The 57,671-nt window shown below is 45.8% G+C and carries 51 protein-coding genes and 1 tRNA gene (2 of these 52 running past the window's edge); 37 read left to right on the top strand and 15 right to left on the bottom strand.

The genetic code is table 11. From position 1 onward, the window contains the following. From nuoK to Q1A23_RS14770, 14 genes are all read left to right on the top strand, one after another. Window positions 1-96, top strand: partial view of an NADH-quinone oxidoreductase subunit NuoK gene (gene nuoK / locus Q1A23_RS14835; RefSeq protein WP_299824669.1) — the end only. The gene continues 213 nt to the left of window position 1, outside the view; 96 of the gene's 309 nt are visible here — the last part of the coding sequence; the start codon falls outside the window, past its left edge; its stop codon occupies window positions 94-96. Window positions 97-100: 4 nt separating this feature from the next. After that, entirely contained in the window at window positions 101-1,987 is a 1,887-nt protein-coding gene (nuoL, locus tag Q1A23_RS14830; protein WP_299824667.1) for an NADH-quinone oxidoreductase subunit L, read from the top strand. Then, window positions 1,984-3,567 carry an NADH-quinone oxidoreductase subunit M gene (nuoM, locus tag Q1A23_RS14825; RefSeq protein ID WP_299824666.1) on the top strand — a complete coding sequence of 528 codons (1,584 nt, stop codon included), beginning with the start codon at window positions 1,984-1,986 and terminating at the stop codon, window positions 3,565-3,567. Before nuoL ends, nuoM begins: the two co-directional genes overlap by 4 nt. Beyond that, window positions 3,554-5,008, top strand: coding sequence for an NADH-quinone oxidoreductase subunit N (locus Q1A23_RS14820; RefSeq protein WP_299824664.1), 1,455 nt, complete (start codon window positions 3,554-3,556; stop codon window positions 5,006-5,008). The genes nuoM and Q1A23_RS14820 overlap by 14 nt, the downstream gene beginning before the upstream one ends. Before the next feature lie 251 nt (window positions 5,009-5,259). Beyond that, complete coding sequence (locus tag Q1A23_RS14815; RefSeq protein ID WP_299824663.1) at window positions 5,260-6,645, top strand: FAD-binding oxidoreductase; 1,386 nt, start codon at window positions 5,260-5,262, stop codon at window positions 6,643-6,645. Window positions 6,646-6,884: 239 nt separating this feature from the next. Further along, window positions 6,885-7,931 carry a DNA polymerase IV gene (gene dinB / locus Q1A23_RS14810; protein WP_299824662.1) on the top strand — a complete coding sequence of 349 codons (1,047 nt, stop codon included), beginning with the start codon at window positions 6,885-6,887 and terminating at the stop codon, window positions 7,929-7,931. A 521-nt stretch (window positions 7,932-8,452) separates the two neighbouring features. Beyond that, entirely contained in the window at window positions 8,453-10,951 is a 2,499-nt protein-coding gene (locus Q1A23_RS14805; protein ID WP_299824660.1) for a zinc-dependent metalloprotease, read from the top strand. A 371-nt stretch (window positions 10,952-11,322) separates the two neighbouring features. Then, window positions 11,323-12,936: a CTP synthase gene (locus Q1A23_RS14800; RefSeq protein WP_299824659.1), complete on the top strand. Its 1,614-nt coding sequence runs from the start codon at window positions 11,323-11,325 to the stop codon at window positions 12,934-12,936. Between the two features lie 37 nt (window positions 12,937-12,973). Then, a complete protein-coding gene (gene yidC / locus Q1A23_RS14795) occupies window positions 12,974-14,806 on the top strand; it encodes a membrane protein insertase YidC (RefSeq protein ID WP_299824658.1) in 1,833 nt (610 codons plus the stop codon). A 101-nt stretch (window positions 14,807-14,907) separates the two neighbouring features. After that, window positions 14,908-15,501, top strand: a complete 594-nt coding sequence (locus tag Q1A23_RS14790) for a hypothetical protein (RefSeq protein ID WP_299824657.1) — start codon at window positions 14,908-14,910, stop codon at window positions 15,499-15,501. A 96-nt stretch (window positions 15,502-15,597) separates the two neighbouring features. Continuing rightward, window positions 15,598-16,026, top strand: coding sequence for a DUF6438 domain-containing protein (locus Q1A23_RS14785; RefSeq protein WP_299824656.1), 429 nt, complete (start codon window positions 15,598-15,600; stop codon window positions 16,024-16,026). A gap of 291 nt (window positions 16,027-16,317) precedes the next feature. Then, window positions 16,318-16,803, top strand: a complete 486-nt coding sequence (locus tag Q1A23_RS14780; protein WP_299824654.1) for a YsnF/AvaK domain-containing protein — start codon at window positions 16,318-16,320, stop codon at window positions 16,801-16,803. Between the two features lie 43 nt (window positions 16,804-16,846). Further along, on the top strand, window positions 16,847-17,713 hold the full coding sequence (locus Q1A23_RS14775) for a YsnF/AvaK domain-containing protein (RefSeq protein ID WP_299824652.1): 867 nt from the start codon (window positions 16,847-16,849) through the stop codon (window positions 17,711-17,713). Window positions 17,714-17,895: 182 nt separating this feature from the next. After that, a complete protein-coding gene (locus Q1A23_RS14770; RefSeq protein ID WP_299824651.1) occupies window positions 17,896-19,539 on the top strand; it encodes a beta-N-acetylhexosaminidase in 1,644 nt (547 codons plus the stop codon). Between the two features lie 85 nt (window positions 19,540-19,624). Here Q1A23_RS14770 and Q1A23_RS14765 read toward each other — a convergent pair whose 3' ends face one another. Next, window positions 19,625-21,280: an ABC transporter substrate-binding protein gene (locus Q1A23_RS14765; RefSeq protein ID WP_299824649.1), complete on the bottom strand. Its 1,656-nt coding sequence runs from the start codon at window positions 21,278-21,280 to the stop codon at window positions 19,625-19,627. Between the two features lie 83 nt (window positions 21,281-21,363). On the opposite strand from Q1A23_RS14765, the gene Q1A23_RS14760 reads away from it, so the two are divergent. From Q1A23_RS14760 to Q1A23_RS14720, 9 genes are all read left to right on the top strand, one after another. Next, a complete protein-coding gene (locus Q1A23_RS14760; RefSeq protein ID WP_299824647.1) occupies window positions 21,364-22,044 on the top strand; it encodes a metal-dependent hydrolase in 681 nt (226 codons plus the stop codon). 7 nt (window positions 22,045-22,051) lie between these two features. Next, the gene (locus Q1A23_RS14755) at window positions 22,052-22,834 is read left to right on the top strand and encodes an AAA family ATPase (RefSeq protein ID WP_299824645.1); all 783 of its coding nucleotides are present in this window, start codon (window positions 22,052-22,054) and stop codon (window positions 22,832-22,834) included. Window positions 22,835-22,848: 14 nt separating this feature from the next. Continuing rightward, the gene (locus tag Q1A23_RS14750; protein ID WP_299824644.1) at window positions 22,849-23,766 is read left to right on the top strand and encodes a ParB/RepB/Spo0J family partition protein; all 918 of its coding nucleotides are present in this window, start codon (window positions 22,849-22,851) and stop codon (window positions 23,764-23,766) included. Window positions 23,767-23,771: 5 nt separating this feature from the next. Continuing rightward, entirely contained in the window at window positions 23,772-24,434 is a 663-nt protein-coding gene (locus tag Q1A23_RS14745) for a DUF5683 domain-containing protein (RefSeq protein ID WP_299824642.1), read from the top strand. Continuing rightward, on the top strand, window positions 24,431-25,147 hold the full coding sequence (gene dapB / locus Q1A23_RS14740; RefSeq protein ID WP_299824640.1) for a 4-hydroxy-tetrahydrodipicolinate reductase: 717 nt from the start codon (window positions 24,431-24,433) through the stop codon (window positions 25,145-25,147). Before Q1A23_RS14745 ends, dapB begins: the two co-directional genes overlap by 4 nt. 15 nt (window positions 25,148-25,162) lie before the next feature. Next, window positions 25,163-26,263 carry a signal peptidase I gene (gene lepB, locus Q1A23_RS14735; RefSeq protein ID WP_299824637.1) on the top strand — a complete coding sequence of 367 codons (1,101 nt, stop codon included), beginning with the start codon at window positions 25,163-25,165 and terminating at the stop codon, window positions 26,261-26,263. A 147-nt stretch (window positions 26,264-26,410) separates the two neighbouring features. Continuing rightward, on the top strand, window positions 26,411-27,433 hold the full coding sequence (locus tag Q1A23_RS14730) for a polysaccharide deacetylase family protein (RefSeq protein WP_299824635.1): 1,023 nt from the start codon (window positions 26,411-26,413) through the stop codon (window positions 27,431-27,433). Then, complete coding sequence (locus tag Q1A23_RS14725) at window positions 27,430-28,188, top strand: class I SAM-dependent methyltransferase (RefSeq protein WP_299824634.1); 759 nt, start codon at window positions 27,430-27,432, stop codon at window positions 28,186-28,188. The genes Q1A23_RS14730 and Q1A23_RS14725 overlap by 4 nt, the downstream gene beginning before the upstream one ends. A 139-nt stretch (window positions 28,189-28,327) precedes the next feature. Further along, a complete protein-coding gene (locus Q1A23_RS14720; RefSeq protein ID WP_299824632.1) occupies window positions 28,328-28,705 on the top strand; it encodes a DUF1622 domain-containing protein in 378 nt (125 codons plus the stop codon). A 464-nt stretch (window positions 28,706-29,169) separates the two neighbouring features. Here the strand turns inward: Q1A23_RS14720 and arsC are convergent, their stop codons facing one another. Then, window positions 29,170-29,508 (bottom strand): arsenate reductase (glutaredoxin), encoded by a 339-nt coding sequence (arsC, locus tag Q1A23_RS14715; protein ID WP_299824630.1) that lies wholly within the window; start codon window positions 29,506-29,508, stop codon window positions 29,170-29,172. Window positions 29,509-29,625: 117 nt separating this feature from the next. Here arsC and Q1A23_RS14710 point away from each other — a divergent pair, with 117 nt between their 5' ends. Continuing rightward, window positions 29,626-30,396 (top strand): outer membrane lipoprotein-sorting protein, encoded by a 771-nt coding sequence (locus Q1A23_RS14710; RefSeq protein WP_299824628.1) that lies wholly within the window; start codon window positions 29,626-29,628, stop codon window positions 30,394-30,396. Between the two features lie 70 nt (window positions 30,397-30,466). Here the strand turns inward: Q1A23_RS14710 and ung are convergent, their stop codons facing one another. Beyond that, on the bottom strand, window positions 30,467-31,129 hold the full coding sequence (ung, locus tag Q1A23_RS14705; protein WP_299824627.1) for a uracil-DNA glycosylase: 663 nt from the start codon (window positions 31,127-31,129) through the stop codon (window positions 30,467-30,469). A 98-nt stretch (window positions 31,130-31,227) separates the two neighbouring features. On the opposite strand from ung, the gene apaG reads away from it, so the two are divergent. Then, complete coding sequence (gene apaG / locus Q1A23_RS14700; RefSeq protein ID WP_299824625.1) at window positions 31,228-31,614, top strand: Co2+/Mg2+ efflux protein ApaG; 387 nt, start codon at window positions 31,228-31,230, stop codon at window positions 31,612-31,614. A 163-nt stretch (window positions 31,615-31,777) separates the two neighbouring features. Further along, window positions 31,778-32,563: a class I SAM-dependent methyltransferase gene (locus Q1A23_RS14695; RefSeq protein WP_299824623.1), complete on the top strand. Its 786-nt coding sequence runs from the start codon at window positions 31,778-31,780 to the stop codon at window positions 32,561-32,563. Window positions 32,564-32,601: 38 nt separating this feature from the next. Here the strand turns inward: Q1A23_RS14695 and Q1A23_RS14690 are convergent, their stop codons facing one another. The 3 genes from Q1A23_RS14690 to Q1A23_RS14680 form a co-directional block, all read right to left on the bottom strand. After that, window positions 32,602-33,363, bottom strand: coding sequence for a DUF695 domain-containing protein (locus Q1A23_RS14690; RefSeq protein ID WP_299824621.1), 762 nt, complete (start codon window positions 33,361-33,363; stop codon window positions 32,602-32,604). Between the two features lie 24 nt (window positions 33,364-33,387). Then, window positions 33,388-34,197 carry a 3-deoxy-8-phosphooctulonate synthase gene (gene kdsA, locus Q1A23_RS14685; protein ID WP_299824619.1) on the bottom strand — a complete coding sequence of 270 codons (810 nt, stop codon included), beginning with the start codon at window positions 34,195-34,197 and terminating at the stop codon, window positions 33,388-33,390. A 186-nt stretch (window positions 34,198-34,383) separates the two neighbouring features. Then, window positions 34,384-34,968, bottom strand: a complete 585-nt coding sequence (locus tag Q1A23_RS14680; protein ID WP_299824617.1) for a methyltransferase domain-containing protein — start codon at window positions 34,966-34,968, stop codon at window positions 34,384-34,386. Between the two features lie 106 nt (window positions 34,969-35,074). Here Q1A23_RS14680 and Q1A23_RS14675 point away from each other — a divergent pair, with 106 nt between their 5' ends. After that, window positions 35,075-36,016, top strand: coding sequence for a hypothetical protein (locus tag Q1A23_RS14675; RefSeq protein ID WP_299824615.1), 942 nt, complete (start codon window positions 35,075-35,077; stop codon window positions 36,014-36,016). A 47-nt stretch (window positions 36,017-36,063) separates the two neighbouring features. After that, the gene (locus Q1A23_RS14670; RefSeq protein WP_299824613.1) at window positions 36,064-36,210 is read left to right on the top strand and encodes a hypothetical protein; all 147 of its coding nucleotides are present in this window, start codon (window positions 36,064-36,066) and stop codon (window positions 36,208-36,210) included. A 76-nt stretch (window positions 36,211-36,286) separates the two neighbouring features. On the opposite strand, the gene cphA is transcribed toward Q1A23_RS14670, so the two are convergent. From cphA to tsaD, 9 genes are all read right to left on the bottom strand, one after another. After that, on the bottom strand, window positions 36,287-38,914 hold the full coding sequence (gene cphA / locus Q1A23_RS14665) for a cyanophycin synthetase (protein WP_299824611.1): 2,628 nt from the start codon (window positions 38,912-38,914) through the stop codon (window positions 36,287-36,289). Between the two features lie 366 nt (window positions 38,915-39,280). Next, window positions 39,281-39,351 (bottom strand) — tRNA-Cys (locus tag Q1A23_RS14660). 145 nt (window positions 39,352-39,496) lie between these two features. After that, a complete protein-coding gene (locus tag Q1A23_RS14655) occupies window positions 39,497-40,078 on the bottom strand; it encodes a flavodoxin family protein (RefSeq protein WP_299824609.1) in 582 nt (193 codons plus the stop codon). Window positions 40,079-40,266: 188 nt separating this feature from the next. Further along, on the bottom strand, window positions 40,267-42,162 hold the full coding sequence (rpsA, locus tag Q1A23_RS14650) for a 30S ribosomal protein S1 (protein WP_299824607.1): 1,896 nt from the start codon (window positions 42,160-42,162) through the stop codon (window positions 40,267-40,269). 687 nt (window positions 42,163-42,849) lie between these two features. Beyond that, window positions 42,850-43,362, bottom strand: a complete 513-nt coding sequence (locus tag Q1A23_RS14645) for an HNH endonuclease (RefSeq protein ID WP_299824605.1) — start codon at window positions 43,360-43,362, stop codon at window positions 42,850-42,852. 82 nt (window positions 43,363-43,444) lie between these two features. Continuing rightward, complete coding sequence (locus Q1A23_RS14640; RefSeq protein ID WP_299824603.1) at window positions 43,445-44,221, bottom strand: C40 family peptidase; 777 nt, start codon at window positions 44,219-44,221, stop codon at window positions 43,445-43,447. 161 nt (window positions 44,222-44,382) lie between these two features. Beyond that, on the bottom strand, window positions 44,383-44,850 hold the full coding sequence (smpB, locus tag Q1A23_RS14635) for an SsrA-binding protein SmpB (protein WP_299824601.1): 468 nt from the start codon (window positions 44,848-44,850) through the stop codon (window positions 44,383-44,385). Next, window positions 44,851-45,234 carry a hypothetical protein gene (locus Q1A23_RS14630; RefSeq protein ID WP_299824599.1) on the bottom strand — a complete coding sequence of 128 codons (384 nt, stop codon included), beginning with the start codon at window positions 45,232-45,234 and terminating at the stop codon, window positions 44,851-44,853. 12 nt (window positions 45,235-45,246) lie between these two features. Beyond that, on the bottom strand, window positions 45,247-46,254 hold the full coding sequence (tsaD, locus tag Q1A23_RS14625; RefSeq protein ID WP_299824598.1) for a tRNA (adenosine(37)-N6)-threonylcarbamoyltransferase complex transferase subunit TsaD: 1,008 nt from the start codon (window positions 46,252-46,254) through the stop codon (window positions 45,247-45,249). 66 nt (window positions 46,255-46,320) lie between these two features. Here tsaD and Q1A23_RS14620 point away from each other — a divergent pair, with 66 nt between their 5' ends. From Q1A23_RS14620 to Q1A23_RS14580, 9 genes are all read left to right on the top strand, one after another. Continuing rightward, on the top strand, window positions 46,321-50,787 hold the full coding sequence (locus Q1A23_RS14620) for a translocation/assembly module TamB domain-containing protein (protein WP_299824597.1): 4,467 nt from the start codon (window positions 46,321-46,323) through the stop codon (window positions 50,785-50,787). Window positions 50,788-50,892: 105 nt separating this feature from the next. Continuing rightward, window positions 50,893-51,789, top strand: coding sequence for a permease-like cell division protein FtsX (locus Q1A23_RS14615; RefSeq protein ID WP_299824595.1), 897 nt, complete (start codon window positions 50,893-50,895; stop codon window positions 51,787-51,789). Window position 51,790: 1 nt separating this feature from the next. Beyond that, window positions 51,791-52,009 (top strand): DUF3098 domain-containing protein, encoded by a 219-nt coding sequence (locus Q1A23_RS14610; RefSeq protein ID WP_299824593.1) that lies wholly within the window; start codon window positions 51,791-51,793, stop codon window positions 52,007-52,009. After that, the gene (locus tag Q1A23_RS14605; protein WP_299824591.1) at window positions 52,010-52,843 is read left to right on the top strand and encodes an undecaprenyl-diphosphate phosphatase; all 834 of its coding nucleotides are present in this window, start codon (window positions 52,010-52,012) and stop codon (window positions 52,841-52,843) included. It abuts the gene before it with no gap. Between the two features lie 2 nt (window positions 52,844-52,845). Beyond that, window positions 52,846-53,541, top strand: a complete 696-nt coding sequence (gene truB / locus Q1A23_RS14600) for a tRNA pseudouridine(55) synthase TruB (RefSeq protein ID WP_299824589.1) — start codon at window positions 52,846-52,848, stop codon at window positions 53,539-53,541. Continuing rightward, window positions 53,525-54,454, top strand: a complete 930-nt coding sequence (locus tag Q1A23_RS14595; protein WP_299824572.1) for a bifunctional riboflavin kinase/FAD synthetase — start codon at window positions 53,525-53,527, stop codon at window positions 54,452-54,454. The genes truB and Q1A23_RS14595 overlap by 17 nt, the downstream gene beginning before the upstream one ends. Before the next feature lie 251 nt (window positions 54,455-54,705). Then, on the top strand, window positions 54,706-55,404 hold the full coding sequence (locus Q1A23_RS14590; RefSeq protein WP_299824570.1) for a CoA transferase subunit A: 699 nt from the start codon (window positions 54,706-54,708) through the stop codon (window positions 55,402-55,404). An 11-nt stretch (window positions 55,405-55,415) separates the two neighbouring features. Then, entirely contained in the window at window positions 55,416-56,072 is a 657-nt protein-coding gene (locus Q1A23_RS14585) for a CoA transferase subunit B (RefSeq protein ID WP_299824567.1), read from the top strand. A 164-nt stretch (window positions 56,073-56,236) separates the two neighbouring features. Beyond that, window positions 56,237-57,671, top strand: partial view of a bifunctional GNAT family N-acetyltransferase/carbon-nitrogen hydrolase family protein gene (locus tag Q1A23_RS14580; RefSeq protein ID WP_299824566.1) — the 5' portion only. It continues 116 nt past the right edge of the window; only the first 1,435 of its 1,551 coding nucleotides appear in the window; its start codon is at window positions 56,237-56,239; the stop codon falls past the right edge of the window.

Here is a 57,671-nt window from a genome sequence, read left to right as displayed (position 1 = left end):
GCTGCAGAGGTGTCTGTGGGCCTGGCACTTATACTTCAGTTGTATCACCAGTTAAAAACCTTGGACAGCGATGCCGCAAGCAGAATGAAAGGATAACGCTATGGAAAACCTGATCTGGCTCATTCCCGCCCTGCCCCTTTTGGGTGCAACCTTGCTTATACTTTTCGGCCTGAGGTTGCCACGTGTACTTGTGCCTGTAATAGGAGCAGGTAGTGTAGGCATCTCTGCAGTACTCACCATACTTCTGGGCATTCAGTTTTTGAGTGATGGCGCTGCCATGTATGAGCAGCAGGTATGGCAATGGTTTAGTGTGGCGGGGCTAAGTCCAGGCATTTCCTTCCATGTAGATGCGCTTACCTTAGTGTTCATTTTCGTCATCACATTTGTCGGATTTTTAATTCATTTATACTCCGCTGAGTTCATGGCCGAGGATGCTGATTACTCCCGCTTCTTCGCCAGCATGAACCTGTTTGTATGCGCCATGCTGGTGCTGGTTATGGCCGATAACCTGGTGCTTTTATACTTAGGCTGGGAAGGTGTCGGCTTGTGCAGCTTTCTACTGATCGGGTTCTGGTACCGGGAGCTTGCCAACGGGTATGCTGCCCGAAAAGCCTTTATCATTACACGTGTAGGTGATACTGCCATGGCCTTTGCCCTGTTTTTATTGTTCCAGCACTTTGGCACGTTAAACATCCAGGAGATACTGACGCAGGCACCACAAACCTGGTCGGTTGGTTCACAAACGGCGGTTTTGGTGGCGCTGTTGCTGGTAGGCGGCGCGGTGGGTAAATCGGCACAGCTACCGCTGCAAACCTGGTTGCCCGATGCCATGGCTGGTCCCTCTCCTGTTAGTGCACTTATACATGCAGCCACTATGGTAACGGCAGGTGTATACTTAATATCCAGAATGTATGTACTGTTCGAACTGGCTCCTACAGCGCAAATGGTAGTCGCGTTTATAGGTGCGGCCACCTTGCTCATTGCCGGCTTCACCGCACTCACCCAAAATGACCTGAAACGGGTACTCGCCTACTCTACCATCAGCCAGATCGGGTATATGTTCCTTGCATTGGGTGTGGGTGCCTGGTCAGCGGCTGTGTTCCATTTTATGATTCACGCCTTCTTTAAAGCGCTGCTGTTCCTTGGAGCAGGAGCTGTCATCATGGCTTTACACCACGAGCACGACATGTTTAAAATGGGTGGCTTGCGGCACAAAATGCCAGTCGTGTTCTGGACCTTCCTGATCGGCTCTGCCTCGCTGGCAGCAGTACCGTTAATTAGTGCAGGCTTTTACAGCAAAGATCAGATCCTGTGGCTCGGGCTGGCCGGTGAACGGGGTAGTGTTATACTTTATATTGCTGCCTTACTGGGTGCATTTGTTACCTCCATTTATACTTTCCGGATGGTGTTTATCACCTTCTTCGGCGAAGAAAAAACGCACATCAGCCACATGCCCGGTTTCTGGATGAAAATGCCCCTGGTGGTGCTGGCTATTCTTTCGGTGATTGGTGGCTTTATAGAACTGCCGCACAACTTTGCCCACTTCACGTTATTTACCAATTACCTGGAGCCGGTTCTGCCTGTTATTGTGATCGATGAGGGATTATCAACTATCGAGTGGATTTTCCAGATCGTAGCAGCGGTAGTGGCGCTGGCAGGTATTTACATTGCTTACCTTTTCTACCTTAAAAAGCCGGAACTGGTGCAGAACGTGGAGAACTCCCGGTTTGCCATGGCCATGCACCGCTTCTGGTACTCAGGCTGGGGCTTTGATGCGCTGTATGATGCGGTTTTTGTACAACCATACGTGTACCTGTCCAAACTAAACCGCAACGACGCGATCGATTTGATCTACACCGGCTTTGCCAACCTTACCCAATGGCTTAACAGCCTGTTTGCCCGCACCCAGACCGGCATGCTGCGCACCTACATGTTGGGTGTGCTGGTGGGTGCCCTGCTCATTGTAACTATAAGTCTGCTGCTATGATACTTCTCTGGATGATCGTGATACTGATGGCAGGTGGTATACTTGCCTGGCTTTCCGGAAGGGTAAACGACCTGCTGCCCCGCTGGATTTCGCTGCTGGCCATACTTGCCAACCTGGCCATTGCCGCCTGGTTATGGTTATCAGAGCCGGCCACAGCAGCTACGAAACAAGGAGCCTGGCTGGTTCAGCTGAACATGGAGTGGGTGCCGCAATGGGGTATTGGTTTTGATCTGGCGCTGGACGGACTGAGCCTGCTCATGCTGCTGCTCACATTTTTGCTCGGTGCCCTGGCTGTGCTGGTGTCCTGGAACGAGATCTACACTAAAGTTGGCTTTTTTCATTTTAACCTGCTGTGGGTGCTGGCTGGTATCACCGGCGTGTTCCTGACTATGGACTTGTTCCTTTTTTACTTTTTCTGGGAGGTGATGCTCATTCCGATGTACTTCCTCATTGGCATATGGGGCCACGAGAACAGGATCTACGCAGCTTTTAAGTTCTTTATCTTTACCCAGGCCAGCGGACTGCTCATGCTGCTCTCCATCCTGAGTTTATACTTTATACATGCCAACAATACAGGGATCTATACTTTCAACTACTTTGAGTTACTAGGCACCAGCTTCTCCCCTGCTGTGGGTATGTGGCTGATGTTCGGGTTCCTGGCGGCCTTCCTGGTAAAGCTGCCGGTGGTGCCCTTTCACTCCTGGTTGCCCGATGCGCACTCGCAGGCTCCTACGGCTGGTAGCGTTATACTTGCCGGATTGCTTTTAAAAACCGGAGCCTATGGCTTGCTGCGTTTTGTGCTGCCACTCTTCCCCGATGCAGCACAGGAGTTTGCGCCCTGGGCCATGCTGCTGGGCGTGATTGGCATACTTTACGGTGCCCTCCTCGCCTACTCTCAAACCGATCTCAAACGACTGGTGGCCTATACTTCGGTCAGCCACATGGGCTTTGTGATACTTGGGGTTTTTGCCTTTAACGAACTGGCACTTCAGGGGGTGGTCATGCAGATGATCACGCATGGGTTAAGTACCGGCGCACTCTTTATACTTGCCGGCTTTTTATATGACCGCATCCATACCCGCAACATCGAGAAAATGGGTGGCTTCTGGGCTACGGCTCCTAAAATGGGTGTGATCGCTTTAATATTTGTGATGGCTTCGCTGGGGTTACCTGGACTGGGTAATTTTATAGCAGAATTTCTTACCCTGATCGGCAGCTGGCAGGCGCATAACTGGCTGACGGTTTTTGCCACCATTGGTATTGTACTGGCCACGGCTTACTCGCTTCGCATACTTAAAAAAGTATACTACGGCCACAACATCACCGACCACATCATCCACGACCTTACTGGCCGCGAAATGCTGATCATGGTGCCGATGGTGGTGGCGCTGCTGTGGCTGGGCCTCTACCCGCAACCTGTTGTAGATACAGCCAAACCATCCATTGACGAGCAACTGCAGGCATACACCAATGTGCCCGAAGACAGAACTATTTCAATGGAACAGCCTCAAAGTATAAATCAACCTACAGACTCTCTTTCTCAACTTAAAACCAAAGGAGGTGCTTATGGTCTTAAATGATTTTCTACACCTGATGCCGCTGCTGATACTCGTGATGGCATCGCTGATCATTATGCTGGTGATTGCGGTAAAGCGTTACCACAAGATCATTTACATCATTACACTTTTATCGCTTGCAGCGGCTTTTGCCTCTCTGTTTGAGATCGGGTACATTGAGCCTTATGCCATTGCACCGCTCTTTATAGTAGATGGCTTTGGCTTGTTCTACATTGGGCTTATACTGCTGTCTTCGCTGGTGGTGGCCATGCTGTCGTATGCATACTTTGAGCAGCGCGAAGAACGGAAAGAGGAGTATTACATCCTGCACATCCTGGCTACCCTGGGTGCTTGTGTGATGGTAATAAGTACACATTTTGCCTCTTTGTTTCTGGGGCTGGAGGTACTGAGCGTTTCCCTGTATGGTTTAGTGGCTTACCTCCGCACCCGCGAACGCTCCGACGAGGCCGGCATTAAATACCTTATACTTGCCGCTATGTCCTCTGCTTTTTTGCTGTTCGGAATGGCCCTGGTATACGCCATGACAGGGGCCATGAACTTTGCGCAGATTGGGGTTGCTTTATCCGCCTTCCAGGAAACGTCGCTTATACTTATGATCGGATTTGGCATGATGATCATAGGCATCGGCTTTAAGCTGGGTGTGGTGCCCTTCCATATGTGGACGCCGGATGTATATGAAGGTGCCCCTGCCCCGGTTACGGCCTTTATCGCCACCGTGTCCAAAGGTGGTATGGTGGCTTTGATGACTCGATTCTTCATGGAGACAGATGGCTTTAGCTACCCTACGCTGGTGCTCATTTTCACCATCATCGCCATCGCCTCGATGCTGGCCGGTAATATTCTGGCTCTGATGCAGAACAATGTGAAGCGTATACTTGCTTATTCTTCGATAGCGCATCTGGGTTATATACTGGTAGCTTTTCTGGCTGGTAATACAATGGGTGTAGAAGCGGTAACCTTTTACCTGGTGGCATACTTTATTACTACTCTCGGTGCCTTTGGCGTGGTCACGTTGCTTTCCGATGAAGAGCGGGATGCGGAGCAGCTGGAGGACTATCGTGGTCTGCTCTGGCGGCGCCCCTGGACAGCAGCTATTTTTACCGCCATGCTGCTCTCGCTGGCAGGTATACCTTTAACAGCTGGTTTCGTGGGCAAGTTTTTTGTACTGGCAGCTGGTGTACGTACCGAATTGTGGCTGCTGGTGGTCATGCTGGCGCTTAACAGCGTGATCGGTTTATACTATTACATCAAGATCATAGCTGTCATGTTCTACCAGACCAACGTGGTGCGGGAACGGCAGGCGCTGCATCCTTCTGCCTATCTGGTAAGCGGTATAACTATAGCTTTACTGGCTATACTGCTGGTGTATGTGGGTGTATATCCTACCGGCATGATGCAGGTGATTGAGAACCTGACGCTTTCTATCAATGCGCCTGCACTATAAAAGCATGAAATTACATTTTACTTTACTTAACCTGCTGATACATCTAACAGGGGTTAATGTATGATCACGTAGTATTTTAGTGTGGCCTTCTCTAAGTACAACCGAAGTCGTATACTTAATTATATATAAACATTTAATTCTGCAAGGTAGCACCATAGCCCTCCGCACCTATTTTCATACTTGATCGCCCTCTCAACATTACATATTACATGATGGTGTTATCCTGATAACCTGAAAGGAAGGAAAATACCATGATTGAAGAAAGTACAGTTCAGGAACTGAAAGCCGGTTTACTTGGCCAGCTTATCCAACCAAACGACATGGGCTACGACGAGGCCCGCAAAGTATACAACGGCATGATTGATAAGCACCCTCGCCTGATAGCACGGTGTGAGGATGTAGCCGATGTGGTTTTTGCCGTTAACTACGCTCGGGAAAATGATATGCTGATAGCTATCAGGGGTGGTGGCCACAATGGTGCCGGGTTGGGCATGTGCGACGACGGGTTGGTAATTGACCTTACACGAATGGACAGCGTACGCGTAGACCCCGATAAAAGAACGGCCCGCGTTGAAGGTGGCTGTACCTGGCGCAAAGTAGACCATGCCACGCATGCATTTGGACTGGCTGTACCAAGCGGCATTATATCCTCAACCGGTGTGGGTGGCTTAACATTGGGTGGCGGCATCGGTCACCTGAGCCGAAAGTATGGCTTAACCATTGACAATTTGTTAGAGGCTGAGATGGTGCTGGCTGATGGTAGTTTTGTGCGGGTAAACGAGCAGGAGCATTCAGACTTGTTCTGGGCAATTCGTGGTGGCGGCGGAAACTTTGGCGTGGTAACCTCATTCCTGTTTATGCTTCACCCTGTTTCGATTGACTATGCCGGACCTATGATGTGGAAAATGGACCAGGTTAAGCAGATCATGCAATGGTACCGGGAGTTTATCGTGAAAGCCCCACGAGAGCTGAACGGTTTCTTTGCTTTTGTACAGATACCACCCGTAGAGCCATTCCCAGCTGCACATCATAACAAAATAACAGGCGGCGTAGTATGGTGCCACGCAGGAGATCACGAGCAGGCAGAAGAAATGTTTAATAGCATTAGAAGCCAGTTACCACCACCAGCTGTCGATTTGGTGGGGCCTATACCTCATCCTGCGCTGCAAAGTATGTTCGACCCGCTTTATCCGGCTGGCCAGCAATGGTACTGGAAAGCAGACTTTGTAAAAGAGCTCAGCGACGAAGCTATTGACCTGCACATTACGCATGTCAAAAGTTTACCAAGTATGAACTCCACCATGCACCTGTACCCTATAAACGGAGCCGTGCATGATGTTGCCGAAGATGCCACCGCCTGGAGTTACCGCGATGCCAACTGGGCAGAAGTTATTGTTGGGGTGGATGCTGACCCGGCAAATCGTCAGAAAATTACCGACTGGACCCACGAATATTACGATGCCCTGCACCCCTATTGCTCTGAAGGGGCCTATATAAACTTTATGATGGAAGAAGGCGATGAACGTATTCGTGCCACCTACCGGGATAATTACGATAAGCTTACGCAAATTAAAAGGAAGTATGACCCAGACAACCTGTTTAGGGTTAATCAGAATATAAAGCCTGCTAAGGCCTGACTCGGATGGAAAAGCAGTTAAAACCGTATCTGGCAATTCACCCTGGTCGGGTACGGGCTTTTAGCCGGAGCATATATGGTTAGGCGAAACAGCTGTGGCTATATACTGAATTGCAGTTAGCGTTAAAAATATGGAAGTATAAAATACTCTGTTTCCGAGCGGCATTTTCGTAAATTTGTAGAGCTAACAGATTTATACTTCCCTTGTTCCAGCCCATCCGTAAGATCATCCACGTTGATATGGACGCATTTTTTGCGTCGGTGGAGCAGCGCGATAACCCCGAGCTGCGCGGAAAGCCTGTGGCCGTGGGTGGCTCCAGGGCAAGAGGCGTGGTGGCAGCTGCCAGTTACGAAGCCCGAAAGTATGGCGTGCATTCTGCATTGGCTTCTAAAATTGCAGCCCAGCGTTGTCCGCACCTCATTTTCGTAAAAGCCAGGTTCGATGTATACAGCTCAGTTTCAAGGCAAATCCGCGAAATCTTTCATCAGTATACAGACCTGGTAGAGCCGCTTTCGCTGGACGAAGCCTACCTGGACGTAACAGAAAACAAGATTGGTATGCCATCCGCTACCATCATAGCACAGGAAATCCGGAAAAAGATATTTGAAGAAACAGGGCTTACGGCATCGGCTGGTGTATCCTATAACAAGTTTCTGGCAAAAATTGCTTCTGATATGAACAAGCCCAACGGCTTCACGCTCATCACTCCTGATAAGGCAGAAGAGTTAGTAGCCGGATTGGTGATAGAAAAGTTTCATGGCATAGGCAAGGTAACGGCAGCCAAAATGCAAAGTATGGGTATACTTACCGGTGCCGATTTACGTGAGCGTAGTGAAGAGGAACTGGTGCGTAACTTCGGAAAAGTGGGCCGCTACTACTACCGTATCGCTCGTGCCCAGGATGACCGCGATGTACAACCGCACCGTGTCCGGAAATCCATTGGCTCGGAACGCACGTTTGACGTGGACCTGATAGAGGAGCACGACATGCTGTTGCAGATAGACAAGCTTTGCCAGGAAGTAGCACAGGACATGGAACGGTTAAAAGCTACCGCCAAAACGGTTACACTTAAAATCAAGTATTTCGACTTTACCCAAAATACCCGGAGCAAAACTTTCCTGAGCGAATTTAACAGCGCCGATGCTATTTATACAATTGCCCGTGATTTGCTGCGAACGCCCCAGTTGCCACAGTACCCTGTTAGATTACTAGGAGTATCCGTTAGCAGCCTGCTTTACCAGCACGACCGGCTGCAGGAAGGCTATCAATTAACTTTGGAGCTCTGATCAGGAATTAAAAGATTTTAAAGAGGACCCCTCATAGCCCAGGATAGACAGGATGACCTTCAGGGGTGTAGAAGATAAGGATGGTTTGAGAGATTTATCTAGCACCTAGTCCAACCACCCCTGGCCCCTCCTTGTCTAAGGCGGGGAATTTATACTTACTTCATTTATTGTCAGCATGCCAGTAACATCTTTCTCATTCTTGTTTACATGCTCCTTCTTTGTCATCCTGAAAGGAACTTGGTTGATGGGAGGTTGAGCGAAACTACAGAGCTTACACTTAGGTCAAAGTATCGTTAGAACTCCCTGCCTTGGATAAGGAGGGGCCAGGGCTTGTTGGACCCGGTACTTCATAGGAAGCTTGTCCAGTTTCTAATCCTGCAAATCCTGATTGCATATTAAACCATCTTCCCCATTCACAGTCTTAACAAAAGCCGCAGCAGAAACAGATGTTGCGGTTTTATTACCTATATTACTACTTAACTAAAACTAACTAATCCCAATCATTAACTAATCACCCTGTAATGAGTAAAAATTTACGCTTTGCTCCTGTTGTGGCTTTAATGTTGGCAGGTGCCGTTGTTGCACCGTCGTCGGCGTTTGCCCAGAAGAACAAAAAGAAGAAAAAGGCGAAGCAGGAAACAACTGCCGCCGCTGCACCTGCACAAAAGAAAGACGATGGCAAGCCTAAGCCTTACAGCGAGGTAGTTACCGCTAAAGCTGTTACCGATGATGGCCTTTTTAAAGTGCACAAGATCGACGACAAGTACCTGTACGAAATTCCGGATACCCTGCTGAACCGCGACATGCTGATGGTGAGCCGCATTGCCAAAACAGCCAGTAACATTGGCTACGGCGGTGAGGAACTGAACACACAGGTTTTGCGCTGGGAGCGTAAGGGCAACAATATACTGCTGCGCGTTATCTCTTATGAAAACGTGGCTGCCGATACGCTGGAAATATACAACTCGGTGCAAAACTCAAACCTGGCTCCGGTTATACATGCGTTTGATATTAAAGCGTTTGGTACTGGAACACAGGTAGTGGATGTAACAGACTTTTTCTCGAAAGATGTGACCGCTCTTGGCCTGGACAAGAGAAGACGCGAGCAGTATAAAGTGCGTAAACTCGATGACAAGCGTTCGTTCATAGAAAGTGTAAAAAGCTTTCCGATAAACGTGGAGGCACGCTCTCTCATGACCTATGAGGCAACAGACGCCCCTGCTAACTCCAGTACAGGTACCATTACCCTGGAGCTGAACCACTCGATGCTGTTGCTGCCTAAGACACCAATGGCTGCCCGCGCGTTCGATCAGCGTGTTGGCTTCTTTACAATCAATCAAACAGATTTTGGCACGGACGAACAACGTGCTGCCAAGCGCCGTTACATTGTGCGCTGGAGACTGGAGCCAAAAGATGAAGCCGCATATGCCCGTGGCGAACTGGTGGAGCCTAAAAAGCAGATCGTATACTACATAGACCCGGCTACGCCTATGAAATGGCGCCCATACTTAAAGCAGGGCGTTGAGGACTGGAACAAGGCTTTTGAGGCCGCCGGTTTTAAAAATGCAATCGTAGCCAAAGATCCCCCTTCTTTTGAAGAAGATCCTGAATTTAGCACCGAAGACGCGCGTTATTCTGTTATCCGCTACTTCTCTTCTGAAACACAGAATGCTTACGGCCCTAACGTACACGACCCTCGCTCTGGAGAGATCCTGGAGAGCCATATTGGCTGGTACCATAACGTGATGAACCTGCTTCGTAACTGGTACTTTATCCAAACAGCTGCTATTAACCCAGATGCACGCGGTGTAAAATTCAAGGATGAGGTAATGGGCGAACTGATACGTTTTGTGTCGGCTCACGAAGTTGGCCACACGTTGGGCTTGCCGCACAATATGGGCTCTAGTGCTGCCTATCCGGTAGAGAAGCTGCGTGATGCAAAGTTCACAAAAGAAATGGGTACGGCCCCCTCTATCATGGATTATGCCCGCTTTAACTACGTGGCGCAGCCAGAAGACAATGGGGTGGCTTTAATGCCAGGTATCGGTATTTACGACAAGTATAGCGTAAAGTGGGGTTATACTTACTTCCCGGAAACTAAAGGTCGCGATAATGTAACTAAACTTAGCAACTGGATCCGTCAGCACGAAAACGACCCAATGTACCGCTTTGGCCGCCAGCAGGGCAACCCGGTAGATCCATCTTCTCAAACAGAGGATTTAGGAGACGATGCGATGCTGGCAAGCGATTATGGCATTAAAAACCTGAAGCGCGTGATGCCGAACCTGATCGAGTGGACGAAAGAGGAAAATAAAAACTACAACGATCTGCAGGAAATGTACGGCCAGGTGCTTGGTCAGTGGAACCGCTACATGGGCCATGTTACAGCCAATATTGGTGGCGTGTACGAAAACTACAAAACCTACGACCAGAAAGGCGATGTATACTCGTTTGTACCAAAGGATAAGCAGAAACGTGCGCTTAAATTCCTGAACGAGCAAAGTTTCTCTACCCCTACCTGGATGCTGGACGAAAAAATTCTGCGCAAAATAGAGGCTGCAGGAGCTGTAGAGCGTATCCGAACTGCCCAAACCAACGTCCTGAACAATGTGTTGGATGCCGGACGTATGGCCCGGTTAATAGAAGCACAGGCAACATTGGGCAACAATACCTATACTTTAACAGAGATGATGTCTGACCTGCGGGGCGGGATCTGGTCTGAGCTAAGCGCAGGCAAGTCTATCGATACCTACCGTAGAAACCTGCAGCGAGGCTACCTGGAGCGAATGGCTTACCTCATGAAAGACCAGGAGCAGTCTTCCGCAGCTGGCCGTGGTGCCCGAGGAGGAACGGCAGTAGATATTTCGCAGTCTGATATTCGCCCGGTAGTGCGCGGCGAGCTGCTTACGCTGCAGAGCCAAATCAAAGCCAGTATTCCCAGAGCAAAAGATACCATGACAAAGTATCACTTACAAGATGCGCTGGTACGCATTGATACCATCCTGAACCCAAAGAGCTAAGTTTATACTTGCTGATTTGAAATTTAAACCGCCTCAGCCTTTTGGTTGGGGCGGTTTAAATTTATACTACTTCTTGTTTGAAATTTGATTTCCTGCCACTTGCTTTCATCCAGCGTTAACGGTTCGGCAGTATAGCAAACGGTTATTCATTATTACTTCACCTCCCGCAGCAGGTCTAAAGTATAAAATCAAAGGGCAGCCAGATTTGCCTTTCTTTAAAAAAGTTAAAACAACCGTTAAAACATCAATTACCTTTAAATTGGCTTGAATTTTAAGAAAGATATCTTAAGGCCCTGCTACAGTTTTACCCTTTTATCGGGATTTTAAAATAATTAGAGTACCTTTGTAGCCCATATAGTTTAACCTAACTTATGGCTACCAAATATATTTTCGTTACCGGTGGTGTAACGTCCTCCTTAGGAAAAGGTATCATTTCCGCATCTCTTGCTAAGTTGCTGCAGGCAAGAGGCTTCTCTGTAACCATCCAAAAATTCGACCCCTACATCAACATCGATCCAGGCACATTGAACCCGTACGAACACGGCGAATGCTTTGTGACTGAGGATGGTGCTGAAACCGACCTGGATCTGGGGCATTACGAGAGATTTTTAAATACTCCTACCTCTCAGGCAAACAACGTTACTACTGGCCGCATTTACTACAATGTGATCATGCAGGAGCGTGAAGGTGCTTACCTGGGTAAAACAGTACAAGTTATACCACACATCACAGATGAAATCAAGCGGCGCATGCTGTTGCTGGGCGAGTCTGGTGAGTTTGATATTGTGATAACCGAAATTGGCGGTTGCGTTGGCGACATTGAGTCGCTGCCTTTTATCGAGGCAGTTCGCCAGTTGCGCTGGGAACTTGGGGTGAACGAGACTTGCGTTATTCACTTAACGCTGGTGCCTTACCTTAAAGCTGCCGGTGAGCTTAAAACCAAGCCAACCCAACATTCTGTACGTGATCTTTCTGAAGCTGGCGTGCAGCCGGATATCCTGGTTTGTCGCTCAGAGCACCATATTCCTGCTGATCTGCGCAAGAAAATCGCGCTGTTCTGTAACGTGAAGCAGAACTCTGTAATCGAGTCTATCGATGCGGAGACAATCTACGATGTGCCTTTACTGATGCGCAAAGAGAAGCTGGACGAGCGTGTGATCAGCAAACTGAAGCTACCGCACAGAGCCGAGCCTAACCTGGATAGCTGGAAAGAATTTTTGGGCAAACTGAAAAACCCGCTTTCTGAGGTTAATATTGCGCTGGTAGGTAAGTATGTGGAATTGCCGGATGCCTATAAATCAATAGTGGAATCGTTTGTACACGCTGGTTCTGCCAACGAGTGCAAGGTTAATATTAAGTGGTTCCAGTCAGAGAATATAAGCGATGAGAACGTAGCTGGCCTGCTTCAGAATATGGACGGCGTGCTCGTAGCCCCTGGTTTTGGTGAGCGCGGCTTTAAAGGAAAACTGGAAGCGATACGCTTTGCAAGGGAAAATAACATACCATTTATGGGTATTTGCCTGGGCATGCAATGCGCAGCCGTGGAGTTTGCCCGCAATGTGCTTGGTTTAGAGGGTGCTGCATCCACAGAGATGGATCCTGAAACACCGCATCCGATCATCGATATGATGGAGGATCAAAAACAAATCAAGCAAATGGGTGGAACTATGCGATTAGGTGCCTATACTTGTGAACTAAAAAAGGGCTCTAAGGCTTATTCTATTTACGGGAAGCCTAGAATTACAGAGCGCCACAGACACCGTTACGAGTTCAACAACAAGTACTTAGCAGCTTTTGAGGAGGCAGGTATGTTGGCTACAGGTGTAAACCCTGACACAGGCCTGGTGGAAATTATTGAATTGCAGAACCACCCGTGGTTTGTGGCTGCACAGTACCACCCGGAATTAAAGAGTACAGTACTAAACCCACACCCGCTTTTTGTTAAATTTGTGAAAGCGGCGAACAATTACGCAAAAACTAAATAAGCACAATACACTACAACACAATTTAGAATCACAGTAAATGGATAGAAATCAAGCGATTGGCTTTGGATTGATTGCCGTGCTGCTTCTGGCTTACTCCTTCTTTTTTTCGACCCCGGAGAAACCAGCGCTACAGGCAACCCAGGATAAAGCCAAGGTAGAGCAAGTGCAAAGTATGGCAGTTGCTGAAGACGACTCATTGGCTCAGGCCCGCAGAGCAACAGCTCTGGGTGCTTTTGGCGCTGCCGCAACCGGTGAGGCAAGCACAGTAACCCTGGAAAACCAGAACATGGTGGTTACCTTCACAACAAAAGGTGGCCAGGTTGAAGAAGTACTTTTAAAGAATTACAAAACCCACGACGGCCAGCCTTTATACTTATTTGATAAGGAAAGCAGCGAAACCGATGTAACGTTTACGACCAAGGACAACAGAATCGTAAAGCTGTCTGATTTATACTTCTCTCCTTCTGAGGTTAGCGATGTAACTATCGGCGAAGTTGCTGGCAAAAGAATAGCCTTTAGGGCAAATATCGGCAATGGCCAATACATTGAGCAGGTATACACGCTGCACCAGGAAAGCTTTACCTTGGGTTATGAACTTGATTTTAAAGGCTTAGAAAGCGAGTTGGCCGGTAACGCGGTTACGCTTACCTGGAACGACAGGCTAAAGCAATTGGAGCGTGACCTGACGCAAAACCGTGCCAAATCCACGATTAATTTTGCAACTGTAGAAGACGGCTACGATTACCTGTCAATCTCAGAAGAAAAAGAAACGCTTGCCCTGGATGAGCCACTAAAGTGGGTAGCAAACAAGCAGAACTTCTTTACTGCCGGTATTATCGCCAACAACCAGTTTGCCGGAGCTAAACTTACTTCTTCTGTCGATCCTGCTGATACAACTGTTGTAAAAGCGCTATCATCGGAAATACTGATTCCAACAAAAGATGTGGTGTCTGGTGCTGCTGACTTTACGTACTACTTCGGCCCGAATGATTACAAGATACTGAAGCACATTGGCGATGATTTTGATAAGAACCTGGACCTGGGCTGGGGTATTTTCTCTTATGTGAACAAATGGATCATCATTCCTGCGTTCGACTTCTTGGAGAACTACATCGGCAACTACGGTATCATCATCATCCTGCTGGTGCTTTACATCAAAACCATCTTGTTGCCGCTTACCTACAAGTCGTATACTTCGATGGCTAAGATGAAGGTGCTAAAGCCTGAGATTGATGCTATAAAGGAGCGCAACGATGGCGACATGCAGAAAACGCAGATGGACACCATGAAGCTGTACCAGGAAATGGGCGTTAACCCGCTTAGCGGCTGTATCCCGATGTTGCTGCAGATCCCGATCCTGTTTGCGATGTTCAACTTCTTCCCGAACTCAATTGAGCTGCGCCAGGAAGCTTTCTTATGGGCTACTGACCTTTCTACGTATGATGTGTTTGCTAAACTGCCATTCACAATTCCATTTTATGGTAACCACGTAAGTATGTTTACGTTGCTGATGACGGCTTCTACCATACTTTATACGTGGTCAAACAACCAGATCAACTCGCAGATGCAGGGGCCGATGAAGTTCTACAGTTATTTAATGCCTGTTATCTTCATGTTCGTGCTTAACTCCTTCCCTGCCGGCTTGTCGTTCTACTACTTTGTTTCAAATATGGTAACATTCGGTCAGCAAGCCATCATCCGTAAGTTTGTGGATGAAGACAAGGTTAGAGCTAAGCTGGAGGCCAACAAAGACAAGATCAAAGACAAGAAAAAGTCTGGTGGCCCATCGTTTACAGAGCGTATGCAGGAAGCCATGCGCCAGGCCGCTGATAAAGAGCAGCAGAAACGTGGCAACAAGGCAAAGAAATAAGCCTGAAAATATGTCGATAAAAAGCCTTTCTGTAACTGGAAAGGCTTTTTTTATGGCTATACTTGCTGCTAAGCCGTATGAGGAAGTATAAATAACCACCTATGAAACCGTACCAGACACCGCACATACTGCTGGGGCTAGCGTTAGCCCTCAGCGGCTGCCAGCAGGATGCAGAAAAAGAAACGACAGGCAGCCTTGCCGAAACTCACCCTAAACTGGAGCAGCAACTAGCACGTGACTCCGTGTCAGAGCCTGTAACAGATGGCCGCAACCCCGATTTGTACCAGCGGTACCGCATAACGATGGAGGAATACGAGAACAGCGGCAACTATGAAGTTGGCAACATGTACCGGGGCCTTTTATCACCTTTGGATGAAAACAGCCACAGCGAAGCAAAAACAAATAAAAGCGCTATAAACGAAGGGCTTAAGCAAGGAGTAAATTTTGCAGGAAAGTATACGGTAGTAACAGTTGGCTGCGGCACCGATTGCCAGATGCATTATGTTGTAGACCGCGAAAACGGTAAAGTACTGGATAAGCTGCAGGGCAGCAAAGGCGCAACCTATACCCCCACCAGCCGCTTGTTTATACTTAACCCACCTGATTCTACTATCAACTACAACAATTGCAGCAATTGCACTCCGGAGGCTTATATATTTGAAGAGGGTAAATTTAAAAAGGCAGCCCAAAGATAAAATACAGCATGTATGCAAGTGCAGCTATTTAACATAACAAAACAACCCATTACCCTACTATCACTCCTGATGGTTTGCTTGTTTACAAACAGTTGTATGAACAAAGTTGCTTGCCAAATAGATAAAAGCATAACGCCCGTGCCGCTGCTGCTGTACCAGAAAACTCCTTGTTATGGTTCCTGCCCTGCTTATGAAGCTACTGTAATGCAGAATGGCAGCATTACGTTTATAGGCTGGGAAAATGTACCCATCGTTAACACAGTACAGCTTTGCCTGCCGAAACCTGACCTTGACAAGCTGAAGGAGGAATTAGCTCAATTGGACTACCCTTCTCTCAAGAGCAGCTACCTTACCGAGTGGACGGACAGACCCACTACCTATATTACCTTCTACCAAAACGGCAAAGAAACAAAGCGCATTAAACATCAGGATGGAGGTCCTGATAATCTGGCTGCATTTCTTGAATCCATACATCTTAAGGTAATGCGGCTGGTAAACCAACATGTACAAAAATCAGGAAATTAGTCTGCTATTTGGCTTATCATGTTTTTTTATACGGTGCGGATATTAGGCTTAAAAATATCCTACTACAGCTGCTTTCTCAGATTATTTGATATTTTGTTCCCTTTTATAAACCTTAAGTTCACTAACGCTTCCCCCCTAATTACCAAATAAACCCTCCAAATATTGTACTTAAACAACAAAACATATTGCATGCTTTATTAACAATCACACCTACTCAGCGTAAAAGAAAGAGAACAATAAATAAACCTATCCTAAAAAAGGTATATTTATATATCATAAATCTCATTTCTAATGAATAGTAATAAAAATAAAGTACAATCTTCAGAGTTTGACGAAAAGCTAAAGGAGAGTATAAACAGCCAATCCAAAATTGAACACTCTCCTGCACAGAAGGATGAAGTAATTCCTATTATAAAAGAGGAAGTGCGGGTGGATGTACAATCCGTAGAGAAAAGCCGTGTGAAAATATCCAAAGAGGTACATGAAGATGATTTAACCATTGATGTTCCCACAGTACATGATGAAGTGGACGTGCAGCGTGTGCCTAAAAACATCTCTATAGATGCATTGCCCAAAGTACGCCATGAAGGGGATACCATGATCATACCTGTTGTAAAAGAGGAAGTGGTCGTGCAAAAGCAGCTTATACTTGTAGAAGAGATCAGGGTAACAAAAAAACGAGTGGAGGAACACCATCCGCAACACATAAAGCTCCGAAAAGAGGAAGTGAAAGTAGACAGGATAAATAAGGACTTTAATAATCAACCGATGGCTTGATGTACAAGCCGTGTATTAATTTGTAACTAAAAGACAGAAGACTATGAGACAGACAGTAATTGGAATTTTTGATTATGGTGTAGACGCGCAAATGGCCGCGCAGGAACTTGAAAAAAACGGAATTCCAAGTAGCAGTATTGATATAGCTGTAAGAGGTGCCAGAGATAAAACAGGTGCACCAAATCAAAATAAACCGAATCCGACTCATCCTGGTGCCAGCGCGTCAACTAACACAGCGGGCGGTAACATAAACAGTCAAAAAGATAACGACTTTTTCAACTCGCTGTTCGATAACCGCGACGAGTCAAGCAAATATTACGAAGCAGCAAGACAAGGCTCTATTGTAACAGTACACACGAACTCAAGTGACCAGGCTAAAAAAGCAGCTGAACTATTGGATAAATGTGGTGCCGTGGATGTGGACGAACGAACCGCACAGAATAGAGGCATGGCAGGCTCTAGTAAAGGAAACTGGACAGGGGCCGGCTCTAAATCATCGATTCCGATTGTTGAGGAAAAGATGCAGGTAGGCAAAAGAGAGGTAGAAACAGGCGGTGTGCGCATGAGAAGCCGCATAATAGAACGCCCGGTAGAAGAAAAACTGCGCCTGCGCGAAGAGCATGTAAACGTGGAGAGAAGACCTGTTAACAGACCTGCCAGTGAACGGGATTTTGCCAGCTTTAAAGAAGGGGAGACAACTATTTCTGAAAGAGCGGAGGTGCCTATTGTAAATAAAGAAGCCCGCGTTGTGGAAGAAGTCAGGTTAAACAAAAACGTTGAACAGCACGATGAGACAGTTCGTGGCACAGAGCGTAAAACAGATGTTGAGATTGACAGAATGAATCCTAAAAACGAAGGAAAAGATCTGAACAGAAGAGACCAGGGCAACGACCCGAACAGAAAATTATAGAAATAAAATAAGCCAATTTAAAGGGGGAGCAGCTAGTTAAAGGCTGCTCCCCCTTTTTCGCGTTTATGCCAGCAGCAACTGAAAAGAAGCCTTTCGGACGAAGGGGTTTGTTAATGATTGGTTTATTTTGAGGGTGCTTTAATTTGAAATAACTAATTTTAGCTACACAACAAATTTGCATTATGAAGTATACTTACTCCCTCTGCTTGCTGCTAGGTTTTGTGCTGTTCTCCTTTACTGCAAAAGCCCAGCTAGCCGCTCACCTCATACCAAAGCCTCAACAGGTAACGGCACTACAACAAAAGCCTGTATCGCTAACAGCTAAAAGCACTATTCACTACGAGCCGGCTTTTGCCAGCCAGGCAACTTACTTACAAGAGCTGTTAAAAGCACAGACAGGCCTTACGCTTACTTTAGCGCCATTGTCTGCGGGCAAAGCTGTAAACGGTGGCATCGTGCTGCGTAAAGATGCTAAAACCGCCACCCGTAAGGAAATGTACGTGCTGGAGTCCGGAAACAACACCGTTATACTTAAAGCTCAGGATGTAAACGGAGTAGTATATGGTATACAGACATTGCTGCAACTGCTGCCTCTGCAAAAGGTTACTCAGGTACAGGTAGAGCCGGTTAAAATTGTTGATTACCCCCAGTTTGCGTACAGGGGAATGCACCTTGATGTCGTGCGCCATACTTTTCCGCTGGAGTTCATCAAGAAGTACATTGATTACCTGGCCTTCCACAAGTTTAACAATTTCCATTGGCACCTGACCGATGATCAGGGATGGCGCATTGAAATCAAAAGCTATCCGAAACTAAACACTATTGGCTCCTACCGCGACTCTACGCTTATCGGGCACTTTTTTGATAAGCCTGTGCGCTACAACCCCAAGCGCTACGGCGGTTACTTTACCCAGGAAGAAGTGAAGGAAGTTATAAAGTATGCGCAAGTGCGCGGCATTAACATTATCCCTGAAATTGACATACCAGGCCACAGCCGCGCAACAATTGCCGCCTACCCTGCCTTTAGCACCCACCCCGACACTACCTGGAATGTAGCTTATACCTGGGGTATGTACAACCGCCAGAACAATGTGCTGGCCCCACGCCCTGAAACATTCAAATTCCTGAAAACAGTTTTCGAGGAAGTAGCCGACCTTTTCCCATCACCATACATACACATCGGCGGCGACGAAACGAGCAAAATGTGGTGGAAAGCAAGCCCGCAGGCACAGGAGTTCATCAAAAAGCATAACCTAAAAGACGAAAAAGGACTGCAGACATATTTTGTAGAGCAGGTGGCAGGCTACCTGGCCAAAAAGAACAAAAAGATCATAGGCTGGCACGAGATTATGGAAGGTGAACTGGATACGACAACCATTGTGATGAATTGGGCCAACGACAAAAAAGGCATCGAAGCTGCCATGCGCAAACACCCTGTAATCATGACGCCAAGCCACCCGCTATACTTTAACCAGTACCAGTCTAAAACCAAAGCTGACAGTCTGCAGATACCTGGTTATAGCCCTTTAGATGCCGTTTACAATTACAAGCCGATACCTGATGCGTTAGTGGGCAAACCTGAGGAAAAGTATATCATGGGGGCCCAGGGCAACGTCTGGACGGAGTACATACCGACAGTCAAACAGGTAGAATATATGATCTTCCCGCGGATGACGGCCCTGAGTGAGGCATTGTGGTCTAATCCTAAGCATAAAAATTTCGAGGATTTTAAGAGAAGACTTGAGAAAACAGCAGTACCAAGGTATAAAAGCTGGAATACGAATTATTTTAAAGATTACGCTAACTGGACACTCCAGAACAAATAGCAAGTATAAAATACAAAAGCGAGCGGCCGGAAGTATAAACTCCCGGCCGCTCGCTTTTAACCCCTCGCCTGGTGTGAACCAAGGATTACAATTTCTGTACCCGTTCCAGGTTCAGCGTGTTCATGGGGTTTGCTTTAAGGCCTTTTATGTTGTTTTGGGTAAGCCTGATCACTTCATCATAGAACAGCACAATCACCGGGCTCTCCTCCACTACTATCCTATCCATCTGCTGGTAAAGCGACCAGCGCCTCTGTATATCCCGCTCCAGTTTTGCCTGCTCATACAATCTGTCAAACTCAGCGTTTTTGAAGTGCGTTTTGTTTGGACCTGCCGGTGAGAAGTTTTTGCTGTAGAACAACGACAGGTAATTTTCAGCATCCGGATAATCGCCCAACCACGACTTCATGAAGAACGGCGCGCGGCCATTGTCAACTGTTTCCTGGTGTGCCGGGGCCTGGTTGATATCGATCTGTACTTTGGCTCCTACCTCTGCCCATTTCTTTTGCATGTACTCTGCCAGCTCTTTGTGCTCTGCCACCGTGCTCAGGCGCATCTGCAAAGGGTTCTTGCTACTGAAACCAGCGGCCTGCAGTAATTCCCTTGCCTTCTGAGAATCGTAGCTATAGCCGGGCACTTGCTGCTCACTAAAAGACGGCAAAGATGTTGGCACCATACCTGAGTGACCTGGAACACCAATGTTATTACGAAAATATGCGATCATTTCCTTCTTGTTTATAGCGTAATTCAGCGCCTGGCGCACACGCTTGTCTTTCAAAGCAGGATTCTGCTCCTTCAGGTTAGTGGGGTCTAGTTGAAAACCGATGTACTCTGTATTTAAGTATGGTACTTTTTGAACCGTAAACGCTTCTTTAAAATCATCCTGTATGGTACCGTCGTTGTTCAGGATAAGGTCGCGGGAGCCTTCTTTAATCCCTGAAAGGAAATCCAGTTTGCCCTGCATAAAGGTTAAGAACTCAGACTTTTTATCGGTGATAAAAGAAACCTGCACCGCATCTAAGTATGGCAGTTGCTTGCCCTGTTCGTCCCTTTTCCAGTAGTTTGGATTTCTGTGCATCACGATGGCGTTGCCTTCGTCCCAAAGCTTAAACTGGAATGGCCCTGTACCTACAGGGTTTGCCCGAAAGTCTTTGCCATACTTTGCCACGGCCTCCTGCGGCACCACAAACGCATAGGGCATTGTTAATATCTCCAGAAAGGCAATAAAGGGTTCGTTTAAGTATACTTTAAAAGTAGAGTCGTTCACGGCCAGGAAAGCTGTGTCCGAAATAGCGCCAGAGGCATCTGTTAAAACCTTATCATTAAACACCCAGGCGCCGGTACTCGCCGTGGCAGGATCCACGATGCGCTTAAAGCTATACTCAAAATCTTTAGCCTTTACTTTACGTCCCTTGCCGCCTTTAAATACTTCGCTGTCATGGAAGTACACATCATCTCTTAAATAAAAGGTATAACTTCTGCCATCTTCCGACACCTCCCAGCTTTTAGCAATAGCGGGCCCGGTCTTAAGCTCCTGGTCAAGCTCCACCAGCCCATTATACAGCTGCGTAGAGGCCCATATGTTAGCCTGGTTACGGGCAAAAGCAGGGTCAAGGGAGCTAAGGGCCTCCGGCTGGTTATACCTGAAAACCTTCTTTCCTGATGCACTTTTATCGGCCTCGGAGCAGGATAAAAATGTTAGTAAAAACGTGGATAAAAAAAGGGTGAGAGTTCTGAAATGCATCAATCTTTGTGGCTAAAAAAATGTATCTTTGTGCAAGTTTAAGGTATATTGCGTTAATAGTTCAGCACTAAATTAATCAGATTATGAAAATAACGTACTACGGACAATCTTGCTTCTTATTCGAAATCGGAGAAAACCGCGTTTTATTTGACCCGTTCATCTCCCCTAACGAGCTGGCCTCAAGTATAAACGTAGACGATATAAAGGCTGACTACATCCTGCTATCGCATGGCCACCAGGACCACGTGCACGATGCAGAACAAATTGCTAAGAACAATAACAGTACCATAGTAGCCAACTTCGAGATTGTTACCTGGTATGGCAACAAAGGTATTGAGAAGCTGCACCCGATGAATACTGGTGGTAAAGTAACACTACCATTCGGAACAGTTAAAATGGTGAATGCCATACACTCCAGCTCATTGCCAGACGGATCTTACGGCGGAAGCGCAGCGGGTTTTGTGGTAGAAACGGAAGACAAGACGTTCTATTTTGCCGGCGATACTGCCTTAACTTACGACATGAAGCTTATACCAGAGCAGTTTGACGTTGACTTCGCAGTACTGCCCATCGGCGATAACTTTACAATGGACATACATGATGCTATGCTTGCCGCTGATTTTGTGCAGGTGGATAAGGTGATAGGCATGCATTATGATACCTTCCCTTACATACAGATTGACCATGAGGAGGTGCAGGAGGTAGCTAAAATGGCTGACAAAGAACTTATTTTGATGGAAATAGGTCAAACGATTAACCTATAATTTTAGAATGGGAAAAATAATTGCAGTTGCAAACCAGAAAGGTGGCGTGGGTAAAACTACTACGGCTATAAACCTTGCCGCCAGTTTAGCAGCTTTAGAATATAAAACGCTTTTAGTTGACGCAGACCCGCAGGCAAACGCCACATCGGGCCTAGGTTTTGACCCTGCCACCATTACTACCAGCATTTACGAGTGCATGGTAGAGGACGTAAAGGTAGAGGATATCATACTGCAGTCGCCGAACATCGAGTTTCTGGACCTGATTCCGTCACACATTGACTTAGTTGGTGCCGAAGTGGAGATGATTGATCTTCCGAACCGCGAAGAGAAAATGCGCGAAGTGCTTAAGCCTCTAAAGGAAAAGTATGATTACATCATTATCGACTGCTCTCCTTCGCTGGGTTTAATCACGGTAAATTCGCTTACAGCCGCGGACTCTGTAGTGATTCCGGTGCAATGCGAGTATTTTGCACTAGAGGGTTTAGGTAAGCTCCTGAACACTATCAAGATCATACAGTCGCGCCTGAACACAGAGCTGGCCATTGAAGGTATACTTTTAACGATGTATGACGTGCGCCTGCGCCTGAGCAACCAGGTGGTAGAAGAGGTGAAAACGCACTTCCAGCAGATGGTTTTTGATACGATCATTCCTAGAAACGTGAAGTTGAGCGAGTCGCCAAGCTTTGGTATACCTGCCCTTTTGCACGATGCAGAAAGCAAAGGAGCATTAAGTTACCTGAACCTGGCGCGTGAGATTGCAGAGAAGAACAGCGTCGTGCTGGCGAAATAACACATTACGATTACATGTCCGACAACAAGAATTCAGCAGCAAAACGCAAAGGCGGCCTCGGCAGAGGTCTGGGCTCTCTCCTGGAGGGCAACAAGTATACTGGAAAAACCGAGTCATCATCCACCGCTAACGAAGTTAATACTATCGCAGATATAGCCATTAGCCAGATACAGACCAACCCCTACCAGCCCCGCACGCACTTTGACCAGGCGGCGTTGGAAGAATTGGCAGAATCTATCAAGATACAGGGCATCATTCAGCCCATTACCGTTCGCCAGCTGGACCAGAACACCTACCAGCTTATTTCTGGTGAGCGCCGTTACCAGGCTTCTAAAATAGCAGGCCTTGAGGTAATACCTGCCTACATCCGTAAAGCCGACGACCAGCAGATGCTGGAAATGGCCTTGATCGAGAACATCCAGCGTGAAAACCTGAATGCCATCGAGATTGCCCTCTCCTACCAGCGCCTTTTAACAGAGTGCAGCTTAAAGCAGGAAGAGTTGGGAGATCGTGTAGGTAAAAAACGTACTACCGTTACAAACTACCTGCGCCTGCTTAAACTTCCGCCCGATATTCAGATTGCGCTGCGTGATAACCTGATCAGTATGGGCCATGCACGTGCGCTCATCAACATTGATACTATTGAGCAGCAGCTGGACGTTTTCAAGGAGGTTGTAGCGAAAGAACTATCGGTACGAAAGGTTGAAGAGCTGGTACGTAACTTACAGAATGCCAATAAAAAACCAGACCCGCAGCAGCAGCTACAGTTTAATAAGTATGAAAGCGAACTGAAAACTGTGGAGTCTAAACTAACGTCGCAGTTCGGCACTAAAATTCAGGTTAAGGCAAACAACGAAGGAAAAGGCGAAATCAAAATTCCTTTTGTATCAGTTGATGAATTGAACCGTATTTTAGAGATACTAAACTACTAAGGTTAATGAAGCTAAGATTTGGAGCTGCAGCATTCCTGTTAAGTATACTTTTATACTTCTCACCTGCTAAGGGAGTGGGCCAGGTCGTAACTGCGGGACAGGATTCGGTGCCTGTAGCTGTGGCTGTTCCGGATACAGCGCAGAAACGCTTTTTCCTGAGCACCTGGGACAAGCCTGCCAAAGCAGCTTTATACTCAGCGATCATACCCGGTGCCGGCCAAGTTTACAACAAAGCTTACTGGAAAGTACCCATTATCTACGCCACAGGAGCAGTATTAGGCTACTTCCTGATTGACAACAACAACAAGTACCAGGATTTCAGGGAAGCGTTGAATTTACGTAACCGCGATTCTAGTGATGTATATGTAAACGACCGTATCTATGGCGTTTACAACTTAAATAATAATGGTGTGCTTACGCAGCGTGGTACAGAAAACCTGCGCTACAGCCGCGACTTCTACCGCCGTAACCGCGACCTTACCATACTGCTTTCTGTGCTGGCCTATGGCTTAAACATAGCAGAGGCTTACGTACACGCACACCTTAAAGACTTTGACGTTAGTGATGACCTTTCACTACGCGTTCAGCCGGATATATTGCCTGTTAAAGGTTACCAAAACAACATGGTGCCCGGGCTAACGCTGGTTTTATACACAAATAAAAAATGAAGATACTACTGATTGGCTATGGCAAGATGGGTAAAACCATTGAGCAGATGGCTGAGGCGAAAGGCCACACGATTGTTGGCAAAATAGACCATACTAACGCTGAAGAACTACAGCATTATACTTCAGCCAACACCGACGTAGCCATAGAATTCACACATCCTGAGGCAGCTTTTGGAAATATATCTTACTGCTTTACAAATGGCATTCCGGTTGTTTCGGGTTCTACGGGTTGGTTGGATAAGTTTGACGAGGCAAAACAGCTTTGCGAGCAAAACAAAGGCACTTTCTTTTATGCCTCAAACTATAGTGTGGGCGTAAACCTGTTCTTCCACTTTAACGAGTATATTGCCAGCAAAATGCAGGAGTACAAAGCGTACGAAGTGGCCATAAAAGAAATACACCACCTGCAGAAAGTAGACAAGCCTAGCGGTACCGGTATTACGGCAGCAGAAGGCATTTTGGCCAGCTATAAGAATTTAACAGGCTGGGTTGCTGATAATCCGGAAGAAAAAACTAAATTAAACATTGCTTCGGAGCGTGAGCCTGATGTTGTAGGTACACACATAGTTACCTATAGCTCAGAAGTAGACCAGATAGAGCTCGGACATATTGCCCACAGCCGTGCTGGTTTTGCCGAAGGCGCTGTAATGGCTTCTGAGTGGCTGGTAGGCCGCCAGGGCGTTTACGGCATGAAAGACATGCTGAACCTGTAACCATCATACTAACTGATGAACGTAAAATTCTGGGAGAAAAAACCTGTAACAAAGGAGCCTAAAAAGAAAAAAAGCTTTGCCCGCGAATGGGGTGATGCCATCCTTTTTGCCGTTATCGCTGCCAGCTTGATTCGCTGGGCAACCTTTGAGGCCTATACCATCCCTACCCCATCCATGGAGAAATCATTGCTTGTCGGTGATTTCCTGTTTGTAAGCAAGTTGCACTACGGCCCGCGCACACCAATTACCCCGCTGCAGGTACCACTTACGCACCAAACCATTTGGGGTACAAACATTCCATCTTACTCCGATGCTATCCAGTTAAAGTCTTACCGCTTACCAGGTTTCTCTGAAGTACAGCGTGGCGATGTAGTGGTTTTTAATTACCCACCGGAAGAAGAGCACCCTGCCGACCTGCGTACCAATTACATCAAGCGCTGCATAGGTATAGCCGGCGATACAATATCTATTCGTGATATGCAGGTGTACATTGATGGCAAAGCCATGGATAACCCGGAGCAAATGCAGCATAAATACTTTCTTTCCACGGATAACATCCTGAACGAGAAGTTTTTCCTAGACCGTGATATTACAGATGTTACGCGCTGGCAAGGCGGTTATATTATCGATACCTCCGAGGAGAAAGCAAAAGAACTATCCGGGCTTGGCTTTGTAAAAGAAACGATGCTGCTGAAGGACATACCGGGCAAAGGCGACCCGGAAGTATTCCCGCATGTGCCTAGCAAGTATGACTGGAATAAAGACAATTTTGGCCCGTTATACATACCTGAAGAAGGAGCCACAGTTGCCATAAACGAAAATACGCTTCCGCTTTACGAGCGCGTTATCTTAAAGTATGAGCACAACGACAATGCAGAGGTACGCGAAGGCAAGCTGTACATTGATGGCAAAGAAGTAACCTCGTATACTTTTAAGCAGGATTATTACTTTATGATGGGCGATAACAGACACAACTCTCTTGATTCACGTTACTGGGGCTTTGTACCAGCCGATCATATTGTTGGTAAAGCTGTGATGATCTGGATGTCTACAGACCCGAATGGTAGCTTCCTGAACAGAATTCGCTGGAGCCGCATCTTCGATATCATCGACTAAGATTATACTTCTAAACTTTAAAAGCCAGGCCTTGCAGCCTGGCTTTTTGTTTTATCTTAGAGCCTCCCCTATACTTTAGTCAAAATAAATTTGATAGCTTTAGGGTATACTTATTTTGTTTTTTGCTGGCACCTGCGCGTTAAAATCATGAAAAAGAACCTCCGGGCTCTATTCGGTAATTTCCATACCTATACTTCTATAGGCATGCTGCTTCGGCTTACACAGCAAAACATACTTTTGCCTTTTTACCACAGCATATCCGACCATCACTTAGCGCATATTAGTAACCTTTACCAGATGCGCAGTAGCAGCCTTTTTATAAAAGACCTTGAGTTTTACCTTCAACATTATAAGCCAATATCACTACATGAACTAAACCAGCTTGTTGCAAGCGGTGAGAAACCGGCAAAACCTGTATTCCATGTAACGTTTGATGATGGTTTAAGAGAGCTTTATACTGTAGTGGCCCCTATCCTGGAGCAGAAAGGCATACCGGCTACCATCTTTATCAATACCGGTTTCATCGATAACACGCAATTATTCTATCGTTATAAAGTAAGCTTGCTGGTGGAGGCACTTCAAAGTATAAAAAGTACCCAGGCACAAAAGCAATTAGCGGATACATTAGGCATAAAGCCAGCAGGTAAAGAAGCTATAAAACTGCAACTGCTGCAGCTTGGCTATAACGACCAGGCAACTATACATATGGTTGCCAACTTACTGGAGGTTGATTTTGATGCGTATTTAAAAGAAAAGCAGCCCTACCTGACTTCCCCTGAAATTAAAAGGCTAATGGCAAAAGGCTTTACTTTTGGTTCGCATAGTATAGACCACCCCCACTTTAACAGCATTAGCTTTGATGAGCAAAAAAGGCAGGTAAACCAAAGCTTTGAGACCATGAAAACTTTACTTGGTATTAGAGATAAATACTTTTCTTTTCCTTTTGGCGACGACGGTGTTAGTTTAGAATTTATGCGCTGGCTTCAGGAGGAGGCAAATTGCAGCCTTACTTTTGGAATATCTGGGTTTAAAAGCGATTTTAGCCCTACCCATTTGCACCGGATACCCATGGAAGGCACGTTGAAAGAGGCTGATAACCTGGTAAAATCGGAATACCTGTATTACATGGCCAAAGCAGCAGTCAAAAAAAACACCATCCAGCGGAAATGATCAAGTCTATCTACAAAAGTATAGTACCTGAGGGGCTAAGAGTAAGCTTACGCCAGGACCTGCAAAAGCTTATTGCTCCCTTCTACTTTGGCAATCGGTTTTACTGCAACTGCTGCGACAAAAGCTTTAGGGCATTTTTACCGAAAGGCAACATTAAACGCGAGCACGCGGCTTGCCCTTATTGCGGCTCCCTGGAAAGAACCCGCTTGCTGTACTTTTATCTACAAAACGAAGTGCAGGCATTCAGCAGGCCTTTAAAGGTACTCCACTTTGCCCCAGAAGCATGCTTGTATGCCATGTTCAAAAAACTGAACATCGAATATGTAGATGCTGATATCAACCCTGCCCTGGCCCATCATGTTATCGATATTACCTCAATTCCTTACAAAGACCACTACTTCGATCTGATTATCTGCTCTCATGTGCTCGGCCATGTACCCGACGAAGAAAAGGCTATACAGGAACTTAAAAGAGTTTTAAAACCAAATGGTGTTGCGCTTATAGTAACGCTTATAAACCCTGAGCTGCGCGTTACCTTAGAAGATGCCACGGTTATAATTCCTGCTGAAAGGCTGCAGCGATATGGTGAGTCAGATTTATGCAGGCTGCATGGTTCAGACTTCGGGGAAAGGCTCGAAAAGCAGGGGTTTTCCGTAGAGAAAATAGATTACCGGCAAGCACTACCTGACACCCTGGTCCAAAGATGCAGGTTGGGCAACGGACAAAGAGAGCTGATATTTAAATGCACCCATTAGCCTCCACCGCAGCTAAGTATAACTACACCAAAGCAAACACATAGCTAGTGCAACCCGGTTGTGCCCAGGCAACCCCTTTTAAGAAGTGCCGTTCAAACAGGTTAAACAATTTAACTGCACAGATAGGCGAAACCGGCTAGTGGAATATATCAGATATTACATCGAAATCATCGCCCAGGCAATAGAGGCAATTGGTGTTGGCATTATAGCCTTCGGAGCCGTTATTGCGCTGATAAGGTTTTTCTTCCCGGTATGGAATTCCAAGATCAAATCATATAAACAACTACGCCAGGATTTGGGTAAAGCGATACTTCTTGGCCTGGAAATATTAGTTGCTGCCGATATCATTGCTACTGTTGTTACAGAACCAACCATGGATCGTGTACAAACGCTGGGGCTTATAGTACTTATCAGGACATTCCTGAGCCTTTCGCTGCAGGTAGAACTTGAAGGCAAGTTTCCATGGCAATCCTATAAAGCTCCTGACACCTCTGATCATCTGGAACCCGGACCTTAGGCACTTCCCTGCTGTGTGGCACTACAATCCATTAATGGCTTCCTTGCCTTTCTATCCACTTTTATTCAATCTACAAAATGCCTGGAACAGGCATACACAAGTATAATTTTTAGATCATTATACTTGTGCTTCCCTTGTTCCGACTTCATGAGGCCAAGGATTTATATTGATTCAAAATGTGCTATATTTGGTATAGGCAATCCTAAACAATGGTACTCCACACATAGTGTAACTAAACGTATGTTTTCGTTTAGCTGGTAGTTACGTTAAGCTTTCTAACCAAGTATAGAATGGGCGTAATCAGACTTATATTGTCTTTGCTGATTCTAACTCAGACAACAGCTTACTCTCAGATTAACTATGATAAGATCAAGCAAAAAAGGTTAGAACCAATCTCTAGATTGTTTGTAGTGATGCGTATATGGAGGTGCGGGTACAAATCTTACCTACAAGCCTGGTTATACTTATAGAATGCTTAGCACATTCTCCGGAGGGCGGCCAAGAACTGCTTTATTATCTTTTACTACAATCGGGCGCTCAATTAATACAGGGTTTTCAGTCATTACTGTAATCCACTCCTCGTTGGTAAGCTGCTGGCCTTTATACTTGTCTTTGTAAAGCTGTTCGCCTTTCCGAAGCAGTTGTTCTGGTTGCAGGTTAAGCATTTGCAGCAAGTCTCTTAAATCAGATGCAGTTGGCGGTGTTTTGAGATATTCAACAACTTCGGGCTGGTGCCCTGCATTTTGCAACAGTTCTAACGTTTGGCGGCTTTTGCTGCACCGTGGGTTATGGTAAATTTTCATGGTTGCTGTGCTATGATGTCAAGTCTAAATTACAAAAATACCTTTAGGCTGGGAAATAAAGTATAGCCTGTCACATTGTTTTTTTAGTACCTTTCGCATCTAAAATAACACTACACTATGAAAAAGAACCTTTTAAGTTGGGCAAGTATGCTTTGCATCTGCCTAGCCAGCCTGGGCATTTGGGGCTTTGCCTCGCCTGCCAAACCAGAAGCCATTACAAACGGCAGCAACCTCGTTAAAGCCATGCACAGCCGCTGGCATAAAAAGTGGTATCCCAATTTTGCTTTCGAGCAGCGCGCCATTTACTACGACGGCGAAACCATCTCCAAAGAAGAAGTATGGCAGGAAGTATACAGCCAGCCTGGCAACCTGGGCATCCGGTTTAACGGTTTCGAGAGCGGCAACGGTGTCATCTTCCGGCAAGACTCCGTTTATACTTTCCAGGATAATAAATTACAGGGTAAAACGTACCAGATACACCCACTCCTGTTGCTTTGCTTTGATGTATACTTTCTGCAGCCTGAGGTTTCGGTAAACAAACTGCAGAAAATAGGATTTGACCTGTCTAAAATAACGGAAGCCAAATGGCAGGGACGCGATGCCTATGTTATCGGAACTGCTGATGCCAAAGACAATACGACTCCCCAGTTTTGGGTAGATAAAGAGAGGCTTTACATAGTGCGTGTGCTAACTAACCCAAAAGGCACGCCACGCGAGGTAGAGATAAACAATTATAAGAAACTAGAGGGCAAGTGGGTAGCAACTGAGGTTATCTTTAAAACTGACGGAAAAACTACGCTGCGCGAAGAATATTTCAATATGCGTTTCCCGAAGGCAACTGATACAGCTTGGTTTGACCCGGCACAGTTTGCCTCCGTGCGTTGGTAACCTGAAGTTATACTTTTGCAGGCACCCCTGCCCCCTTAGCTAAGCAAGCATCAGGGGTGCCTGCAAAATATTACCAATTAATAGGCTCCTGGCCATGCTCAACTAAATAATTGTTGGCTTTGCTAAAGTGCCTGTTCCCGAAAAATCCTCTGTCGGCTGCAAAAGGTGACGGGTGTGCCGATTTAAGCACAAGGTGTTTACGCTCATCTATAAAAGCGCCTTTTTTCTGGGCATAGGCTCCCCAAAGCATAAACACGACATGCTCCTTTTTATCATTTACCTGTTGCACCACGGCATCGGTAAATGCCTCCCACCCCTTTTTCTGGTGCGATCCTGCATTGCCTGCTCTTACAGTAAGGGTTGCATTTAATAGCAAAACACCTTGCTGGGCCCACCTTTCCAGGTTCCCTGTTGCCGGAATCTCTTTACCCAGGTCAGTTTTAATCTCTTTAAAAATATTAAGAAGCGAGGGAGGCGTGCGCACCTGGTCGCTTACTGAAAAAGCAAGCCCGTTTGCCTGGTTAGGCCCATGGTATGGGTCCTGGCCAAGTATAACTACCTTCACCTCATCAAAGGGGCACATCTGAAAAGCATTAAAAATCTGGCTGCCGGGTGGGTAAACTTTTTGAGAAGTGTATTCGTCTTTAACAAAAGAGACAAGATTTTTGAAATAAGGTTTTTCAAATTCATCTTGCAGCACATTTTGCCAGCTTTCTTCTATCTTTACATTCATGAGCGTTAGGAGTAGTAAGTTTGGTTTAACACGAATAAAACCACAGGAGCAACCTTTGCATCCCTTTACGGTTTTAAGTATACAAAAAACTCTGTAACATGGATACAAAAACGACAGAAGGTGTAAAAGTTACGGTTACCACCAATTACCTTCCAGACTATTCCAGTCCTGTGCAGCAGCATTATGTATTTGCCTACAAGATAAGTATAGAAAATAATTCTGAGTTTACAGTTAAGCTACTGCGCCGCCATTGGTACATACACGATGCTACCGGCGTTGTACGCGAAGTAGAGGGTGAAGGCGTAGTGGGGCAGCAACCGGTACTGGAACCCGGCGAATCGCATGAATATGTGTCGGGTTGCAACCTGAAAACAGGTATGGGTAAAATGCGTGGCACTTATTTAATGGAGCGTATGGTAGACGGGAAAAAGTTTGATGTAACTATACCTGAGTTTACCCTCATCGTGCCTTACAAGCTTAACTAGAGGCCTAATTCTTAGTTTAAATTGGTGCTTTGTGTTCCTATCTCTAATGGAGGCTGACCTAACAACTTAAATACTTCTTTTAATTGGATCAACTGCATGATGCTGGGCTTTAAATTGACATCCGCTACATCGTCAGCAATTTTATAACGCAACAAATACAGTAGTGCTACCCTTCCACCTCGCAGCCCATTACGCTTTATACAGAGCTAAGGCTTACAAATTGCATGGCGTACATTCCCCGTTCATTTTCGACCTGTATCACAATGTTATACTGCACGATGGATTTTATGTAGATTATGGTAACGTGGAGGCGCTGCGAAGCGAACTGCTGCAGGACGATACACAGCTGGAGGTTACAGACTTTGGAGCAGGGCCAAAGGCTGGGGCAAAGAAAACAAGAATTGTTAAAGGCATTGCCAGATCATCGGCTAAACCGGAAAAGTATGGACAGTTGCTTTTCAGGCTGGTCAATCATTTTCAACCTGAAACAGTTTTCGATCTGGGTACATCGCTTGGCATTACTACCAGCTACTTAGCCTCAGCGCGTAAAAATGGTAGCATTTATACTTTTGAGGGATGCCCAAACATTGCAAGCCAGGCGCAGCAGAACTTTAAAAAGCTCGGTTTAGATAACATACATCTTATTACCGGCAACCTGGACGAGACGCTACAAATGCAGGTACATATGGTTAAGCACATTGATTTTGCGTTTTTTGACGGCAACCATCGCTACGAGCCTACCATGCGTTACTTTAACCTGTGCCTCAGCAAACACCACGAGTACAGCGTTTTTGTGCTTGATGACCTTTATTGGTCAGCGGAAATGAAACGTGCCTGGCAGGAAATAAAGAAGCACCCGCAGGTGCTTCAGACTGTTGATTTATTTTATATCGGGTTAGTTTTCTTCAGGACTAGCCAACCAAAAGAGCACTTTACGCTATACTTCTAGCCTACTGTTATACTTAAGCAGGCTATTCGTGCGTCTTGCTAATCGTTTTCTTGCACTACCTGGGTTTCCCAGCCGTCAAATTCGCCATCGTACTGGTTTGCAAGGGTTGTAAGCATTTCAGTTACCAGGTAAATAGTCTCCTCATTGGCTTTACTTTCGTTCCACAGTACAAGTTTGAAAGGTAATTCGCCCTCTTCTTCTATTTCCTCCTCTACCCCAAGCGAACTCAGGATATCTTCTTTCGCAGCAGCTCTGTCTTCTGCTGTTCGGAAGTATAAGTAATAGGTAATTTTACGGGGAATAAAAGATTGATCGCCCTGCAACTCCAACTCCTGCAGTATCCTGTTATTTTTAATGCGCAGCAGGCTGTCCTCGTCCGGGAAGAGGTACTCAAAGTAAACTTCCCAGGTGGGGTCTTCGGTTACCTGGTGCTCAAAGGAATACTCCGGAAACTGTATCCGCAACTCATCGAGCATCTGCTCCAGCAAAAGGGTATCGCCGCTGTAAAAGTATACGCCTCTTCGCCCGCTATTCAGGGTTTTGCCTACAAACACAGCTTCCAGGCTTTTCTCGAAGCTGCTTACCAGCATATCCTCAATTTCCTCCAGTTTTTTCCACTCCGCATTATCCGGAAAACCATCTTCGTTGGTGGTCAACAAACCCACCATCACCTCAATTAAATGAGGCTTATCAGAAAGAGGAGCCAACTTATGAAGGCCCAAATCTACGCTGATAAAGGCGGGAGCATCCTCAAGGTAGCAGAAATACACATCCCAATCGGATTGGTAGGCGCTGTCCATATGTGCTTTTTTAAAATTTAAACCTTACTTGATGGCTTCTCTGATGCGAACAAGCTTAGTAAGTAATCCTTCTAACTGATCCAGCGGCAACATATTAGCGCCATCAGACTTAGCTATACTTGGTTGCGGGTGAGTTTCGATGAAAAGACCGTCGGCTCCAACGGCAATGGCTGCTTTGGCAATAGTCTCGATCAGGGCAGGTTTACCACCGGTAACTCCGGAGCTTTGGTTTGGCTGCTGCAGCGAGTGCGTTACGTCCATCACAACAGGAACATTGTTCGCCTGCATTTCCGGCAGGTTTCGGAAATCAACCACCATGTCGGAATAGCCAAAACTGTTGCCTCTGTCTGTCAGTATAACTTTGTCGTTGCCGGACTGCCTAATCTTTTCTACGGCAAAACGCATGGCGTCACCCGATAAAAACTGGCCTTTTTTTACATTCACAACCTTGCCTGTTTTAGCCGCTGCCACAAGCAGGTCTGTCTGGCGGCAAAGGAAGGCGGGTATCTGTAGTACATCCACGTAAGCTGCTGCCATGGCTGCCTCCTCCGACTCATGGATATCAGTAACGGTCGGGATGTTAAACTCCTGCCCTACCTTCTGCAGAATTCGAAGTGCCTTCTCATCGCCGATGCCGGTAAAGGAGTCAAGCCTGGAGCGGTTGGCTTTTCGGTAAGAGCCTTTAAAAATCAACGGAATCTGCAGCTTATCAGATAACGTTGCCAGTCTTTCCGCAATCTGCAGCGCCATTTCTTCGCCCTCAATCGCGCATGGCCCGGCCATCAGGAAAAAGTTGCCGCTGCCTGTATGTTTTAAGTTGGGTATCTCGAACATGATTTTTATACTTGGTTTAATGCCTTAGGGCAGTACAAAGGTAGCTATAAAGTTAAATAGTAAGAAAACACGCACCTTATTGCCTAAACTTTAAGTCAAAACGTGTAGCTTCTCACTTAAAGTATACCCACCGTTAATGCCTCAGATTGCGGAAATCTAAACTTTAACGTATGGAGGACAGCAGTTCTATTTCTCCAGCACCATGAATAATTCGCTGCCTTGCCGCGGTGGTATGGAGTTATAGGCCTGGCTAAAATGCTTAAACCGAAAGTATGGCTTAAAGTATACTTCATACTCCTCCTTACTGCCGCCAAAGGGTGGGCCGGCCTTATCAAAGGTGATAGAGAACAGCAAACCGGCCAGCTTGCCACCAGGTTCTAAAAGCGATGCTGCTTTTTGTGCATAGGCAGGCCTGAGGGATGGTTCGAGGGCGCAGAAAAAAGTTTGCTCTACCATTAAGTCATACTTGCCTTCCAGCTCAAAAAAATCCTGGTGCAGGAGTTGCTCTTTCGGGAAGTCCGGTACGCGTTCGGCAAAGTTTTGCAGGGGAGCCAGCGCAATATCTACCAGGTATACATGCTTAAACCCGTTGCGGAATAAGTACTCTGCTTCGTAGGCATTGCCACATCCTGGAATCAGGATGCGCAAAGTTTTGTTTTCCAGTTGATCGAAATAACTTTTAAGAGGAGTCGTTATAGCACCAGTATCCCAACCAGTCAGGTTTTGCGTATAACGTTGTTGCCAATAGCTGGCGTTAAAATCTTGCGGCATGCTAATATATTTATAGTGTAAAAGTTTTATATTTGAAACTTACATTACCTAATATCGCTTAAAATACAGTTTTTTCTTAGAAAGAATTTAAACTAAACCCTTACTTATGTCAGTAAACACGCCTGAAAATAGAAGCAACCGTAAACTGTTGATCACGGGCCTTCTTGTTGTCCTACTGAGCATCAATGGTATTCTCATTTACATGAATTATCAGAAAAAGGAGAAGACTGAAGAGCAGGAAGAAATTATCCGGGTTAAAAACCACGAGCTAGAAAACCAGATTAAAGTATACGAAGCGCTGAAGGCCGATTTTGAACGCCAGAGCCAGGAACTACAGGCAATGGGCTTAGAAAACGATTCGCTTGAAGCTAAAATTGCCTCCATCAACTCGGACCTGAACCAGTTGCGCGGCTTCAGAAAAAGCAGCTACAGCCTTGCCGATCAGCGCCGTTTCCGCGATAGAGCGAGTGCCTTTGAAAAACAGCTAAAAGAGAAGGACGCAGAAATTGCGAAGCTGAAAGAAGATAATGAAGTGCTTTATACAGAGAATACCGGCCTGAAAGTAACCCAGAACCGCCTGGCTGATAGCTTAACCACCATGAAAACCACCAACATGGACCTTTCTGAAAAAGTAAAGGTGGCATCGCGGCTGGAGGCGCAAAACATAGCGGTAAACATCATAAACCAACGCGGCAAAGAAAAAGAAGACAGCGATAGCGAGTACCGTGCCAAGCGCGTAGACAAAATTCGTGTTGTGTTTAAATTTGCAAAGAATGATGTAGCAACCAAAGAGCCTAAAACAGTTTACATGCGCCTGATCGAACCTGATGGCGCTGCGCTTTACAACCTATCCATGGGCTCTGGCACTTTTGAGATAGACGGAGAAGACATGTACTATACTGCCAAGCGCGACTTTGTTTTTGATAACACACAACAGCAATTAAGCTTTTTATACGACAAGAACGCTGAATACAAAAAAGGCCAGCATACAATTGAGTTATATGCCGATGGCTTTGTAATTGGAAAGACTACTTTTGTTTTAAAATAAACGCTTAAGACTTTATAAAAGCCCCTGCTAACACAGGGGCTTTTTTATTGCCCACACCAAGGGCTTCTCAAGTTGCTGAGCTTTCTCAAAGTATAAAGACCATACTTATACTTATACTTATACTTATACTTATACTTATACTTATACTTATACTTATACTTATACTTATACTTATACTTAAGAAGCGGTCATAAAAAAAGCCCCACTCCTACGGGTGAGGCTTTAGTCCATCGTTCACATGTAAAAATAGCTCTAACGCGTGCGCTAGAATTAATCAACAAGTATCTTTCGATCCTGTATAACCTTAAAGCTTTCTACCATCCTAACCGCCTCTTGAATGTCTTCGGTAAAAATGGCGATAAAAGAATGCGGCTCCGCATGCTCTAAAGCATAGGCAATGGCACGCATTTCTTCCGGAATAAGCTTAACTGTTTTCCCAGGAGCTACATCTTCTATACCCTGCATAATAGGGCCTGTTATTTCTTCGGCAGTTTTGCCGCGCAAGTCTGAATCAAGGCGCAATATTATCTCATCAAACACCTCTCCTGCCACTCGGCCAATTTCGTAGAAGTCTTCTGGTCTGCGATCGCCTACACCTGCCACTACACCAATTTTTTTGGTAGCTTCCAGTTCCTCCATAAAATCACCTATCGCTCTTAGTCCGCCCACATTATGTGCATAGTCCACTAGCACTTCAAAATCAGGAAACTTGAACAAGTTCATACGGCCAGGCGTCTTGCTCGGTGATGGTATAAACGTACGTAGTGATGTTTTAATATCCTGAACATCGAAATATGAAATATAACCTGCTAATGTTGCAGCTAAAATATTTTCGATGTTGAATTTAGCTTTTCCACCAAAGGTAAGCGGCACATCTGCCACCCGATCTATCCTTATTTTATAGCTGTTTTTGAAGATGGAGATATAGCCGTTTTCAAAGACTGCTGCCAGACCACCCTTAGCAATATGCTTTAGTATGCGGGGGTTACTTTCATCCATACTGAAAAAGGCTACATTACACTCAACTTCTTCGGCCATGGCGTACACCAGGTCGTCATCGGCATTAAGTATTGCATAACCGTCTTTGCTTACACTTTTCGGTATAACTGACTTTAACTGCGCCAGTTCTTCTAAAGTATCAATATCTTTCATACCCAGGTGGTCGGAGCTCACGTTGGTTACAATACCAATGTCGCATTGCTGAAAACCTAAACCTGACCGCAGCAAACCACCCCGGGCACACTCGAGTACAGCAAAGTTTACGGTTGGGTCTTTCAGCACAAACTCCGCGCTGTACGAGCCTGTGGTGTCTCCTTTCTCCAGCAATTTATCCTGTATGTAAATACCATCGGTGGTGGTGTAGCCAACCTGATAGCCTTTGCCTTTTACCATGTGCGCGATGAGGCGGGTTGTAGTGGTTTTGCCATTCGTACCGGTTACAGCAATAATAGGAATACGTCCAGGCGTTCCTCTCGGGAACAACATGTCGATAACAGGTTCGGCCACATTGCGCGGCAAGCCATAAGTCGGAGAAATGTGCATTCTAAAGCCCGGTGCCGCATTTACTTCCAGCACCGCACCACGCGCCTCATTTAGTGGTATGGCAATGTCTGTCGTCATTACATCTATACCACAGATATCTAATCCTATCAGCCCAGCTATACGCTCTGCCATCAGGATGTTGTAAGGGTCTACCAGGTCGGTAACATCTGTAGCTGTACCACCTGTGCTTATATTTGCAGTTGATTTAAGATAAAGCTCCTCTCCGGCCGCCAATACCGATTGCGTAGTAAGGTTCTTTAGCTTAAGTATATTCTGGGTATGCTTGTCTATGTTGATTTTAGTGAGCACTTTTTCATGCCCGACACCACGCCTTGGGTCTTTGTTTTCACGATCAATCAGTTGCTTTATTGTAGATACGCCATCGCCTGTTACCATAGCAGGCGTACGTTTAGCAGCAGCTACAAATTTTCCGTTTATAACCAAAAGCCTGAAATCGAACCCGTTGATGTAGTGCTCTACTATAATATCTTCAGAGAATTTCTTTGCCTCCAGAAATCCTTTTTGCGCATCTTTCAGGTTATTTATATTTATGGTTGCACCCTTGCCGTGGTTCCCGTCCAGGGGTTTAATTACCAGCGGAAAGCCCAGCCAACTGATGGCACGTTTCAGTTCATCTTGTGTTCTGATGGTAGTACCTTTAGGCACCGGAATTCCCGCTTCGTCGAGCAGAGACTTGGTAGCGTTTTTATCTCCGGCTATTTCTACGGCAAAGCAGGCGGTTTGCCCCGTCATGGTGGCTTGTATGCGCTTTTGGTTTACACCGTAGCCCAACTGTATAAGCGAGTGGCGGTTTAACCTGATGTAGGGTATGCCCCGGCTTACTGCCTCCGATACGATGGCATAGGTACTAGGCCCAAAGTACTCATCTTCACGGATATCGTGCAAACGGGTAATATCATCTGCAAGCTTATACTTCTCGCCTTTAACCAAAGCATTCGCGATACGCACAGCTGCGTAGGCAGCATACTCGCCAGCACGTTCTTCCTGGTAAGAATAGATTACCGTAAGGTGCCCTTCTTGCTTGGCTGGGTAGCAACGGCCAAAACCTGAGTCCATGCCGGCCAAGGTTTGTAGCTCCAGCGCTATGTGCTTCACTACATGCCCAAAGGTTGTGCCTTCTTCAACAGTCTTAAAAAAGCCTCCCTCCACTCCCTCGTACGAGCGGTGGCTTACCATGCCCGGGAAGGTAGTCTTAAGTCTTTGGTGAAATTGAGGAATTTGGTTTGTGAGTGTCTGGCTAAGTTCATCTAAAGCCAGTTTAAGAACAATGATCTTGGGGTGCTTCACCGACCAATAGTTCGGCCCGCGCATCACGCGCAAATCTATAATCTTCATGTTTTAATTTGTATGCGTAAGCATTGCTATATTCTATCCATTTGTGTTTTATACTTCCTACGGGATTTGTTTAAATTATCCCTGATGCATAAACAGTTGTAAACCCCTACAGTATGCCTGGCACAAGAGTTTTATACTTTGCTAACTTTTAATGATAGGTCTTAGAATAAGGTTTATGTGAAGGTGCTTTATTTGGTTTTTGTACAGATGCATACGTCAAACCTTATCAAAAGATTATACCTCCACAAAAAAATTTAGTGCAAAAGAAATGGATTGCTGCGTTGTAAAGGTGGCGCTCTGAAATGCCGCCTGAGGGACAGAAGCTTATAAACAAAAAGCCCCAGCAAAAATATTGCTGGGGCTTTGAGGTAACGAGCGGATTCGAACCGCTGTAGCAGCTTTTGCAGAGCTGAGCCTAGCCACTCGGCCACGTTACCGTGTTATTGGAGTGCAAATATACACAGAGAAGTATGTTTGTCAAACTATAGTGGCAAGTATTTTTCCTGTATGGCGTTAAGTAATAAGTTATCAGGGGCTTAATTTATCGTAAGACAGATTAAGCAAACACATTTCCTATTTGGTTTACGCCCCTTTATACTTTTTAAGTTGCTTAACCATTTTTTCGGCAGTTGCTGCATAGTCTGCTTCATACTTCGCCATCAGTTCTTCACGGCTTGTTTTGGCACCCTTCTTTTGTTTCTCCCACAATACAGATAAAGTTGCAAAAGGTGGTAATAACACCCCCACCGCATTAAAAAAATTGCTGACGTTTGCGATAATGTGCTGTGCACCGTCGGAGTCGCCTGTAATTACGATACCTCCAACCTTACCATCCAGCCTGGACTTGTTACCTTCTAATATTTCATCGTGCAGTTCATCAAGGCGCTCGATCACCTTCTGTATCTCCGACGATTGGTTGTTCCACCAAATAGGACTAGCAAAGATTATGATGTCTGCTTTCAGCAACTTCTCTAAAATCAGAGGCCACTCGTCCCCGCTGCCCATGTTATTGTAGGTACCGGGCAAAATAGTGAAATCTACCAACTTGATGATTTCACTTTGAATATTTTCCTTATCAAAATAGCTTCCCAGAAACTCGCATAGAACTTCGGTATTAGACAAGCCTTCTTTTTTTAACGTACCTAAAAGTATAACTGCCTTCATGTTTGATAATATGTTTGCCCAGTAGCGTTTAACGGATTGGCCTGAATAAGTTTACAGTATATTTTTAATTTGAAATTAAGGTTAACGTAGTCAGCACGTGCAGCTGCAATAAACCTTTATGCTTAAGGTATAAAAGCAAAAAGGCCCCGGAGCAATCCGGGGCCTTTTATTATGTAACAAGCTTAAAACTAAGCGTTGTTCTCTTCTTCAGAAGTTTCGCCTTCGTTGTCAGAATCTTTTGCTTTTTTAGCAGCAGCAGCTTCTAACTTCTTAACACCAGCTTCTTTCTCGTTAGAAAGCATTTGCTCTTTCAGAGCAGAAAGTGCATCCAGGTCACCTAATGTAGACTTGTCAGCTTCTTTCTGTACTTTAGGAGCTTTTGGCTCTTTCTTCTCACCAGTAGCAGCAGCAGATGGCTTCTTAGTAGCTTTTGCTACACGTGCAGCATCAGCAGACTCTGTGTGAGTAGAAGTATGAGAAAGGATGATTTTACGATCTTCTTTAGAGAATTCAGTTACTCTGAAATCAAGGCTGTCGCCAACCTCAACCTGAGAACCGTCTTCTTTTGTCAATCCTTTAGGGAAAGAAAAACCTTCGATACCGTATGGTAACTCAAGTACAGCACCACGCTCAGATTTCTCCAGAACAGAAGCTTTGTGTACTGAACCTACGTTAAACACAGACTCGAATGTATCCCAAGGGTTCTCCTCAAGTTGCTTATGGCCTAGCGCAAGTCTTCTGTTAGGAACATCAAGCTCCAGAACAACTACGTCAAGGTTTTCATTAACTTTTACGAACTCAGATGGGTGCTTGATCTTCTTCGTCCAAGACAGGTCAGAAACGTGTACCAGACCATCAACACCTTCTTCAAGCTCTAAGAACAGGCCGAAGTTTGTAAGGTTACGAACAACGCCAGTATGCTTCGTGCCTACTGCATATTTAGTTAACACATCTTCTTTTGTCCAAGGATCTTCAGTAAGCTGCTTAATGCCCAGAGACATTTTACGCTCTTCGCGGTCAAGAGTCAATACAACTGCCTCAACCTCGTCGCCTTGCTTGATGAAGTCTTGTGGGTTGCGCAGGTGCTGTGACCATGACATTTCAGAAACGTGGATAAGACCTTCAACGCCTGGCATCAGCTCAAGGAATGCGCCATAGTCAGCAACGTTAACGATTTTACCTTTAACTCTAGAGCCAACCTCGATTTCAGCTGGCAACGCATCCCAAGGGTGCGGCGTAAGCTGCTTCATACCTAGAGAAATACGCTTCTTGTCTTCATCAAAGTCTAAAACTACAATCTGAACTTTCTGATCAAGCTGCAATACTTCTTCCGGGTGGTTGATACGGCCCCATGAAATATCTGTAATGTGAAGCAGACCATCTACGCCACCAAGGTCGATGAACACACCGAAGTTTGTCATGTTCTTGATAACGCCCTCTAGTACCTGGCCTTTCTCAAGGTTGTTCAGGATAGCGGCACGCTGCTGCTCAAGGTCTTTCTCGATAAGTACTTTATGAGATACAACCACGTTGTCGAAAGCGGCGTTGATTTTCACAACTTTAACTTCCATTTTCTTACCTACAAACACGTCGAAGTCACGGATTGGCTTCACGTCGATCTGAGAACCTGGTAAGAACGCTTCCACACCGTGGATGTCCATGATAAGACCACCTTTGGTTCTTCTCTTAACGATGCCTTCCAGAATGTTGTCATTCTCAAGTGCATCGTAGATGCTAGCCCAGGCAGAAACGATTTTCGCTTTCTTGCGAGACAAGATAAGCTGACCGTTTGGATCTTCCTGGTCTTCGATAAATACTTCAACTTCGTCGCCAACTTTCAGGTCAGGTAGATCTCTGAATTCTGAAACCGGAACCAAGCCGTCAGATTTGAAACCAATGTTCAGGATCACGTCACGATCAGTGATACCAACAACGGTTCCTTTAACAACCTCCTGCTCCTGTACGGTAGTCAGGGTGTCGTCATACATTTTTTCCATTTCGGCTTTTTCTTCTTTGCTGTAGCCGCCGCCGAAACCTTGAGACTCAAACTTGTCCCAATCGAAATTTTCTGGAGAATTACTCATATTGTTTTATTGCTCTGGAGTAGCCACCAGCGTAGAGCAATCCGCTGATTTGGTTTAGGTTATACATTTCCCTGAAGTGTTTCAGGACCATCCACTTGAATGAGGGGCAAAAGTAACAAATTATCATATAAAATACTAACACCTACTACTTTTGCAAGTATGATTTATAGTGAGCGGCAGATAATTTAAGTATACCCCGGAAGAAATTGCGTAAACCAAAGTATTGAGGAAAATCTCGGCACTATACATTGGCGAGGGCTTTAGGCACAAAGTCAGCAGCCTCTGCCTTGCAGTTTACAGCAACCTTGCATAACCGGAAATGTGCTGCGAGCCAACCATACTTTATACTTATAGCTGAGGTAAGGCATCCTATGTTTTTACGGACAGGAAGTATACATATTCAGACCAAAGCGCAGCACGGCTGCGCACAAGGGGTATATGGTTAAGTTAGTAGTATGGGTTAATTAAGTAATTGTGCTTTACCTGCTGGGCAAGCCAAAAGCTCTCATAGAGCTCAACCAGCCTTACAACTGAGGCATCAAAAAGGCAAGAGACAACTTTACCAGGGTGCGGGCGTCTGAAAGCTGCAGTTATACTTTATGATTATATCTGAACATTAACTGCATTCGCATTACCTACTGATTATCCATCCATTACATATGCTTAACTAAATATATTAGTAATAGTTTAATACAACTCTTTTGGCATTCCGAGGTAGCTACTCCAGTCCTGGTTATGAACATTCACCTGCAGTTGCAGGAAGTGTTGTAGCGATGGCCTGATAGGTTTTCGGTTCAGCTTTAGGCCGGCCTCTTCGGGTGTGCGGTCTCCTTTGCGGGTGTTGCAGCGCATGCAGGCAGTAACCAAATTCAGCCAATTGGTCTCCCCTCCCCTGGAGCGTGGCAGCAAGTGGTCTAGCGTAAGGTTTTTAGGTGAGCCGCAGTATTGGCAACTATAGTTATCGCGGCGCATGATATTATGCCTGCTTAGCGCAATGCCATGATAAGGCACACGCACGTAGTTTTGCAGTCTGATAACAGAAGGAACGGGATAAGTATGATTTATGGTGCGCAGGCAAGCATCTTTCAACTTAGCTACTGTTTCAGCTTTGTTCAGGTATACCAGCAAAAAAGCCTTGTGAACAGAGCAAACTGCAATGGCACTAAAATCTTGGTTTAGGATGAGAACTTTATCTTTCATGGCTGCTACCGTAGCTTACGATAAGCTTTTACGGAAAAAACCAGCCCGATATAGTGTCAGTAATAGAAAAAACTATTAATCGTTATAAAGTGATACGCTTGATTATGCGCAGGTTATGGGAATAGCGCTTGCGTTCTACATTGTATATGCCATTATGGTCCAGGGTGTCTGTCCTGACTTCGCCGTGGGCGTGCATGATCTGTTGGCCTTCCAAAACAATGCCTACATGCACAATGCGCCCCTCCTCATTCGAGAAAAAAGCCAGGTCGCCGGCTTGAGCCTGCGTTACAAAATGCACCTCCTCGCCATGAGATACCTGCTGATAAGCATCGCGGGGCAGCTGGTAGCCGCAAATGCCAAAAACCTGCTGCGTAAATCCGGAACAGTCTATGCCGAATATGGATTTGCCACCCCATAAGTATGGCGCTTTGATGAAGTTATAAGCAACTTTAATTAATTGTGCAGTTGTAGCAACCGACGATGGGTTTGATGCCCGGCCATTATAAACCATACTTTGCTCATTCACCCGGATGCTCATACCATCGAAAAACGGTAAATAGCTGCCAATACCAATCGGAATACGTGCATCCTTGTCTGATACTACCTGCACCAGGTCCATGGCGCGTGGGTGGCTTGCGCTTTTCCATTGCTGAAAATATGCACTAGTAACTGGAGTGTGTTGTTTATGATCTATCCAGCCTGTGTAGCCATCAGCAGCTAACTGCACACGCACCCAATTACCTTCTCTGGCTAAAACCTCGTAGCATTCACCAAAAATCATCTGTGTTACAATTTCTGCTTTATCAGATGTCTCGGCACGCATGGGTGCCAGGCTAAGAGAACAAATACCGTATTCCACAGCTTTTAGATTAATGAATGAGTAAATAAAAATTGGTAAGCATTATTGCGTGATGTTGCTTTTAAACAGCAAGTATAACTTTGGTTTTGCGCTGAGCTGAAATGAAGCTTGTCATCACATCTGATGAATTTACCCATCAGATGTAAAGCAAGCTGTACTTGCTAATATCCAGCCCTGTCCATTTCGCGCTTCACATCTTTTTCTTTAATGTCTTGTCGCTTGTCGTACAGCTTTTTACCACGTGCCAATGCAACCTCTACTTTAGCAAACCCCCTGTCGTTTATGAAAACACGTGTAGGTATAATGGTAACGCCTTGCTCTTCTGCCCCTGATTCCAATTTGCGAAGTTCGCGCTTGTTTAACAGCAGCTTTCGGGCACGTATGGGTTCGTGGTTATAGTGTGTACCTTCGGTATAAGTAGCGATGTGCAGGTTGTGCAGCCAAAGCTCGCCGTTCGTAAAAACAGCATAGCCATCCTGCAAATTTACCTTGCCCTCCCTGATCGACTTTATTTCAGTACCCTTCAACATGATACCGGCAGTATACTTATCCAGGAACTGGTACTCGAATGAAGCTTTTCGATTAACGATATTAACATGCTTCTGTATTCTATCTTTGTCTTTTGCCATTTATCCTTTCTTCGGCGCCAAAATTCTGGCTAATTTTTCTTTCTTCAAAATCTTCTGCCCTGTCTGCCCATCTGCCACTAACCTGTCGCCAACAGTTGCCTTGTAACTGCAGATCACTTCGTGCCCGTCATACTTTTCCAGGGTAGCTGTAATGGTTATACTTTCTCCCTCAAATGCAGGCCCTTTATGATTGATCGTCAAACAAGTACCTATCCCCTCTTCATCTTCTGCTTTCACATCTAAAACAAATAACCTGCCGGCCCATTCAGCTGCCTGTGCCAGCGAAAAGGTAGAACACACAGCATGTACCAGGCCATCATCAAAACGAGCAAAGTCGGCTTCAGTTACATGCTTTACATAAGTGCGGGTATCGCCGGGTTGCATAGTTTACTGTTATCAAAATTTAAGTCTTGGCTCCGGGCTAACGTACTGGTCAGCGAAGTCGCCTTTTAGGTACTGGTAATGGGCGGCCATCGCAATCATGGCAGCGTTGTCGGTGCAGTACTGGAAAGCCGGAATATAGACATTCCATTTATACTTTACAGCGTAATCCTGCAGCGTTTGGCGCAACCCTGAATTAGCCGACACGCCCCCGGCAATGGCAATTTCTTTTATGTTAAGGTCTTTAGCCGCCAGCACTAACTTTTTCAGCAAAGTTTTGATAAGCGTTTTCTGCACACTCGCACAAATATCAGCCAGGTTCTCTTCCACAAAGTTTGCATTTGCCTTTACCTGATCTCGCAGAAAGTATAAAACAGAAGTCTTGATACCGCTGAAGGAGAAATTATACTCCGGCATATTACCAACCGGAAACGCAAAGGCATCCGGGTTTCCTTTTGCGGCCATTTTATCCAGCATTGGCCCACCAGGATATGGCAAACCAAGCATTTTGGCAGTTTTATCGAAAGCTTCTCCTACAGCATCATCAGTAGTCTGGCCTATAATTTCCATCTCGAGGTGGCTCTTGACTAAAACAATTTGCGTATGGCCGCCGCTGACGGTTAAACAAAGAAAGGGAAATTGCGGTTTAGGGTCATCTATAAAGTGGGCCAGGATGTGCGCCTGCATGTGGTTAACCTCAATTAAAGGTATGTTTAAGCCAAGCGCAAACGACTTGGCAAATGAGCACCCAACAAGCAAAGCACCTAAAAGACCAGGGCCACGCGTAAAAGCAACTGCATTTAACTCACTTTTACTTACATTTGCTGTATGTAGTGCCTGGTATACAACCGGTATGATGTTCTGCTGATGCGCCCTGGAGGCCAGTTCTGGCACAACGCCGCCATACTGTTCGTGTACAGCCTGCGTTGTTACTATATTAGACAGCACCTTGCCACCACGTATAACAGCGGCAGAGGTATCGTCGCAGGAAGATTCGATCGCTAAAATTGTAGGTTCAGTCATCTTTTGGAAAAAGAACAGTCAATAAATTACGCCAAAGTTATAGGAAAAGCTATTCTAAAAATAGTTTTGGGGCTATTCCTGTTCCTTTTACTCGTATTTGCGGCTGTTTTTGTGGCTATTCGCTTTCCGGGGGTGCAAACAAAAATAGTGCAGCGGGTGGCGACATACTTTTCTGAGCGCCTGCACCACGAAGTAAGTATAGGCCGCGTAGATGTTTCTTTTTTTAATAGCGTAGTGCTGGAAGATGTGCTGGTAAAGGACTATCGCGGAAACGAACTCTTTTACATTGGCAAAGCCGATGCAGAAATTGGCACCTGGTCTGTTTTCAACCCCAACACGTTAAGTATAAGCTCCCTTACCCTGGACCAGCCACGGGCCAGCCTGGTAGTATACGAAAAAACAGACTCGCTTAACATGAGCAGGTTTCTGTCTGCGCTGGGCGATATGTTTGTAAAAGACACTACCAAACCCTCTCAGCCATTTTACTTTACCCTAGACGAACTCATACTAAACAACGGCCGCTTTATTTACGACGATTTCCGGAAGGCCCCTACTGCGCACGGTATGGATTACGCCCACATGACGTTTGATAAAATAAGCGGCAGGTTTAATGAGTTGCAGTTGGAGGATACCCTTAAAGCCAATATTACCAACTTCTCCACAACCGAGACGCGTTCCAATACAAAACTGCACCACCTGGACACCCGCATGACCTACGCTTCCACCTTCTGGGAATGGGACAAGCTGGACTTAAGGGTAAACGACAGCAACCTGAAAGATTTTGTTCGTTTCGATTACAACCGCTTTGGAAACTTTGCAGACTTCAACGATAGCGTTGCCATGACGGTGCGGCTACAGGAGTCAAAAGTTTTCTCTAAAGATATCGCTGTTTTTGCCACACCTTTAAAAGAGTATGACGAAGCGCTGTTGGCGCACTCCATAGAATTTGAAGGGAAAGTGAAAAATTTTACTGCCACCAACGTGGATCTGGAGTATGGCGAGAACACCCGTATCATTGGAAGTATAAGTGCAGATGGCTTGCCTAACTTTAGAGAAACCTTTGCCAATATGCGTTTAAAGTCGTCAACCATCAATGCAAGGGATATAAAGCAATTCTTACCAAAAGATGCCTACGACATTGCCGCCAGATTAGGAACTGTAAGAATGGATGGGCGTTTCCTGGGCTTTTACAACGACTTTGTATCAAATGGCAACTTCTCTACCGCGCTTGGCAACCTGCAGTCAGACATTAACCTGAAAATAGACGATAATACCAGGCGCTCTTCATACAGCGGTTTCCTGACAACGAACAGCTTTAACCTGGGAAGGCTGTTGGCGGCTGAAGATAAGATCAGGACCATTTCTATGAGTGGGCGGCTTGAGGGCTCTGGCTTTACGCTGCAGGATGCAAACGTAAAAATGGACGCGACCATCAACCAGGTGCAGGTGCTGGGTTACAATTACCGGAATATCAAAACCAACGGCACCCTCACGGACCAAACCTTTACAGGCCAGGTATCCATCAACGATCCCAACCTGACTTTTACTGCCAACGGGGAGGTTGATCTTGCACGGGAACAGCAGTCCTTTAACCTTCTGGCCAACCTGCAACGCGTAGACCTACAGGCACTCAAAATATCCAAGGAGCCCCTGACAATCAGGGCAAATGCCAATCTTAATTTTAGCGGTTTGCAATTAGATGCATTTGTGGGCACAGCTCAGTTGGATAGCGCATTTATCAGCTACAAAGGGAAAGACCTAGCCTTAGACACCATCTCTATCAACTCGCAACTGGTAAACGGGCAGCGCAACCTTGATTTAAACTCCGATTTTATGGCCATGCGTATAGATGGCGATTTTGATTATACTACCCTAATTGCAGACCTTAAAACGCTGGTGCACGAGTATAAACTTAACTTTGAGAGCAATGATCCTGCTACGGCAGCCTACTATGCCCGTAAATCAAAGCAACCAAGACAAGACTATGCTCTGACTTACAACATTAACCTAAAAAGGCCTCAACCGCTTTTCAACTTATTTATACCTGACTTAACCATCTCCCCTGGCACAAAAATAGAGGGCTCCTTCAGGCACGAAAATACTGTTATCCTCGATCTCTATACTGCTGTAGACACTCTACTGTATAAAGATTTCCAGCTTTTCGGAAACGCCATAGAACTGAACACCTCTAAAATACAAAGCAACCCTGATGTGTTAGCGGCGGCGCTCTTCACATCTAAAAGGCAGCAACTACCAAGCGCGGGCCAAACCCAGGACTTTTACCTGGAGGCTATATGGAGCGAGCGTAACATCGACTTCTCCACCAGCATCCGGCAACCTGAGCAAAACAACCGCGCCTCTATTACCGGCGACCTTAATTTTTTGCAGGATCAGATTCAGGTTGTGTTTAACAGGTCTGATATAACGTTGCAGAAAAACTCATGGGCCTTTAACCCCGGCAATACCTTATATATAAGCGAAGCAGGTCGAAAGCTGGTGTTTGAGGATTTCTCCCTCTCAAACAGAAACCAAATGATACGTGCCGAAGGAGAAGTGTCTGACGCACCGGATAGCCGTTTGGTGGTTAATGTCGATAACTTTGATCTGAAGAACCTGAACCCGCTTCTGGCTATGCCCATTGCCGGTAAACTAACCGGCCAGGTTATGGCCCAGGACGTGTACCAGGATACTAAATTCGAGGGCAGCATGCGGGTAGATTCGTTTTACCTGGACCAGGTGTACATTGGCAACTTACTGGGCAACACCAACTGGAACAACCGGTTAAAGCAGGCCATAGTGGACTTGGGCATAGAGCGAAACAACAAGAAAGTATTAACTGTAACTGGCAACTACAACCCCCTTGCAGAAGACGACCAACTGGATTTATTGGCTGTACTCGACCAAGCCAACCTGAAATTAGTGGAGCCTGTGCTGAAAGGCATCATGTCTGACTTACAGGGTGAGATGGAAGGAAGAATTCGGGTACTTGGCAGGCTGGACTATCCTATCCTGAAAGGATCGGTGATGGTAACTAATGGCCAGTTCACGTTTGATTACCTTAATACGTCATACGCCTTCTCTGATAGAATTTACCTTGACGCGAACAGCATCAGTTTCCGGAATGCCCAGCTCGTTGATATTTTCGGTAACAGAGGTACTGTTTCGGGGGGTATAGCACACGATGGTTTCCAGAACATGGTACTGGATATGGAGGCGCGATACCGCAACTTCATGATCCTGAACACAACTGAAGAGCAAAACGAACTCTTTTACGGGACAGCCTTTGCCTCAGGCTCAGCCAGTATACTTGGCCCGACAGATAACCTGCAAGTAAAAATAAACGCTACCAGCAACGAGAACACCCGCATTGTTTTACCCCTTGATTACCAGACAGATGTAGCCCGAAAGGATTTCATCCGTTTTGTAGAAAAAGAGGGCGCCGATACTACAGGTTTGGGTTTAGCTGTGGAAGACCAGCGTGTAGACTTGTCAGGCATAAACCTGGATTTTAACCTGAACGTAACCGACGACGCATACTTTGAGATCATCATTGACAGAACAACCGGTGATGTGATTAGTGGCAACGGAAACGGCGACATCAGGATGACAATTGACACACGCGGTGAATTTAACATGTTCGGTGCTTTCGAGATCACCAACGGTGCCTACAACCTGAACCTGCTAGAGGGGCTGGTAAGCCGGGAATTTAAAGTTGTGCCTGGCGGTACCATTACCTGGAACGGCGACCCGACTGCAGGAGTAATGAACATTTCAGCCGAGTACACGCAGCTTACATCGCTGCAACCTTTAGGATATGAGAACGTGCGCGAGGCTGTAACCGTGGAGATTGGCTTAACAGGGCCACTTTTAACACCGCAGGTAGATCTGGGCCTTAAATTACCAACTACAGACATATCTATACTTAATAGTATAAACAACGACGAAACAGAACTAAACCGGCAGGTATTCAGCCTTTTGGTATTACAGCGGCTCTCCCCGCCCGGGTCATTAGCCTTAGAAAGCGGCGTGGGAGCTAGTGCTGTAGGCGGAAGCCTTGGCAGCTTATTATCTGGGCAGCTAAACACCTTCCTGGGCGGCATCGACAGTAACCTGGAGATAGACATCGGCTTATCAGGCTTAAACCAGGAGTCTCTGTCTACATTGCAATTGCGCCTGAGCTATACTTTCTTCCAGGGCAGGCTGCGGGTAACAAACCAAACGGGCATTGGCGGCAACAACGATGTGAATGGCGCCAACAACTCTACCAACTATGTTGGCGACTGGTTTCTAGAATACTACATTACCCAGTCCGGTGAGTTAAGACTAAGGCTGGAATACAGCACCACTCCCAGAACCTACTTTGACTATAGAACCTCGGTAGCATCGCGGCAGCGGTTTAGTTTGCTGCACACCAAACGCTTTGATACGCTGCAGGAGCTCTTCGGGAGCAACAGGCGGGAACGAAGAAGGCAAGAGCGGGAACTCGAAAGAGAACGGATTATACTGGACTCTGACCCACGCCTGAATTTATAAGTATAGAAGGCCCGGCAAGTATAAAGCCAGGCCTTTTTGCTTTAGAGGCTGCATGGCCGCTACATTTCTAAATAATATTTCTATTTTTGTGAGGAAGCACGTAGTATGGCAAAAAACATCAAACATATCAAGAAAAAGAAACTAGGTAGTTACCCGCACCTGATGGTGGTGTTCAGCATATCGCTTGCCCTTTTTGTAATCGGGCTATTTGGTTTGCTGCTGATACACGCCGGAAAGCTGTCGGAAAAGGTAAAGGAAAGTATTGAAATGCAAGTATACCTGGACCGCAACCTAACGGAGGCGCAACTGGTACGTTTGCAAAAGACTTTCACCGCTAAAGATTACGTAGCGTCTAAAAACGACACGGTACAGGTTCGCTTTATCTCGAAAGAAGAAGGCGCCAAAGCGTTTCTGGATGACACCGGCGAAGATTTTATGGAATTTCTGGGCGAAAACCCGCTGCGTGACGCTTATGTGCTTAAAATTGCTGCAGACCACTCGAGCTCTCCCGAACTCAAAAGTATAAAACTTGATCTGGAAGATGTGGATGGGGTCTACGAAGTGCAGTATGTGGAAAGTATGATCGAGTCTATCAACTCAAATATCGAGAAGATTAGCCTTATCCTGCTGGGCTTTGCAGTCATACTTATACTTGTAGTGATCATACTTATCAATAATACGGTTAAACTGGCGTTATTTTCACAGCGCTTCTTAATCAGAAGTATGCAATTAGTGGGTGCCACATCGTTCTTTATACAGCGCCCATTCCTGAACCGCGCCGCGTGGCAGGGTATGATTAGTGGCATTGTGGCCTCTGTCCTTTTATTTGCCATGATGCAGTACGCGTATCATGAAGTAGAGGAACTGAAACTGCTGCGAAATGATGAGCAAACCTACCTGCTAATGGGTGCGTTAGTGATTATCGGTATTATTATTGGCTTTTTAAGCTCTTACAGGGCTGTTCGAAAATACCTGCGATTATCTTTAGATGAACTATACTAACATGGAAGAAAATAAAAACAGACTGGCCTTCGGCAAAAAGAACTACACAGTTATGCTGGTTGGTCTCCTGGTGCTCGCTGTCGGCTTCATTATCATGACGCTGGACAAAGAAGCCTACGGTTTAGGGTTTATGGGCATCACTTTAGGCCCTATTGTTGTACTGGCAGGATTTATAATTGAGCTCTTTGCTATACTTGTTAAAGATAAAACAAACGAATAAATGAGTATTTGGCAGGCTATTATTTTAGCCATAGTTGAAGGGCTTACCGAGTTCTTACCTATTTCGTCCACCGGACACATGATTATCGCCTCTAGCCTTATGGGCATAAATGAGCTGCCGATAACAAAGATTTTTACAGTAAACATACAGTTTGGAGCCATCCTTTCGGTTGTGGTGCTTTACTGGCGGCGTTTCGTGCAAGGCCTGGACTTCTATTTCAAGCTGTTTATTGCCTTTATACCTGCTGCCATTTTAGGCTTTGTCTTCAACGACATCATCGACTCGATGCTGGAAAGTGTAGCCGTTACGGCTGTTATGCTATTGGTGGGTGGTGTTGTGTTACTGTTCGTAGATAAGTGGTTTCGCAATTCCACAAATACCACAATCAGCTACAAAAATGCTTTCCTGATCGGTTTGGCGCAATGCCTGGCTATGATACCGGGCGTATCAAGGTCTGCAGCGTCTATTGTAGGCGGCTTAGCACAAGGCATCGACAGAAAAACAGCTGCAGAATTCTCCTTCTTTCTAGCGGTTCCTACTATGCTGGCTGCTGCCACTTACAAGCTTTTAACAGACCTGCTCGGGTTAGAGATTTCAGATCTCCTTAAATTCGATCTGGTTAAAATATCCAACAGCTTCGAGATCATCACTTCTGAAGACCTGCAGATACTGCTAATCGGTAACTTTGTCGCCTTTATCGTGGCTATGCTGGCTATCCGCTTCTTTATCAGCTTCCTGACAAAGTATGGCTTTAAAATGTTTGGTTACTACAGAATTGCACTTGGCATAACCCTGCTCGCGCTATTGGCCATGGGCGTAGACTTAAGAGTATAACTATGGAATATGATTTTGCCGCAGGCGAAATACTGCTCATAAACAAGCCCCTCGAGTGGACATCGTTTGATGTTGTAAAAAAAGTACGGAACACTATCCGGGTAAAAAAGGTGGGCCATGCAGGCACTCTAGACCCTTTAGCATCGGGGCTGCTTATACTTTGCACAGGCAAGTATACTAAGCGCATTGATGAGATACAGGCGCAGGAGAAAGAGTATACCGGCACTATTCGGCTTGGCGAAATTACGCCATCCTATGACCGCGAAACGGAAGTAACCGAAACCTGCGACATTAGCCATTTAACGGAGGAAGAGATAAAGGCAGCTGCGAAGACTTTTGTAGGCACCATAGAGCAAGTCCCTCCTATTTATTCGGCTGTGATGGTAGACGGTAAGCGCGCCTATGACCTGGCCCGTAAAGGCAAATCAGCAGAGTTGAAGGCACGAACCATCACCATCAAGGCGTTTGACATTGCCTCCATAGAAGGACCAGAAATACATTTCAAGGTTATTTGCACCAAAGGCACTTACATACGTAGCCTTGCCCATGATCTTGGCCAAAAGCTTGGATGTGGCGCGCACCTTTCTTCCCTGGTCCGCACAAGAATCGGCGAGTATAAATTAGAGGATGCCCTTACCATAGAGGACATTCAGGAAATCAGAAGAAAGCAGCTCGAAGCGGATGGAAGTAATTCGTGATATTGCGGCGTTTCCCCACCTCAGTTTTCCCGTTGTAACCAGCGGCACTTTTGATGGCGTGCATATTGGCCATCAGAAAATATTAAAGCGCGTAATGGAACGTGCCCGGGAAAACAACGGCCAAAGTGTTGTCATCACCTTTTGGCCTCACCCCCGATTGGTGCTGTTTCCGGAGGACAATAAACTGAAGCTGCTTTCTACAATAGAGGAAAGAATTGAACAGCTGCGCAGCTTTGGCATTGATTACCTGCTGATCATCCCATTCACCAAAGAATTCTCGCGCACAAGCTCGCGCACCTTTATTACCGATATTTTAGTTAAAGCCCTTAACACGAAACTATTGGTTATTGGCTACGATCACCGTTTTGGAAAGAACCGGGAAGGCAGCTTTGAAAACCTCAAAGCTAGGTCGTCGCAGTATGGATTTGAAGTGGAGGAAATACCCCGCCAGGACATTGATGATGTAGGTGTGAGTTCTACAAAAATTCGCAAAGCCCTGGAAAACGGAGACATTGAAACTGCGAATTTATACTTGGGCCGCAAGTATACCATTACCTCTGTTATAGTTGAAGGAGATAAAATAGGCCGAACCATAGGCTACCCTACCGCAAACCTGGCCATACCCAAAGCCCCAAAGCTTATACCAGCCAATGGGGTATATGCTGTTTGGGCACATATAAACGGAGTACGCAATGCTGCCATGATGAATATTGGCATACGCCCTACTGTAGCAGGCAAGCACTTAACTTTAGAAGTGCATATACTTGACTTTAAAGAAGATATTTACGGTAAAAGTATAACGGTAGAGTTTGTAGAGCACCTGCGCAACGAGAAAATGTTTGGAGGCCTGGAAGAGCTTAAAACCCAATTGGCCCAGGACGAATCCGAAGCCAGGAAACTGCTGCTCCCTTAGCGATAAAGTCTACTTATGAGTATGCTGTTCAATTGCTGGCAAAGCGCAACCGTAGCTTAGTTTTCTAAATCCTTCAGGTATAAATTTAAACTAAACTATAACCTATTTCACCCAAAAACGAAAAGCCATACATTGTATATGGCTTTTTTTCTATTTATCTTACCTACGTCAGAATTAAATGTAAAACGCTGTTTACGTGTAGCACAGGCTTTGGCTTGCTGCCTGTAAACATTAGCACATAAAATAATACTATGATCAACAAAACAGTAAAAAACGTGCAGGAAGCCTTAGAAGGCGTTCAGGATGGCATGACGCTTATGCTGGGTGGCTTTGGTTTATGTGGCATACCTGAAAACTCAATCAAGGAACTGCTGCGCCGGGGAGTAAAAGACCTTACCTGCATTTCTAATAATGCCGGGGTAGATGATTTCGGGATTGGACTGCTGCTGCAAAAGCGCCAGGTAAAAAAGATGATCTCCAGCTACGTGGGCGAAAACGCCGAATTTGAGCGACAACTACTTTCCGGAGAGCTGGAAGTTGAACTTATACCACAAGGAACATTAGCAGAGCGCATTAGAGCGGGAGGCGCTGGCATACCTGCTTTCTTCACACCAGCTGGATATGGCACCGAGGTAGGCGAAGGCAAAGAGAGTCGTGAGTTTAACGGCAAAATGTATCTGATGGAAGCATGGCTAAGAGCAGACTTTGCTTTCGTGAAAGCCTGGAAAGGAGACACAGCCGGTAACTTAATATACAAGGGCACAGCCCGCAATTTTAACCCGATGATGGCTACTGCCGGTAAGATAACGGTGGTCGAAGTAGAAGAACTGGTACCAGCCGGAGAACTGGATCCAAACATGATCCACACGCCGGGCATTTTCGTGCAGCGCATATTCCAGGGCGAGAAGTATGAAAAACGCATCGAACAACGTACGGTTAGAACTGCATAAATCAGAAAGATATGGCTTTAGATAAAAATCAGATAGCAAAACGAATATCAAAAGAAGTTAAAAACGGAATGTATGTAAATCTGGGCATCGGCATACCGACACTCGTTGCCAACTACATCCCGGAGGGTATTGAGGTAGTGCTGCAATCAGAGAACGGCCTGTTGGGTATGGGCCCCTTCCCTACTGACGACCAGGTAGATGCAGACCTGATAAATGCCGGCAAGCAGACAATAACTACACTCCCTGGTTCCTCAATCTTCAGTTCGGCAGATAGCTTTGGCATGATACGCGGCGAACACGTTGACCTGACTATACTTGGCGCCATGGAAGTATCCGAAAACGGCGACATAGCAAATTGGAAGATTCCGGGCAAAATGGTAAAAGGCATGGGCGGGGCTATGGACCTGGTGGCATCTGCAAAAAACATTATTGTAGCTATGCAGCATACCGCGCGTGATGGATCCTCTAAATTATTAAAAGAGTGTACGCTGCCCATAACAGGTGTAAAATGCGTAAAGAAGATTGTTACAGACCTGGCTGTGCTTGAAATTGTAGACGGTGGTTTTAAACTGCTGGAGCGTGCCCCCGGAGTAACTGTAGAGGACATTAAAGCTGCAACTGCCGGTAATTTGATTGTGGAAGGCAACATTCCAGAGATTGAAGTATAAAGTATACCTTTTTGAACCGGAAAGCGCAGAAAAAACAACTGCGCTTTTTTTATCAGTTTATACTTATAAAATTTGCACATACTTGTGCTTTGATTACATTATATCAAAACTATACTTACTACACGTATATTAGTAGCATATATTAATTGCGACGATAAACACTCATGAGCGAAAGAAACGAGACAAGTTTTGAACATAGGCTTTTACTGCGCCAACTCGAACTGAAAGATTATAAAGAAGTTAAAAACATTATGGATCTGGTTTACTCCAACATTGATGGAGCCTGGACCAGAAAAGAATTTTCCAACCTTCTAAAGAAATTCCCCGACGGACAGATTTGTATTGAAGACAACGGGCAGGTAGTTGCAGCGGCGCTCAGCCTTATCATCAATTATGATGAGTATGGCGACAAGCATACCTATGATCAGATTATAGATAAAGGGTCTTTTAAAACGCATGATCCGGATGGCGACACCCTTTACGGTATTGATGTATTTGTGCACCCTGAATACCGGAACCTGCGCTTGGGCCGCCGCCTTTACGATGCCCGAAAAGAGATATGCGAGAAGCTTAACCTACGTGGTATCATTGCAGGGGGCAGAATTCCTGGTTACAAAAACTACGCCGATAAGCTTACACCAGCTAAATATATAGAGATGGTTCGTAACAAGGAGTTAGCCGATCCTGTGCTATCTTTCCAGCTTACAAACGACTTCCACGTTCGCAGAATCCTGAAAGGTTACTTACCCGACGATACCGACTCTCGTGCCTATGCTACGCTGCTGGAATGGATAAACGTGTACTATGAAGAAAAGGAGAAGCTGATAGGTGGAAAGAAAACTGTTGTCCGGATTGGCATTGTGCAATGGCAAATGCGTGCCGTTAAGTCGCTGGACGACATGATGCAGCAGATTGAGTTCTTTGTGGATACCGTAAGCTCCTACAAATCTGATATGGTAGTGTTCCCGGAATTCTTCAATGCCCCTCTGATGGCCCTCACGAACGAAGAATCACCTTCTGAAGCAATCAGAAGTATGGCCGAGTATACTGAGGAGATACGGGAGCGTATGGTGCAGTTGGCACTATCCTACAACATCAACATTATTGCCGGTAGTATGCCGGAGTACTACGATAACAAGCTATACAACGTAAGTTACCTCTGCCGACGCGATGGTACATACGATGCACAGTATAAGCTGCACGTTACGCCAGACGAATCGCATTACTGGGGTATGCGCGGTGGCCATAAACTAAAGATATTCGATACAGATATCGGCAAAATCGGTATTTTGATCTGCTATGATGTGGAGTTCCCGGAGCTGGCACGTATGCTCTCCGACATGGATATGAAAATATTGTTTGTGCCCTTCTGGACTGACACGAAGAACGCTTACCTCCGTGTGCGCCGTTGCGCGCAGGCCCGTGCTATCGAGAACGAATGTTACGTGGCTATAACCGGTAGTGTAGGAAACCTGCCAAAGGTAGAGAACATGGACATCCAATATTCACAATCTGCTGTCTTCTCTCCTTCCGACTTCGCCTTCCCGCACGATGCCGTAGTTGCCGAAGCCACACCAAATACTGAAATGACGCTTATTG

This window comes from uncultured Pontibacter sp. (assembly GCF_947492645.1).
In the GTDB taxonomy this organism is placed as follows: Bacteria; Bacteroidota; Bacteroidia; order Cytophagales; family Hymenobacteraceae; genus Pontibacter.
This window is presented reverse-complemented; position numbering and strand designations above follow the sequence as displayed.

Excerpts from the sequence above, each read along its gene's own strand:
- nuoL (WP_299824667.1), top strand. The coding sequence starts at position 101 with ATGGAAAACCTGATCTGGCTCATTCCCGCCCTGCCCCTTTTGGGTGCA.
- nuoM (WP_299824666.1), top strand. The coding sequence starts at position 1,984 with ATGATACTTCTCTGGATGATCGTGATACTGATGGCAGGTGGTATACTT.
- Q1A23_RS14820 (WP_299824664.1), top strand. The coding sequence starts at position 3,554 with ATGGTCTTAAATGATTTTCTACACCTGATGCCGCTGCTGATACTCGTG.
- Q1A23_RS14815 (WP_299824663.1), top strand. The coding sequence starts at position 5,260 with ATGATTGAAGAAAGTACAGTTCAGGAACTGAAAGCCGGTTTACTTGGC.
- dinB (WP_299824662.1), top strand. The coding sequence starts at position 6,885 with ATGGACGCATTTTTTGCGTCGGTGGAGCAGCGCGATAACCCCGAGCTG.
- Q1A23_RS14805 (WP_299824660.1), top strand. The coding sequence starts at position 8,453 with ATGAGTAAAAATTTACGCTTTGCTCCTGTTGTGGCTTTAATGTTGGCA.
- Q1A23_RS14800 (WP_299824659.1), top strand. The coding sequence starts at position 11,323 with ATGGCTACCAAATATATTTTCGTTACCGGTGGTGTAACGTCCTCCTTA.
- yidC (WP_299824658.1), top strand. The coding sequence starts at position 12,974 with ATGGATAGAAATCAAGCGATTGGCTTTGGATTGATTGCCGTGCTGCTT.
- Q1A23_RS14790 (WP_299824657.1), top strand. The coding sequence starts at position 14,908 with ATGAAACCGTACCAGACACCGCACATACTGCTGGGGCTAGCGTTAGCC.
- Q1A23_RS14785 (WP_299824656.1), top strand. The coding sequence starts at position 15,598 with ATGAACAAAGTTGCTTGCCAAATAGATAAAAGCATAACGCCCGTGCCG.
- Q1A23_RS14780 (WP_299824654.1), top strand. The coding sequence starts at position 16,318 with ATGAATAGTAATAAAAATAAAGTACAATCTTCAGAGTTTGACGAAAAG.
- Q1A23_RS14775 (WP_299824652.1), top strand. The coding sequence starts at position 16,847 with ATGAGACAGACAGTAATTGGAATTTTTGATTATGGTGTAGACGCGCAA.
- Q1A23_RS14770 (WP_299824651.1), top strand. The coding sequence starts at position 17,896 with ATGAAGTATACTTACTCCCTCTGCTTGCTGCTAGGTTTTGTGCTGTTC.
- Q1A23_RS14765 (WP_299824649.1), bottom strand. The coding sequence starts at position 21,280 with ATGCATTTCAGAACTCTCACCCTTTTTTTATCCACGTTTTTACTAACA.
- Q1A23_RS14760 (WP_299824647.1), top strand. The coding sequence starts at position 21,364 with ATGAAAATAACGTACTACGGACAATCTTGCTTCTTATTCGAAATCGGA.
- Q1A23_RS14755 (WP_299824645.1), top strand. The coding sequence starts at position 22,052 with ATGGGAAAAATAATTGCAGTTGCAAACCAGAAAGGTGGCGTGGGTAAA.
- Q1A23_RS14750 (WP_299824644.1), top strand. The coding sequence starts at position 22,849 with ATGTCCGACAACAAGAATTCAGCAGCAAAACGCAAAGGCGGCCTCGGC.
- Q1A23_RS14745 (WP_299824642.1), top strand. The coding sequence starts at position 23,772 with ATGAAGCTAAGATTTGGAGCTGCAGCATTCCTGTTAAGTATACTTTTA.
- dapB (WP_299824640.1), top strand. The coding sequence starts at position 24,431 with ATGAAGATACTACTGATTGGCTATGGCAAGATGGGTAAAACCATTGAG.
- lepB (WP_299824637.1), top strand. The coding sequence starts at position 25,163 with ATGAACGTAAAATTCTGGGAGAAAAAACCTGTAACAAAGGAGCCTAAA.
- Q1A23_RS14730 (WP_299824635.1), top strand. The coding sequence starts at position 26,411 with ATGAAAAAGAACCTCCGGGCTCTATTCGGTAATTTCCATACCTATACT.
- Q1A23_RS14725 (WP_299824634.1), top strand. The coding sequence starts at position 27,430 with ATGATCAAGTCTATCTACAAAAGTATAGTACCTGAGGGGCTAAGAGTA.
- arsC (WP_299824630.1), bottom strand. The coding sequence starts at position 29,508 with ATGAAAATTTACCATAACCCACGGTGCAGCAAAAGCCGCCAAACGTTA.
- Q1A23_RS14710 (WP_299824628.1), top strand. The coding sequence starts at position 29,626 with ATGAAAAAGAACCTTTTAAGTTGGGCAAGTATGCTTTGCATCTGCCTA.
- ung (WP_299824627.1), bottom strand. The coding sequence starts at position 31,129 with ATGAATGTAAAGATAGAAGAAAGCTGGCAAAATGTGCTGCAAGATGAA.
- apaG (WP_299824625.1), top strand. The coding sequence starts at position 31,228 with ATGGATACAAAAACGACAGAAGGTGTAAAAGTTACGGTTACCACCAAT.
- Q1A23_RS14690 (WP_299824621.1), bottom strand. The coding sequence starts at position 33,363 with ATGGACAGCGCCTACCAATCCGATTGGGATGTGTATTTCTGCTACCTT.
- kdsA (WP_299824619.1), bottom strand. The coding sequence starts at position 34,197 with ATGTTCGAGATACCCAACTTAAAACATACAGGCAGCGGCAACTTTTTC.
- Q1A23_RS14680 (WP_299824617.1), bottom strand. The coding sequence starts at position 34,968 with ATGCCGCAAGATTTTAACGCCAGCTATTGGCAACAACGTTATACGCAA.
- Q1A23_RS14675 (WP_299824615.1), top strand. The coding sequence starts at position 35,075 with ATGTCAGTAAACACGCCTGAAAATAGAAGCAACCGTAAACTGTTGATC.
- cphA (WP_299824611.1), bottom strand. The coding sequence starts at position 38,914 with ATGAAGATTATAGATTTGCGCGTGATGCGCGGGCCGAACTATTGGTCG.
- Q1A23_RS14655 (WP_299824609.1), bottom strand. The coding sequence starts at position 40,078 with ATGAAGGCAGTTATACTTTTAGGTACGTTAAAAAAAGAAGGCTTGTCT.
- rpsA (WP_299824607.1), bottom strand. The coding sequence starts at position 42,162 with ATGAGTAATTCTCCAGAAAATTTCGATTGGGACAAGTTTGAGTCTCAA.
- Q1A23_RS14645 (WP_299824605.1), bottom strand. The coding sequence starts at position 43,362 with ATGAAAGATAAAGTTCTCATCCTAAACCAAGATTTTAGTGCCATTGCA.
- smpB (WP_299824601.1), bottom strand. The coding sequence starts at position 44,850 with ATGGCAAAAGACAAAGATAGAATACAGAAGCATGTTAATATCGTTAAT.
- Q1A23_RS14630 (WP_299824599.1), bottom strand. The coding sequence starts at position 45,234 with ATGCAACCCGGCGATACCCGCACTTATGTAAAGCATGTAACTGAAGCC.
- tsaD (WP_299824598.1), bottom strand. The coding sequence starts at position 46,254 with ATGACTGAACCTACAATTTTAGCGATCGAATCTTCCTGCGACGATACC.
- Q1A23_RS14615 (WP_299824595.1), top strand. The coding sequence starts at position 50,893 with ATGGCAAAAAACATCAAACATATCAAGAAAAAGAAACTAGGTAGTTAC.
- Q1A23_RS14610 (WP_299824593.1), top strand. The coding sequence starts at position 51,791 with ATGGAAGAAAATAAAAACAGACTGGCCTTCGGCAAAAAGAACTACACA.
- Q1A23_RS14605 (WP_299824591.1), top strand. The coding sequence starts at position 52,010 with ATGAGTATTTGGCAGGCTATTATTTTAGCCATAGTTGAAGGGCTTACC.
- truB (WP_299824589.1), top strand. The coding sequence starts at position 52,846 with ATGGAATATGATTTTGCCGCAGGCGAAATACTGCTCATAAACAAGCCC.
- Q1A23_RS14595 (WP_299824572.1), top strand. The coding sequence starts at position 53,525 with ATGGAAGTAATTCGTGATATTGCGGCGTTTCCCCACCTCAGTTTTCCC.
- Q1A23_RS14590 (WP_299824570.1), top strand. The coding sequence starts at position 54,706 with ATGATCAACAAAACAGTAAAAAACGTGCAGGAAGCCTTAGAAGGCGTT.
- Q1A23_RS14585 (WP_299824567.1), top strand. The coding sequence starts at position 55,416 with ATGGCTTTAGATAAAAATCAGATAGCAAAACGAATATCAAAAGAAGTT.